This is a genomic window from Neobacillus drentensis, from assembly GCF_036962765.1.
Lineage (GTDB): Bacteria > Bacillota > Bacilli > Bacillales > Cytobacillaceae > Neobacillus > Neobacillus drentensis_C.
This window is the reverse complement of the sequence record NZ_JBALOS010000002.1, coordinates 136,354-180,690: the sequence shown is the minus strand read 5'-3', so window position 1 is coordinate 180,690 and position 44,337 is coordinate 136,354. Positions and strand designations below refer to the sequence as shown.

At 43.1% G+C, this 44,337-nt stretch carries 48 protein-coding genes and 2 pseudogenes; 10 read left to right on the top strand and 40 right to left on the bottom strand.

Features of this window, described 5'->3' with window-relative positions; genetic code table 11:
* Window positions 1-159 precede the first annotated feature (159 nt).
* Window positions 160-522, bottom strand: coding sequence for a hypothetical protein (locus V7137_RS01270; protein ID WP_335696386.1), 363 nt, complete (start codon window positions 520-522; stop codon window positions 160-162).
* 258 nt (window positions 523-780) lie between these two features.
* Between V7137_RS01270 and V7137_RS01265 the strand changes: the two genes are divergently transcribed.
* The gene (locus V7137_RS01265) at window positions 781-1,119 is read left to right on the top strand and encodes a helix-turn-helix domain-containing protein (RefSeq protein WP_335696385.1); all 339 of its coding nucleotides are present in this window, start codon (window positions 781-783) and stop codon (window positions 1,117-1,119) included.
* Window positions 1,120-1,401: 282 nt separating this feature from the next.
* Here the strand turns inward: V7137_RS01265 and V7137_RS01260 are convergent, their stop codons facing one another.
* Together V7137_RS01260 and ssb are read right to left on the bottom strand one after the other, a co-directional pair.
* A complete protein-coding gene (locus tag V7137_RS01260) occupies window positions 1,402-1,629 on the bottom strand; it encodes a hypothetical protein (RefSeq protein ID WP_335696384.1) in 228 nt (75 codons plus the stop codon).
* Entirely contained in the window at window positions 1,619-1,990 is a 372-nt protein-coding gene (gene ssb / locus V7137_RS01255) for a single-stranded DNA-binding protein (RefSeq protein WP_335696383.1), read from the bottom strand. Before ssb ends, V7137_RS01260 begins: the two co-directional genes overlap by 11 nt.
* Before the next feature lie 245 nt (window positions 1,991-2,235).
* Here ssb and V7137_RS01250 point away from each other — a divergent pair, with 245 nt between their 5' ends.
* Entirely contained in the window at window positions 2,236-2,670 is a 435-nt protein-coding gene (locus V7137_RS01250; RefSeq protein WP_335696382.1) for a YwpF family protein, read from the top strand.
* Window positions 2,671-2,725: 55 nt separating this feature from the next.
* Here V7137_RS01250 and V7137_RS01245 read toward each other — a convergent pair whose 3' ends face one another.
* The 5 genes from V7137_RS01245 to spoIIID form a co-directional block, all read right to left on the bottom strand.
* Window positions 2,726-3,082, bottom strand: a complete 357-nt coding sequence (locus V7137_RS01245) for a hypothetical protein (protein WP_335696381.1) — start codon at window positions 3,080-3,082, stop codon at window positions 2,726-2,728.
* A 190-nt stretch (window positions 3,083-3,272) separates the two neighbouring features.
* Window positions 3,273-3,707 carry a 3-hydroxyacyl-ACP dehydratase FabZ gene (gene fabZ, locus V7137_RS01240; protein WP_335696400.1) on the bottom strand — a complete coding sequence of 145 codons (435 nt, stop codon included), beginning with the start codon at window positions 3,705-3,707 and terminating at the stop codon, window positions 3,273-3,275.
* 89 nt (window positions 3,708-3,796) lie between these two features.
* Complete coding sequence (locus V7137_RS01235; RefSeq protein ID WP_335696380.1) at window positions 3,797-4,588, bottom strand: DNA-directed RNA polymerase subunit beta; 792 nt, start codon at window positions 4,586-4,588, stop codon at window positions 3,797-3,799.
* A 437-nt stretch (window positions 4,589-5,025) separates the two neighbouring features.
* Complete coding sequence (locus V7137_RS01230) at window positions 5,026-6,027, bottom strand: rod shape-determining protein (protein ID WP_335696379.1); 1,002 nt, start codon at window positions 6,025-6,027, stop codon at window positions 5,026-5,028.
* 184 nt (window positions 6,028-6,211) lie between these two features.
* Window positions 6,212-6,484, bottom strand: a complete 273-nt coding sequence (gene spoIIID, locus V7137_RS01225; protein ID WP_026568271.1) for a sporulation transcriptional regulator SpoIIID — start codon at window positions 6,482-6,484, stop codon at window positions 6,212-6,214.
* 625 nt (window positions 6,485-7,109) lie between these two features.
* Between spoIIID and V7137_RS01220 the strand changes: the two genes are divergently transcribed.
* Window positions 7,110-7,421 carry an MGMT family protein gene (locus V7137_RS01220; RefSeq protein WP_335696378.1) on the top strand — a complete coding sequence of 104 codons (312 nt, stop codon included), beginning with the start codon at window positions 7,110-7,112 and terminating at the stop codon, window positions 7,419-7,421.
* A 397-nt stretch (window positions 7,422-7,818) separates the two neighbouring features.
* Here the strand turns inward: V7137_RS01220 and V7137_RS01215 are convergent, their stop codons facing one another.
* From V7137_RS01215 to V7137_RS01175, 9 genes are all read right to left on the bottom strand, one after another.
* Window positions 7,819-8,583 (bottom strand): penicillin-binding transpeptidase domain-containing protein, encoded by a 765-nt coding sequence (locus V7137_RS01215; protein WP_335696377.1) that lies wholly within the window; start codon window positions 8,581-8,583, stop codon window positions 7,819-7,821.
* Between the two features lie 25 nt (window positions 8,584-8,608).
* Window positions 8,609-9,877 carry an NTF2-like N-terminal transpeptidase domain-containing protein gene (locus V7137_RS01210; RefSeq protein WP_335696376.1) on the bottom strand — a complete coding sequence of 423 codons (1,269 nt, stop codon included), beginning with the start codon at window positions 9,875-9,877 and terminating at the stop codon, window positions 8,609-8,611.
* A gap of 288 nt (window positions 9,878-10,165) precedes the next feature.
* Window positions 10,166-10,348 (bottom strand): hypothetical protein, encoded by a 183-nt coding sequence (locus V7137_RS01205; RefSeq protein ID WP_335696375.1) that lies wholly within the window; start codon window positions 10,346-10,348, stop codon window positions 10,166-10,168.
* 146 nt (window positions 10,349-10,494) lie between these two features.
* Entirely contained in the window at window positions 10,495-11,334 is an 840-nt protein-coding gene (locus V7137_RS01200; RefSeq protein WP_218347071.1) for a M23 family metallopeptidase, read from the bottom strand.
* A 947-nt stretch (window positions 11,335-12,281) separates the two neighbouring features.
* Window positions 12,282-13,325, bottom strand: coding sequence for a stage II sporulation protein D (spoIID, locus tag V7137_RS01195; RefSeq protein WP_335696374.1), 1,044 nt, complete (start codon window positions 13,323-13,325; stop codon window positions 12,282-12,284).
* Window positions 13,326-13,792: 467 nt separating this feature from the next.
* Window positions 13,793-15,103, bottom strand: coding sequence for a UDP-N-acetylglucosamine 1-carboxyvinyltransferase (gene murA / locus V7137_RS01190; protein ID WP_335696373.1), 1,311 nt, complete (start codon window positions 15,101-15,103; stop codon window positions 13,793-13,795).
* A gap of 32 nt (window positions 15,104-15,135) precedes the next feature.
* Window positions 15,136-15,915 (bottom strand): YwmB family TATA-box binding protein, encoded by a 780-nt coding sequence (locus V7137_RS01185; RefSeq protein ID WP_335696372.1) that lies wholly within the window; start codon window positions 15,913-15,915, stop codon window positions 15,136-15,138.
* A 187-nt stretch (window positions 15,916-16,102) separates the two neighbouring features.
* Window positions 16,103-16,342, bottom strand: coding sequence for a DUF1146 family protein (locus V7137_RS01180; RefSeq protein WP_335696371.1), 240 nt, complete (start codon window positions 16,340-16,342; stop codon window positions 16,103-16,105).
* Between the two features lie 378 nt (window positions 16,343-16,720).
* Window positions 16,721-17,041: a general stress protein gene (locus tag V7137_RS01175; RefSeq protein WP_335696370.1), complete on the bottom strand. Its 321-nt coding sequence runs from the start codon at window positions 17,039-17,041 to the stop codon at window positions 16,721-16,723.
* A gap of 206 nt (window positions 17,042-17,247) precedes the next feature.
* Between V7137_RS01175 and V7137_RS01170 the strand changes: the two genes are divergently transcribed.
* Window positions 17,248-17,502 (top strand): GlsB/YeaQ/YmgE family stress response membrane protein, encoded by a 255-nt coding sequence (locus tag V7137_RS01170; protein WP_335696369.1) that lies wholly within the window; start codon window positions 17,248-17,250, stop codon window positions 17,500-17,502.
* 288 nt (window positions 17,503-17,790) lie between these two features.
* Here V7137_RS01170 and V7137_RS01165 read toward each other — a convergent pair.
* The 5 genes and pseudogenes from V7137_RS01165 to V7137_RS01145 form a co-directional block, all read right to left on the bottom strand.
* Window positions 17,791-19,222: pseudogene (locus tag V7137_RS01165) on the bottom strand (alpha-amylase).
* Between the two features lie 35 nt (window positions 19,223-19,257).
* On the bottom strand, window positions 19,258-20,757 hold the full coding sequence (cls, locus tag V7137_RS01160; protein WP_335696368.1) for a cardiolipin synthase: 1,500 nt from the start codon (window positions 20,755-20,757) through the stop codon (window positions 19,258-19,260).
* 190 nt (window positions 20,758-20,947) lie between these two features.
* Window positions 20,948-21,769, bottom strand: a complete 822-nt coding sequence (locus tag V7137_RS01155; protein ID WP_335696399.1) for a CheR family methyltransferase — start codon at window positions 21,767-21,769, stop codon at window positions 20,948-20,950.
* Window positions 21,770-21,819: 50 nt separating this feature from the next.
* On the bottom strand, window positions 21,820-23,832 hold the full coding sequence (locus V7137_RS01150) for a hybrid sensor histidine kinase/response regulator (RefSeq protein WP_335696398.1): 2,013 nt from the start codon (window positions 23,830-23,832) through the stop codon (window positions 21,820-21,822).
* A 243-nt stretch (window positions 23,833-24,075) separates the two neighbouring features.
* Window positions 24,076-24,495, bottom strand: a pseudogene (locus V7137_RS01145) (CHASE3 domain-containing protein); the annotation flags it as partial.
* Between the two features lie 321 nt (window positions 24,496-24,816).
* Here V7137_RS01145 and V7137_RS01140 point away from each other — a divergent pair.
* Window positions 24,817-25,275, top strand: coding sequence for a Dps family protein (locus V7137_RS01140; protein WP_335696367.1), 459 nt, complete (start codon window positions 24,817-24,819; stop codon window positions 25,273-25,275).
* A gap of 48 nt (window positions 25,276-25,323) precedes the next feature.
* Here V7137_RS01140 and V7137_RS01135 read toward each other — a convergent pair whose 3' ends face one another.
* The 4 genes from V7137_RS01135 to V7137_RS01120 form a co-directional block, all read right to left on the bottom strand.
* Entirely contained in the window at window positions 25,324-26,466 is a 1,143-nt protein-coding gene (locus V7137_RS01135; RefSeq protein ID WP_335696366.1) for a PP2C family protein-serine/threonine phosphatase, read from the bottom strand.
* A 134-nt stretch (window positions 26,467-26,600) separates the two neighbouring features.
* Window positions 26,601-27,395: an RNA polymerase sigma factor SigB gene (sigB, locus tag V7137_RS01130; RefSeq protein ID WP_335696365.1), complete on the bottom strand. Its 795-nt coding sequence runs from the start codon at window positions 27,393-27,395 to the stop codon at window positions 26,601-26,603.
* Window positions 27,361-27,843 (bottom strand): anti-sigma B factor RsbW, encoded by a 483-nt coding sequence (gene rsbW, locus V7137_RS01125; protein ID WP_335696364.1) that lies wholly within the window; start codon window positions 27,841-27,843, stop codon window positions 27,361-27,363. The genes sigB and rsbW overlap by 35 nt, the downstream gene beginning before the upstream one ends.
* Complete coding sequence (locus tag V7137_RS01120; protein ID WP_335696363.1) at window positions 27,840-28,172, bottom strand: anti-sigma factor antagonist; 333 nt, start codon at window positions 28,170-28,172, stop codon at window positions 27,840-27,842. Before V7137_RS01120 ends, rsbW begins: the two co-directional genes overlap by 4 nt.
* A gap of 294 nt (window positions 28,173-28,466) precedes the next feature.
* Here V7137_RS01120 and V7137_RS01115 point away from each other — a divergent pair, with 294 nt between their 5' ends.
* Window positions 28,467-28,631 carry a hypothetical protein gene (locus V7137_RS01115; RefSeq protein WP_335696362.1) on the top strand — a complete coding sequence of 55 codons (165 nt, stop codon included), beginning with the start codon at window positions 28,467-28,469 and terminating at the stop codon, window positions 28,629-28,631.
* An 82-nt stretch (window positions 28,632-28,713) separates the two neighbouring features.
* Here V7137_RS01115 and V7137_RS01110 read toward each other — a convergent pair whose 3' ends face one another.
* Complete coding sequence (locus V7137_RS01110) at window positions 28,714-29,658, bottom strand: magnesium transporter CorA family protein (protein WP_335696361.1); 945 nt, start codon at window positions 29,656-29,658, stop codon at window positions 28,714-28,716.
* Between the two features lie 165 nt (window positions 29,659-29,823).
* Between V7137_RS01110 and V7137_RS01105 the strand changes: the two genes are divergently transcribed.
* Window positions 29,824-30,096, top strand: coding sequence for a hypothetical protein (locus V7137_RS01105; protein ID WP_218347054.1), 273 nt, complete (start codon window positions 29,824-29,826; stop codon window positions 30,094-30,096).
* 89 nt (window positions 30,097-30,185) lie between these two features.
* Here the strand turns inward: V7137_RS01105 and V7137_RS01100 are convergent, their stop codons facing one another.
* From V7137_RS01100 to V7137_RS01085, 4 genes are all read right to left on the bottom strand, one after another.
* A complete protein-coding gene (locus tag V7137_RS01100) occupies window positions 30,186-30,404 on the bottom strand; it encodes a hypothetical protein (RefSeq protein ID WP_335696359.1) in 219 nt (72 codons plus the stop codon).
* Between the two features lie 24 nt (window positions 30,405-30,428).
* A complete protein-coding gene (locus V7137_RS01095) occupies window positions 30,429-30,746 on the bottom strand; it encodes a hypothetical protein (protein WP_335696358.1) in 318 nt (105 codons plus the stop codon).
* Window positions 30,747-30,932: 186 nt separating this feature from the next.
* Window positions 30,933-31,676 (bottom strand): DUF3231 family protein, encoded by a 744-nt coding sequence (locus tag V7137_RS01090; protein WP_335696357.1) that lies wholly within the window; start codon window positions 31,674-31,676, stop codon window positions 30,933-30,935.
* Window positions 31,677-31,810: 134 nt separating this feature from the next.
* The gene (locus V7137_RS01085; protein WP_335696356.1) at window positions 31,811-33,328 is read right to left on the bottom strand and encodes a mechanosensitive ion channel; all 1,518 of its coding nucleotides are present in this window, start codon (window positions 33,326-33,328) and stop codon (window positions 31,811-31,813) included.
* Window positions 33,329-33,638: 310 nt separating this feature from the next.
* Between V7137_RS01085 and V7137_RS01080 the strand changes: the two genes are divergently transcribed.
* Genes V7137_RS01080 through V7137_RS01070 form a run of 3 tightly spaced genes read left to right on the top strand, consistent with a single transcriptional unit; the run spans window position 33,639 to window position 34,731 of the window.
* A complete protein-coding gene (locus V7137_RS01080) occupies window positions 33,639-33,947 on the top strand; it encodes a hypothetical protein (protein WP_335696355.1) in 309 nt (102 codons plus the stop codon).
* A gap of 17 nt (window positions 33,948-33,964) precedes the next feature.
* Window positions 33,965-34,135: a CsbD family protein gene (locus V7137_RS01075; protein ID WP_218347049.1), complete on the top strand. Its 171-nt coding sequence runs from the start codon at window positions 33,965-33,967 to the stop codon at window positions 34,133-34,135.
* Window positions 34,136-34,179: 44 nt separating this feature from the next.
* On the top strand, window positions 34,180-34,731 hold the full coding sequence (locus tag V7137_RS01070) for a general stress protein (RefSeq protein ID WP_335696354.1): 552 nt from the start codon (window positions 34,180-34,182) through the stop codon (window positions 34,729-34,731).
* A 427-nt stretch (window positions 34,732-35,158) separates the two neighbouring features.
* Here V7137_RS01070 and nuoN read toward each other — a convergent pair whose 3' ends face one another.
* The 9 genes from nuoN to V7137_RS01025 all read right to left on the bottom strand — a co-directional run.
* Entirely contained in the window at window positions 35,159-36,673 is a 1,515-nt protein-coding gene (gene nuoN, locus V7137_RS01065; RefSeq protein WP_335696353.1) for an NADH-quinone oxidoreductase subunit NuoN, read from the bottom strand.
* A 6-nt stretch (window positions 36,674-36,679) separates the two neighbouring features.
* Complete coding sequence (locus V7137_RS01060; RefSeq protein ID WP_335696352.1) at window positions 36,680-38,188, bottom strand: NADH-quinone oxidoreductase subunit M; 1,509 nt, start codon at window positions 38,186-38,188, stop codon at window positions 36,680-36,682.
* A complete protein-coding gene (gene nuoL / locus V7137_RS01055) occupies window positions 38,185-40,056 on the bottom strand; it encodes an NADH-quinone oxidoreductase subunit L (RefSeq protein ID WP_335696351.1) in 1,872 nt (623 codons plus the stop codon). The genes V7137_RS01060 and nuoL overlap by 4 nt, the downstream gene beginning before the upstream one ends.
* Before the next feature lie 204 nt (window positions 40,057-40,260).
* A complete protein-coding gene (gene nuoK / locus V7137_RS01050; protein WP_026568243.1) occupies window positions 40,261-40,575 on the bottom strand; it encodes an NADH-quinone oxidoreductase subunit NuoK in 315 nt (104 codons plus the stop codon).
* Window positions 40,572-41,090 carry an NADH-quinone oxidoreductase subunit J gene (locus V7137_RS01045; protein WP_335696350.1) on the bottom strand — a complete coding sequence of 173 codons (519 nt, stop codon included), beginning with the start codon at window positions 41,088-41,090 and terminating at the stop codon, window positions 40,572-40,574. Before V7137_RS01045 ends, nuoK begins: the two co-directional genes overlap by 4 nt.
* Window positions 41,087-41,506, bottom strand: a complete 420-nt coding sequence (gene nuoI, locus V7137_RS01040; RefSeq protein WP_144551613.1) for an NADH-quinone oxidoreductase subunit NuoI — start codon at window positions 41,504-41,506, stop codon at window positions 41,087-41,089. Before nuoI ends, V7137_RS01045 begins: the two co-directional genes overlap by 4 nt.
* Before the next feature lie 133 nt (window positions 41,507-41,639).
* Complete coding sequence (nuoH, locus tag V7137_RS01035; protein ID WP_218347044.1) at window positions 41,640-42,644, bottom strand: NADH-quinone oxidoreductase subunit NuoH; 1,005 nt, start codon at window positions 42,642-42,644, stop codon at window positions 41,640-41,642.
* The gene (locus V7137_RS01030) at window positions 42,644-43,744 is read right to left on the bottom strand and encodes an NADH-quinone oxidoreductase subunit D (RefSeq protein ID WP_335696349.1); all 1,101 of its coding nucleotides are present in this window, start codon (window positions 43,742-43,744) and stop codon (window positions 42,644-42,646) included. Before V7137_RS01030 ends, nuoH begins: the two co-directional genes overlap by 1 nt.
* Before the next feature lie 3 nt (window positions 43,745-43,747).
* The coding region (locus V7137_RS01025; RefSeq protein WP_335696348.1) for an NADH-quinone oxidoreductase subunit C at window positions 43,748-44,337 on the bottom strand (590 nt) is incomplete at its 5' end.

The following is a 44,337-nucleotide window of genomic DNA, read 5'->3' as shown; positions in this document are numbered from 1 at the left end:
GGTGCCAAAATCAACAATATGCTTTAACAAAGCCAATAAAAAAAGGTCCCGAAGGAATTCTGGAACCTCCTATATAACTGTGATGGTGTCAGGCATCGTCATCTGTATCTTCTGGTGCCTGACACCTTCATCAGCTGGAATTCTTCCCTCAAATATTCCCTATACGTCACTTTTCTCTTTGATCTTTTTACTTTCCGCGAGGACACGTGTGCTTTTGACGTTCTTTAGTCTGTCTTTGTTATTCGGGAAGACTGCTAAAAAGGACACCTTGTTTCCTTCTTTAACGGCAAAGTGGGTGAGGAACTCGAAGACCTCTTTTTCTGTTAGATCATTTTTTTCATTATAGATTTGTATGGAATGTTGCTCGCAGGTAATATGAATTTCGGAATTAAAACTATGGATGGGAATAATTGCTCTTTTATTAAAGGGAATTGATTGATAAGGAGTATCCACATTTGTTAGGGGCGACTGAGATGAGAGATGCACTGCATCAAAAAAGCTTGGTTTACTGTTGATTTTCATTTTCTTCCTGCTTGATGGGTTGACAATGAATATTATTGAGTTTTTCTCCACAAAGATACATACCTCCATAAACTACAATTAGTTACACCAATTAACATTATTCGACGATAATTTCCTACTTCCTTTAATGTGATTTTCTTCCATCATTCATTTCGTCAGAGTCGCGCATTTTTTTCACAAATAATTCACACATTCAGCCTTAACGTTCCATTTCCCCTTAAGTTTAAAACATCAATTGTTTTTACGGCGGTGATAAGGATGTCTTTATCGGAAAAATTAAGGAAACTGCGCGACAATCGGAACTGGTCTCAGCAAACGCTTGCCGACATGATGAGGATGGACCGGTCAACCGTTAGTCGCTATGAAACGGGAAGAAGTATACCTAACTATCAAACTGTGATTCGATTTGCGGAAATTTATCGGGTTGATAAGGAGTATTTGTTAAAAGAGCTCGATCATTTACAGCCCAAAACAGAGGAATCCGGCTTCATCGCAAAGGAAGGCAGTTTAACCAATTCCTTCAGACAGAACCTGATTTTAAAAGGGCTTTATTGGAGCTTCATCTCATGCCGCCCAAACGGAAGGCTTTCTATGTAGATTCTTTTATTAGCCAGATTAAGGTGAGTTAACGCCATAAGGACAAACTTTAGGGGAAACAGGTCAATAAAGAAGCCGCTGATGAGTTCAGCGGCTTCAAAAAAAAACAGGGGGGTTTTTCTCTTAGTATATCCCGCTTGAATATTTTTAAACCTGTCAATCAAAAAAAAAGTCCGGCAAGTAACTGCCGGAAAAATGGAGATCACCTCGGAGATGGCTTTGATTTTTTATCAAAAAGTTGGTTGCGGGGATATTTTTTTAATAAAAGTGTTTGAAAATCACTTAGAAACGAAAAGGAATAGTTTGTGAAGATTCGTGTGGATGTGGGGAGTAGATTCTGATGAGGTTGTCTCTTTCCATGATTTCATGATGCTGTTCCTTTACGATCCATTCCAGCTGGCTGACGCGTTTTTGGAGGCCGTCGACATTTTTATTTGAATTTCCAACCATCTTGATTAAGCTTTCCAATAATTGCTCAAGGTTTCTGGCCATTTCATCGTTAGACACCAATGGTCACTTCCTCCTTTTGGGGCTCAGCCTCTACCGCATGCGGCTTGGAACTTAGGAACCGGACCGTTTCCGCGACTACCTCGGTGACATATATCCTTTTCCCCTCTTTGTTATCGTAATTTCGCGTCTGCAATTTCCCCGTGATCCCAATAACCGAACCCTTTTTGCAATACTGGCACGTATTTTCGGCCGCCCTTCGCCAAAGTGTGCATTGCACGAAATCGGCCTCGACTTCGCCGTTTTGGTTGCGAAAATGACGAGTCACAGCTAAGGTGATGTGGGCCACTGCCGTCCCTTCAGTCGTCTTTTTTAACTCCGGATCCCGCGTCAACCTGCCCACAAGTGTGACTTGATTGATCATACCTTCATCTCCTTCTTTGTTTGATGGTCTTAGCATAGCCTGTTGGTGCTCTTGTTGTAAAACAGGGAAAAGACCGTTACCTAGTCCTATTTTCCTAGATAATCAGTCTTTCGAGGGGGTTTTTGTCAAAAAAGGAATGTAGTTTTTTGGAAAAACATATCTTCGAAATTTCGACAAATACTTTTCGACATTTGCTTTCAACAAACCTATGTTATAATTTAGGAAAAAGAAATCAGGAGGTTGTGATGAAATCTTTTAAATTGTACTCATTAGATGTAGTGGAAGATGACACTTCAATCGAAGTTCCGTTAGTTGATGGCTTGATTCTTAATAAGGAAGACGAGTGCTCCACATGGCTGCTTGAGGCGTATACAGATTTGTCCCTCTATGATTATTTCAAAAAAATTTCCGAGCAAGATCGCGACATTATTGTCGAAGCTGTCATTACCAAGAAGGAGAACGCTCCTGCTTATTTTCAAACGAAAATATGTTCATTGAATAAATTTGAAAAGCATATAAGCGTCTTGTTTGAAGGGGTCATCCGTCGCAACAAAAGTGATTATTCGGAGCTACTGCTCGAAAGTCTTCTCCAAAAAGGGCTTGAGGGCCCAGCGCTGCTGACTGAATTTAGAGAAAAGATTAAAAGTAAACCAAAGTTAAAAGTGAAGTCGAATAAATAAATCATATGTAAAGGGACTGGCTAAGCGCCGGCCCCTTTTTTGCTATTGACGGGAATTACTCGTCTTTATTGTCTGCGTCCTTCCTGTCAATATCATCTTCAATTATGTCTTCTTTTTTCGTGTTGCTATCCTTAATTGGATCTTTGTCAGTGTCGGTATTTTTGTCCTCTGTCGATGGATAATGATTGTTTTTGTTGTTTAAATCAATGTTGTCGTTATCATGATCGAGATTATTATTGAGATTATTATTGAGATTGTTATCATTGAGATTATTATCATTGACATTGTTATCTACTGGATTATTAACAGCCGGTGGCGGTGGATTTTGATTATCATTGTCGTTATTACAACCGGTTAACACGACAGCAGATAAAATTGAACCTGCGAGCAAAAGAAATAACCTTTTCTTCAAATGAATGAACCCCTTCCAAACATAGTTTGACCTTTTGGCCTGTTTTTAGGGTTCCCAATGTCTTTTTTATGATAGCTAGAATTTTTTTACAATAAAAAACGACCGGAAATAACGCTCCGGCCGATTCGTTCTGATTATTCTTTTTTCTCACCTAAGGCAAAGGTAATTTCAGCCTCACAGGTTTCTTCGCTTATTCTTTTTTCCCACCCAAGGCAAAGGTGATTTCTGCTTCGCAAGCTACTTCGCCGTCAACGGTTGCAACGGCTTTACCTTTGCCGACTGGTCCGCGCAGACGGATGATTTCTACTTCCAGACGCAGCTGGTCGCCTGGCTTTACTTGCTTTTTAAAACGGCAGCCATCAATTCCTGCGAAAAACGCTAAACGACCACGGTTTTCTTCTTTTTTCAACATAGCGACAGCCCCGACTTGTGCGAGGGCTTCGACGATTAAGACGCCTGGCATAACTGGATATTCAGGGAAATGGCCATTGAAAAATTCTTCATTGGCGCTGACGTTTTTAATCCCAACTGCGCTTTTTCCTTCTTCTACCTCTAAAATGCGATCGACTAAAAGGAAGGGGTAGCGATGGGGAATGATTTCTTTGATTTGTTCGATATCAAGCATTGGTTTAGTACCTCCTACTAGTAACAAGTATTTATTTCCTATTCTACTACTTAAGGTATACAAAAAGGAAGGGATTTACGTCCCTTCCCTCATTTTTTTCCTTTGTCCACTAAATCAATGATATGTGTCCATGTGGATTTCTGGAATACTTCTGATACTTTTCCGCCGCCAAGCATCCCGTATCCAACTATTGCACCACCAATTATGCTGATGAAAACAAAGACCACTAAAAGAACCAGCCGCAGCCAAATCGGAATCAGCCGGATGCGGACTCGTTGATATTTCGCTGGGGCAGCCTCCACTGCTTGGTTCTCTTTCCCTGTGGCGGAAGCGTGCTTAGCTTCCTTTGACCTTTGAACCTCTCGACTTGGACTCGCTGTCGATTCTTTGCTCCGTTTAGTGCCACCTTTATCCTGCTGCTGAGCTTTTGTTTTCGCTTGCTTTGTTCCTCGGGATGAGCTGTCGGACTTTTTCGATGACGTTGCAGCTGTTTGAACCTGTTTTGCTGCGTTGATCACGTTTTGTGCCGCGCCCACTGTTCGACTTGTCACGTTCTTGGACTGTTTTGCAACATCATGTGCACTTTTCGCCACGTTCTTAGTTTGTTTTGCCACGTTTTTTGACAGTTGGACAGCATCTTGTGTTCGGCGTGTCTCGTTCTTGCTTTGCGGCTGTGTTCCACGTGCTTCGCCGTTAGTGTGGTTCGCAGCGTCCTTCGTTGTGCGGGCTTCGTCCTTGGCTTGTTTCTCCGCGTCTTTTTTTCGGCGCGCCTCATCATTGGAACGTTTCTCCACGTCTTGTTTCCGTTGCTGCTCTTCGGCTTTGGCCCGCTTGTATTCTTCTCGCGTTCTATATGGTTGATTTGGATTATTTACAGACATTCGTTAATTCCCCTTTAACTGAAGTCCGCCCAATTGTTTTTATCTGCATGGTAGACCTCGGACTCAGTGAGTTATACATATTATAACCATTTTTTGTGTTCAACTCGTAAAGCTGGGTATTTGATTTATTTTTATAAAAATTATTTCGCCATCATTTACTCTATTATAAAAAATAAATTCAAAATACTCATCAACTTTTTACAGGAAATAGTCAATAAAGGTAGAATTAGATCAAATTCTGTCGTTTTTTTATAGCTTTTCCTCCAAGTTCAAATAAAAAAGCCCAATGACTAAGGCTTGTCCTGCCTGCTTCATTAGACTTTTTGTATCCTGCCCTTATAAGGTATGATGTCTTACAACAATAACCAGAAAGAACCAATAAATTTTTCTGCTTAATAATTATTTATCGCAGGTGAAGGACAATTTTTCAAAAAAGATCATCCAAACTTCCGACTTGGAATCTTGTCGATATTATCAAGCATAATTCCTGTTCCAATCGCCACACAATCCATTGGATTTTCAGCAACGAGTACGGGAACCTTTAATTCGTCCGCTAACAGCATGTCGATGCCATGCAGCAACGCGCCTCCGCCTGTCAAAATAACGCCACGGTCGATAATGTCAGCTGATAATTCTGGTGGAGTACGTTCTAGTACGCTTTTTGCCGCCTGAACGATTACAGCAACAGATTCACGCAATGCGCCTTCTACTTCTTCAGAACGAACTGAGATCGTACGAGGCAGACCACTCACCATGTCACGGCCGCGGATTTCCATTTCTTCCGAGCGTGAACCTGGGAATACAGTCCCGATGTTGATTTTAATATTTTCAGCTGTGCGCTCACCGATTAAGAGCTTGTATTCGCGCTTAATGTAGTTGAGGATTTCCATGTCGAACTTGTCACCGGCCATTTTGATGGAGGAAGAAGTCACGATATCGCCCATTGAAAGAACAGCTACATCCGTCGTTCCTCCTCCGATGTCCACTACCATGTTTCCGCTCGGTTGGAAAATGTCCATTCCCGCACCAATCGCTGCTACTTTTGGTTCTTCTTCTAAGTAAATCTTTTTCCCACCGCTCTTTTCAGCAGCTTCTTTGATTGCCTTTTGCTCCACGCTTGTAATATTCGTAGGGCAGCAAATCAGAATGCGCGGTTTCGATAAAAAGCCCTTTACGTTCAACTTATTAATAAAATGCTTTAACATTGCTTCAGTCACATCAAAGTCAGCGATCACGCCATCTTTTAAAGGGCGGATCGCGACGATGTTCCCAGGTGTCCGACCAACCATACGTCGAGCTTCTTCACCAACAGCAAGTACTCGATTTGTATTCTTGTCAATTGCCACAACGGACGGCTCATTTAATACGATACCACGGCCCTTTACGTGAATTAGCACGTTAGCCGTACCTAAATCTATCCCAATATCTCTTGCAAACATTCTCTTTTCTTTCCTCCTTAAAACGGAATCCACATACTTTTCCTAATTGTATATTGTACCATACTCATTAAAATTTCCATACTTTTAGAAAAGAAAAGCTGTAAAATTTTGCAGATGGATGTCGATTGGAGGATTCCTAGAGAATGCTTTGAAACATTTTCTTGTTTTGCTCGGAAATATCGGCTTATTTTACCGCTTCACCTTCCTTTTCTTCTTTCTGATATTTCATTTTTGTTGCCTCTCCACCCCGGAGATGACGAATTGATTTATGATAGTCTAAAATACCTTTAACCTCGTTTGCCAGCTCTGGATTAATCTCAGGAAGTCTCTCTGTTAGATCCTTATGGACTGTACTTTTGGATACGCCAAACTCCTTCGCAATCACGCGAACCGTTTTCCTCGTCTCCACGATATACTTTCCAATCTTGATAGTTCTCTCTTTGATGTAATCGTGCACACTCTCGCCCTCCCTAAATTGGATGTGAGGAGTGTGAAATGAGACCCGCTTATCACTTCGACGAATTCTGCTTCCGTTGTGGTGTCAGGCACCATCAAAAGACATTTGTCCACTAATGGAGGACACTTCCCTTGATGGTGTCCGGCACCAAACGGCAGAAAGTAGGTTACCTTCTGTCTATACGATGAATAATCATGTCTCCGACTGAATATCCGTTGACTTCAAACGACTCTTCACCTCAAACACTCTCTTTGTAAAGGTTTGTAACCATTTTATTAGCTTGGATACGGGAATATGCTATAAATACTTAATCGGGACAAGGTGTTATTCAAAGTTTTTTGATAATTGGACTTCTTTCTTTTTTTCGACAGTTATTCGAAATGGTCTAGAATCGCGTGGTTGTGCGGTTTTGGGATGGAAATATCCATAGTGCGGTTTTATTTCCCAAGAAATTTGTCGATAAAAAAATTATTCAAAAATGGCGATATGGAATGAAATTGGGATTAAAAAGTGAATTTGGGAGCCAGTACTCTGCATAAATTGAGGCCATTTTTTCAAAAGTATTGTTAAAATTATTATATCTTTGATACCTTTTGGATATGTGTTTTTTGAAAGGACGATCACAATGACACCTTTTACAGAAAATGTAGTGCAAATTATTCGTAGTATTCCCGAAGGCAAGGTTGCGACATATGGTCAAATCGCTAAACTGGCTGGCAGTCCCCGTGCAGCCCGCCAAGTCGTCCGCGCCCTCCACTCCATGAGCAAGAAGTACCGCCTTCCCTGGCACCGCGTCATCAACGCTAAGGGGCAAATCGCTCTCCAGGATGACGAGTCCTACAATGAGCAACGATTGTCGTTGGAGGCGGAAGGCGTTGAGATTGGTTTGAATGGGGTTATTAATTTGGAGAAGTATCAATGGAAGCTGGAAAACTGAGCCAGAGAGAGAGATCTTACTGGCTTTTTCATTCGTTTGTGGGGGGAGAAAGGAAAGTGGCCGATAAATTCACCGAAGTGGCAGATAAATCCTAAATCTGGCGATAAATTGTTTTTCCTGTAAATAAATATCATGGATTTATTAATAATGGTAACTTCAGATGGGTTAGATCTTGAAATCAGGCTGTTCCAATGAAAAAAGGTAAGACCATTACCCGACCCACGCTATTCGCCTGGATTTTTGGTATATTAGAGTGTGAACTAACGGAGTCGACAGTAACACTCAATCCCAAGGCCCAAAAAACAAAGAAAAACACCTAGCCCCCTAGGTGTCATCTCAAAAATTTTCACTTTAAGTCCTAATGGTGGTGCCTGACACCAAACCATCCACCCCAATTCTACCGCAGTAACTCAAATACCTTCTTTACTTTCTTCACCGGCACCTGTGAACCGCCGCGGCCTTGAACACTCTCGACCATCATCGCCACCATCAAATTCGGTGAATTTGTGTTATAACCAATGAACCAGCCGTTTTCCGTACCGGTTTCACCTTGCTTCTGTTTAATCTCCGCCGTTCCTGTTTTTCCCGCGAGTGGATAATCCTTCATTTCAGCCGCATGAGCCGTCCCGGCAGCATCGCTAACCACTTTTCGTAAATCGGTCGCAATCACACCAGCGTGTTCAGGCGAGACAACCGCTTCTTTCAGCACCTGGCTCTGTTTCTCCTCCGCCAACAGAATCGGCTTAATCATATTGCCATTATTAATAAATGGAGTATACGTTGACAGCAAATGAACAATACTCATTTGGATCTGCCCTTGCCCATAACCGGAATCTGCCAGCGCAATTTCACGGTCCAGCGTACCAATCGTTGATTTTTCGAGCGGGAATGGGAAGGCCAGGTCTTCCTCAAACCCAAACTTCTTCAGGCCATCCGCGAATGCCTCTTTCCCCGTTTTCAAAGCGGCCTGGGCAAAGTAAATATTATCACTAAACACAAACGCCTTTTCTAAATTAACCGGGGCCGATCCAGCGTGGACCCGCGTTACAAAATAACCGCCCCACGACTTATCCTTCTGCCACTTCTTCCCTAAAATAGGCACCGCTTGCTCCGGCGTAATCGCCCCTTTCTCCAACGCCACCGCAGCTGTGATCGCCTTCATGACCGAGCCCGGCGCAAAGCTTTGTTTAAAGCGCGTAGAGAGCGGCTGTTTCTTGTTTCCCCAATGCCTTCCAATCGTCCGCAGAGAAGCCTAGCATGGCTTGGTTCGGGTCAAATGATGGCGTGCTGACAAGCGCCAGCGTTTCGCCTGTCACCGGGTTTATAGCCGCCCCCGTGCCTGCTTCCTTGCCAAGTTGGTCAAAGATCGCCGTCTGAGCATCCACATCAATCGTCAGCTTCACATTTTTTCCATCCTCGACCGGCTTTTCAGCAAGTACCTCTTTGTCACCATTCACCTTGTTAATCGTAATCTTCACACCAGGCTTACCCTTTAACTGCTCGTCATACACTTGCTCGAGCCCTCTTTTTCCAATCATATCACTGCTTGTATAACCTTTATCTTTGAGCTTTTCCAACTCGTCCGCCGTAATCGCCCCAACATAACCGATGAGGTGCGCGGCAGCCTTGTCATATGGATAAATCCGTGCATCCACCTTCCGCGTTTGCACCGGCTCGAGCGCAATCAACTGGGCAATCCGCTCCTCATCCTGCATCGACACCCTTTTTAACGGCACAAACAACTCCGGTTTTACCCAGCTGGCACTAATCGCCTTCTTAATTTGATCAGGACTCATTTTTAAAAGCGCGGATAACGGCTCCAACACATCGTCCGTTACTTTCCCGGCCACAACGCCGACCTCATACACCTGGCCATTCACCGCTAGCCCAATGTCATTACGGTCCAGAATCTCCCCTCTTTTAGGCGCTATCGTATTTATCCCGATCTTATCGCCCTCCTGCAATTTTGGAAAAATGAACCCAGTATTCCAGTCCACATACCAATTCTTTTTGTCGGCCCGTTCTTCCTCCTGCAATTTAGCTTTGTGGGTGAATTGAATCGGTCCCGCGACACTGTTCATGTTAGCGGTAAACGAATATTGGGCTTGTTCTTTCTCCGCCTGTTTATCTTCTTTTGGTTTTTTAAAGTTTATCTTGAGGTCAGTAATCTGAAGGTCTTTGTAGATTTTTTGATAGCGGTTTGTAAATTCTTCTTTGGTGATTGTCTTCTTGGCATCATTAGAAAGGTAATCATACATCTTATCAAACTTCTGCTCATTCCATAACGCTATGTAATTCGCGAATCGATCCTGTGGCGTTGGTTCCTTACTACAGCCCGCAACTAATAGAATGAGAAGCAGAGCCGCTACTATTTTTCTCAATGTAATCCCTCCTTTTATTACCATTTTAACATATAGGCTAGAAACAGCCTTTTTAAAAGAATATTTTTTCCTCAACAAAAAATCCAGTTTTACTCACTGGATTTTGGTCTCGTTATATATACTTGGTATCCGTAAATCGCTAGAGCAAAACTAAGCGTAGTATATAAAAGCTGTTTCGGTGTAATATTGACCAATTTATAAACATTTAATTTTTGAAAAAGCCAATTGAAAGGATATAAAAGGATCGTATCCATAATTATGTTGATCAAACTATATAACCAAAATTTCCCAAAGATAAGGTGGAAAATCCACATCGTTCCCACAAAGTATGGTCCAAAAATAAAGCTAAAATCATTAAAAATTTTAAGTAAGTATTCCGCCGTTTACTTTCCACCATCCAAAAGGAATCGAAAACATACTTAGTATGATTACCAATAATGATGAAAAAGTGGCTACCGGCACGTATTTTTTTCTTGCATCTTTTGGCAGAAAGAAAATGGTGGACCACGATAAAATGATTAATCCTAACCTAATGACTGTTGGCAATCGATTACTCTTTTTTATGAAATATGACCTCCAATAAGGAATTCTTTATCCAAGTTATTATTTCTGCGTGGTTGTAAATTAAATCCTCAAAAGTCATCAAACAAAAAAAAGAGGAAAGAATTCCCCTTCCCCTTTGTTACGTCTTATTATGAGTTTGTTTTTTCTGTTGAGTTAGTAGAATTGTCGTCCACATTTTTATCTTGGTCAGAAGAGTTTTCTGGATCTTCAATCATTTGCTCTTTTTCCTTCATTTGTGGAGTTTCTACTGATTCGCTTGCCTTTTCATCCGAAAGTTTTGCTTCCTGTAACGTGCTTAACGATTTGTCAAAATAGTCACTTGGATTTACAGCAATTCCATCTTTACGAATTTCAAAATGTACATGTGTTCCAGCTTTTTCATTGAACAAGCTTTGTCCAGCCTTGGCAATAACTTGTCCCTGTTTTACTTCTTCGCCAACCTTGATCTTTATGTCTTTAACGGATTGATATTGTGTTACAATCCCTTTGTCGTGTTCAACTTCAATGACATTCCCAAGGACTGCATCTTCTTCAACACGTGTGACAGTACCGCTTAGTGATGCAACAACATCAAACGACTCGTCGTCTTTCACGGTAACATCGATACCAGTATTTGGACGGTAGGTATTGTTGTAGAATACCAATGCCGCTTCCTGGTCTTCTGTTTTACCATTGAAATCATAGAATTTCGTTTTTACAACAGCTGCGTCTGCATTTTTCACTGGCATTTTGAAGTCTTCAAATGTCTTGCTAACTTCAACAGCTGGCTCTTGGTTCTTTTTGCCGGCAATATCAGTGGATTTGTAATCGTATTTGTCGGACGCATTGTTGCTTGTTTGATACCATAGTACTGCTGTCAAAATGATTGCTGCACTTGCAATATAGATGGCTGGAAATACCCAACGCTTTTTAAAAAAGCGTTTTACGCTGGAACTTTGAGAAGATCGTTTGTTTTCTTCCTCTCTCATTTTCATCACCTCAGCAATCATTCTGAACAGATAAGTAGAATTATATACACTAGCGAAAAAAATTTTTTTGAACTTATTTTTCGACAGTGATAACTTTTTTATACATGAAGTTTGAAAAAATTATTTTTCGAGGGAAAAGTTTGCTTTTATTTTATTAGAGAGGCTTTGTTTAAAGGGAAGTTTACTAGGCTTGGGAGGATATTGGGAAGGCTGTAGCCACCTATAATCCTTTTGGATAATAAATTCTGCCTTTTAAGGTCCCTGTAAAGGTTAAGTTCATAGATTTAAGGATTTTATTTGCACATTTAGGGGAGTCAAAGTGCAGAAAATGTCTCCAATTCTGAGTTCATCATCGATGGCTTTCTTAAAAGAAAGTAACCGTGGATTGCTTGAATATGGGCCGTTTTAGACTTGCACTTGCAATTCGGACAGCCATTTTTCATACATATATTTCATTGGCGACCAGTTGCATTCAGGTCATTGTACTCCGGTCTTGAGATCCTTTTTTTGATAGATGGAAGTGTTCGAGCAAATCAGGATTTTCCGGAGTATCATTGGTTTACAGGAGACGTTTAATCTTGTTCAACTCTTTCTTATCAAGTTTCTCATTCTTATTATAGCTAGCGATCTTCGTAATTTTTTCTATTAAACCTTCACTATTACATATGTATGGAAAAATTTGTTCATAACCAGATTCAACATGAATTATAGCCTTTTGGTTACTATTAACAAAAAGATAGTGAATCGGAACATCCGGACAATTATGCTTCTTCAGCCACTTTTTTTCGAATGTCTGGATTTATCTGCCGCTTTGATAATTTATCGGCCACTTTCGCGGATTTATCGGCCACTTCCTTATTTCTCCCCTCACACCTCCTACATACACCAACCAAAAACATAAAAAAACCAGGCATCTTCCCAGCCTGGCTCACTACTTCATCTTTCTACTACTTCTTCGCGGTTACGGTATCAAGCATATGATCCGCTGATGTAATCTTCACGCCCTTGTAGTAGTGCTTCACGATCTCCTGATAATTTTTCCCTTCCTTGGCCATCCCGTTGGCACCGTATTGGCTCATTCCTACGCCATGTCCGAAACCCTTCGTCGTAATCACAATATTGTCCCCCTTGCGTTTCCACGCAAAGTCAGACGAACGGAGCTCTAGTTTTTCGCGGATTTGTATTCCTGTTAAAACCTTCCCTTTAAAATCAACCTTAGCGACCCTTTTGCCTTCCGTCCGGTCTATGATTTTTCCAATCGTTGACCCTGAACCGAGGTGGACACCAAGTCGGGTTTCAAATTCATGAACGGACAGAACCTTTTGACTGTTATATTTCGGGGACTTTTTATCCCAGGGGCTTGATACACTTCTTAAATAAGGAAATTTGCCTTCCCAGACGTCTTCCGAATTTTCCGTATAGCCATTTCCAGTCGAGAAGAACAAGGCATCGATCGGCTTGCCGTCATAAGTCAAAATTTGCCCGGCTGTTGCCCGAACCGCATTTACGATTTTTTTCTTTTTCCACTCATAATTGGCGCCCCAATCCTTCCTCTGCTCATCATCATTCATGTACACCTGGTGGATTTGGGTGTCCGTCACCTGAGCGCCTTTTGGGACGCCAAGCGTATCCTTATTAATTAATCTGTTGACGATATAGGTTCTCGCTGTTAGTGCCTGAGCCTTGAGCGCTTCCTCTTTAAAATCAACGGGCATCTCAGCTGCGACAACACCAACGAGGTAATCTTCTAATTGGACACTCTCGATTGTTGATCTTGCGGTACGAAAAACGGCTACTTCAACGGCTGGATCCGATGAAGTCGAAGCCGGGACCGCTTTTGTTTCTTTGGCTGGGGTCTTGGTTAGAGCCTCCCCGAGCTTTCCGCTCGCACGATGCTCATCGGAAAATGGTAAAACAAGGACTGCGGGAATAATCAGTGTTAAGGCAATGAGGACTGCTGCTACTACGACGAATGGTTTGATTTTTATCATGATAGTGCCTCCAGTTTGCAAATTCACACCCACACCAAATCAAAGGCGGGATGCGTCTCAATTAATACATATGGAGGCGGACAAGCATTTATTACGGTTTTTTAAGAAAACTGACCTTGGTGTCATCCTTGGTGTCAGGCACTACTCGTGGACAAATGTCTTTTGTTGGTGCCTGACACCATCCGTGGACACTTGTCTTCCGCAGAGGGACACCACACCATCCGCGTATACTTGTCTTTCACAGAGGGACATCACACCATCCTTAGACACTCATCCTTCACAAAGGGCCATCACACCATCCTTAGACACTCATCCTTCACACTGGGACACTACACCGCTCGTAGACAACCCCTAACTCTCGCAAGACAAAATAAAAAAGGCCCGATTCTACATCAGGGCCCGTTGTTTTGCAAATGTTCGTTATTACTGGAAGTATCGTACCTGATCCGGTACGAGTTCAAAACCTGCTATGCATTCATATCCGATACGAGGTTTTGGATTTCTGTGAATGTTTCGTCAGCCTCGCTGACGCGTTCGATGTCGGCACCTAGGCGAGCTAGTTTGCCGTGGAAGTCTACGTAGCCGCGGTCTAAGTGTTTCAACTCGGTCACGCGTGTCATGCCTTCGGAAACTAAACCAGTTAGAATTAATGCTGCTGCGGCACGAAGATCAGTCGCCGATACTTCTGCACCTTGTAAATTTGAAGAACCATTTAAAATAACAGAACGGCCTTCAATTTTGATGTCTGCGTTCATGCGGCGGAATTCCTCAACATGCATAAAACGGTTTTCGAAGACCGTTTCGGTAATCATGGAAGTTCCATCTGCGCGAAGCAGCAATGCCATCATTTGTGATTGCATATCAGTTGGGAATCCTGGGTGCGGCATTGTCTTAATGTCGACAGCCTTCATACGATCAGTTCCAATGACACGTACGCCATCTTCTTCCTCACTTATGGTAATGCCCATTTCGACCATTTTTGCAATCAATGATGATAAATGTTCAGGAACAGCGCCCTTTACCAATACATTACCGCCTGTAATTGCCGCTGCAACCATGAAGGTACCAGCTTCGATTCTGTCAGGAATAATATTGTGTTCTGCACCAAATAACACATTAACACCTTCAATACGAAGGGTTCCAGTGCCGGCACCGCGAACTTTAGCGCCCATTTTGTTCAAGAAGTTGGCAAGGTCGACAATTTCTGGTTCTTTTGCCACGTTCTCAATAATTGTTGTACCAACTGCAAGAGTTGCAGCCATCATAATATTTTCAGTAGCCCCAACACTTGGGAAATCTAAATAAATCTTAGCACCTTGTAAGCGGCCGTTAACTTCCGCTTCAATAAAACCGTTGCCTACCTTAACTGTAGCTCCCATGGCTTCAAAGCCCTTGAGATGCTGATCGATAGGACGGGACCCAATTGCACAGCCACCCGGCAGGGCCACACGTGCACGGCCATTACGAGCGAGTAATGATCCCATGACAAGCACAGACGCGCGCATTTTTCGAACGTATTCGAATGGCGCCTCATCCTTTAACACTCTGGATGCATCTACTACGACTGTATTGTTTTCAAACGACACTTCAGCATTTAGGTTGCGTAAAACTTCATTAATTGTGTATACATCGGAGAGTGTAGGTACATCACGAATTACACTTTTTCCGTCACTTGCTAATAATGTTGCAGCGAGTACAGGCAGGACGGCATTTTTTGCGCCTTCCACTTTAACCGTTCCATCAAGCCTTTTTCCGCCGCGGACGATGATCTTTTCCAAGAGTATTCCCCTCCGCGTCCATTTTCTCTATATTAATATTCAATCGTAATGATTGGTGTGCCAACTACGATGGTAGTCTTAGCGCCCAATCCTTCGGAGCGTATGCCAATTTGTAAATTCATGTTATCTCGTTGATTTTCAATGGAGTTCGTAAACATCGGCGAAGTCGCCGAAACAGACATGAAAGACTCCTCTTTTAACGCTTCGATTTCTTTTGCCTTAAATTTTGACAGCAATTGATTTGCCGTTTCTGGTAAAGACTTATCAATCTTATCACCGACCGTACCTTTCATACAAGAGAAAACTGTTGGATTTCCTCGAAATATGTCAGTAAGCCTAGTTTTAAATTGACTGGTAGTGAAAAAAGCCTCTGCCGACTTGTTCCACACTTTACCACCGATACTATATACTATATACGCATTTACAGGTTGTTTTGTGTGGGTTGCCATAATTTGAAGCATTTCTTTGTGGTGTTTAGATGTTGGAGATATTGCCGTCATTTCCCATTTTTGGCTGGTATTTTTAACAGACCATTCCCAATCAGGAAACTTAGCTTGAAGCTCTTTAGCATAGTCCTTAACTTCCTGCTCACTTTTCATGCCATCCAAATGCTCTCTTGCATAAAAAGTCCATTCATCGAGCAAAATATTTTCGGCTTGGAAAATAGAGCCGATTTTTATTAAGTCCATTTCTTTTCCAAAAATGGAGCCGATTCCGCCGCCGCTCGCTTCACTTGTTTGGTTCCCAATAACAACCAAGATTAAACTAATGATGGTAACTACGCTCAAAAGGATTTGACTCTTTCTCTTCATCTCTACTCCCCCTTACTACCATTGTTTCCAGGTAGAGGAGTAACATACTTGGGAAATGTCGTCACTTTTAGACAAGTTCCAACCTTTGTGACAAATACATTGATGTTATTTTTTCCACACAAAGAAGATTGTACTCAATTTCTTGACAAATAGGAACATGTACGAAGTACTAATTTTTTTCCAATTATCAATTTTGGAGGAGTAAAGGCAGTTGCTGCGACCATTGAAGATAATCTAGGAAAAAATTACTAACAGATGAACCGATGATAATAGCTAATAATATGTAAAGTAATCTCGCCTGAAATACACGGTTGGGTTTCAGCAATTGATCCAAACGAATTGCTTGTAAGGCCCACCATGATATCGTTATAAATACTAAATGTGACAGAATACTTAACACGGCATTTTGCCCAAAATCACTTATCACTCTGCGACCCCCTTTTCACACATTGTTTATTCTATCACAAAGTGGGCCTTAATAGTTTCCTTTTCTATCCATTTTTAAAATAAACTTATTTCCATTAATAAAAATTCGCCTTCCTGTGCATTAATAGAAGGCGAATGTTTGCAGACGAAGCTCTACTTGACCTTGTTCTTAAAATTGACCTGATTCCATACCCTGCTTAGATTTAAGGGGACATACATTTTTTCTCCTTGTATTTGCCTGTGTATGATCGGATTTTCAAAATTTGAATCAAGCGAATGATCGACCCTCGTTTTACGTCGCGCTCTCTTGCTTCCTCCCAAAAAATCAGCTAATCGTATTCTGGAAACTTTCATTTCCAATTTCCCCTTTCTTAAAATTTTATTTTGCGGCAACAACGACGACTTTCCCCAGATCCAATTCTTGCTCAAATTGCTCAGCCTCTGATTCGGTTATGCCTAACGATTCCATCTTTGAGCGGAGCTCGTCCCCGCGAGTACGGAAAACATTTGCAATCGAATCCAGTACCCCTTGTTCATTTATCCCAATTTCATTGGTATCGAGTGCATCTGTTAAATCTTCCGACCGATCCTTGTTATGGGCCAATAAGAATACCTCATCTTTGGTAAACCCTTGATTTAATAATTGTTCCATTTCCCTTTTGGCTTGTAGTCCATTTTCCACTACTTTTATTTGTCTCATTTTTACCTGCCTCCTACATTTTTTTGATTTCGTTAGTAAGTTGAAATTTTACTTGATGTTCTATTGGTTAGATAACCCTTTTTTAAAAATTGAAACCTGTTTAGTAGAAGAAAAAAATTTTGTTAGAAAAAGGTTTATCCGCTCCATGATCGGGTATTTGATTAACTAAGATTCACACTAACTATATAGGAAAGGGTTGAAAGCGCATGGGATTGATTTGGACTTTAATTATCGGAGGAATCATCGGGTGGTTAGGCGGTCTTATCATTGGACGTGATATTCCAGGAGGTATCATCGGCAACATCATCGCCGGCTTTATTGGAGCTTTCCTCGGCTCACTGATCTTAGGCGATTGGGGACCTGTCGTTGGAGGTTTTTATCTGATTCCAGCCATCATCGGTGCTATTATTCTCACCTTCATCGTCGGCTTCTTCTTAAAAAAAATGCGCCATACCGCTTAAGAGACTGCTCCCTACGCAGTCTCTTTTTTCGCGCCTGGAACGTAGATCAACAGGGTGCCAAAATCAACAATAAGCTTTAACATAGCCTTTGCATAAAAAAAGCACCCCATAAAGGATGCGGTTAGAGGAAGCGACCCATGTATATGGGCAAAATTAATATATGAATCCCCTATCGCCATTGATGACATTGCTATTTCAAAAAAATAAGTATACCTGTATATGTCACTTTTGATATTCATTACAATTGGTTCAATCAAAGGTAAGAGGATTTTATCTAAAATCCTCTTTCTATTCAGGTTGAGCCCACACCGAGACGCTGCTGCCGTTAACTAGGAACGTTGCCCATCCATCCTCTTCAATTGGAATGTTCTCGTCTCTCGTTCCTGTTAGGTCCAGCCACACTTCCCCTGCCCGGTCTTTCCCGACATACATCCTTTTTTCACCCTCGTCACAGTTGGAAATGAGGACGGCGCAGCCTGAACGCTCCAATTCCTCAAGACCAAAACGAACCCATCCAATCAAATTCGGTTCATCGAAATAATCCTCTTGTTCTCCATAGGCTTTTTGGTCACGCGCATAAAGGAGCGGATCCATCGCCTCTTTTTTGCCTTCGATTGGTTCTTCTCCCCCAATCCCAAAATAATCTCCGTAAAATACACAGGGATGACCTTGTTGGCGCAGTAAGATCAAGGCATACGCACTTTGCTTAAACCAATCCTCCACCCATGATTCAAGGGATTCGTTTGGCTGGGTATCGTGATTGTCAACAAACGTAACCGCCTGTTCTGGATACAAATTCACTAAAGTATCATCGAAAATCGTCGTCAGGTCAAAATCAGCTCCCGCTTTCGATGCTTCGTGTAATTTATAATGAAGGGGAACATCAAATAAATTCATGTTCAGATCGACATTTTCCAAGTAGGTTTGATAGGCTTCGATTTCCGTTTTCCAAAACTCTCCGACCATATAAAAATTTTCTCCTTGCTGCTGCCTTACTTTTTCAACAAAATGTTTTATAAACGTATAATCAATATGTTTAATCGCGTCTAACCGGTACCCGACACATTGTAATGTATCGGCAAGCCAGTTCCCCCAACGGATTACCTCTGCTTGAACGTCTGGATGAGTGTAGTCAATATTCGCAAACATTAAATAGTCGTAATTGCCAAATTCATCATCGACATGATCGTTCCAGGCCTTCCCCTCTCCAACAAAACGAAATATCCCCGTTTTCTCCGTTTTTGCGTCGTAATCAATTCCGTTAAAATGTTCATAGCGCCACTGAAAAGAAGAATACGTATTCTTTCGGTTTGGGAAGGTGAATTTCGTCCACCCCTCAATCTTGAACGGCTCAGAAATTTCCTCCATGCGATTCTCCGCATCTACTTCGATTACTTGAAATTCTTGTGTCTCATCTGCCCCAGTTTTATGATTCATCACGATATTCATGACAGGCTGAAATGGCATCCTCTAATTCTTGCTTCGTTCCATATTTCGTGCGGATGGTCCCTTTTTGATCGAATTCACCAAGATCATACAGATCATATACACCATAGCCTGTATCTTCATCTGATTGCCCTTTTGTTACGGGAGGAATCCACACCGAAGTGATTCCTTTCTTTCCGAGTTCGGACGCAAAGTCTTTCAGGCGGTTCCAGTGGGTGCCATCGGTTTCCATATGCCATTCAAAAAATTGCATCATTGTCTGATTTCGTTCCATGTTTGTTTTCCCCTTTTGCTTCTATTTTGGAAAATTTACAAAAACCCTGAAAATAGCCGGGCGAAGGATTCTTTTACTTTTTCAGCCATAGCCCGTTTGTAAAATTTCACGGGGCGAATTCGCACGCAATCCACTAAGTCTTCTTCATAATGGGCCACTAGGTCTTCAATGGAGTCTGTCCCGATTAAAAATAAATTCACTTCGAAGTTGAGACGGAAGCTGCGCATATCCATATTCGCCGTCCCAATCGTGGCCAGGTCTCCATCGACAATCAGCACTTTTTTATGAAGGAACCCTTTTTGATAGGCATAAATTTCAATCCCGTAGCGGAGCAGTTCCGGTAAATACGATCGTGACGCATATTGGGTGAGAAACCCATCATTCGTTTCAGGGAGCATGATCCGGATCTGAACCCCTTTTTGCGCGGCAATCCTGAGGGCGGTTCGTATCGCAGGATTGGGGACGAAGTACGGTGAGGCAATCCAAATCGATTTGGTCGCACACGAGATCATTGCATAATAGTGATCACTCATCCGTTCCGTTTCGGGACCCGTGGCCACAACATGAACCAGCCCATCGCCTGCTGCAGGGACTGGTTTCATATAGCGTTCATCCAGCATCAGCCTTTCCCCACTCACATAGCACCAATCTAATAGAAAAACGGCATGCATTGTCTGCACGGCTTCTCCTTTCAGAAGCACATGGGTATCACACCAAAATCCGAAATTCTTGTCTTCCCCAAGGTATTCGACGCCAATGTTGAGGCCGCCGACAAATCCGACCGTTCCATCAATGACAATAATTTTACGATGATTTCGAAAGTTAAACTTTTGATTATAGAAGCCGCTTTTTAGTGGTAAAAAGGGATGGACGAGGATTCCCGCCTCCTTCATTCTGTTAAGAGCTGTTCCCGAAAGTGTCATACTGCCCATCGCATCATACATCAAGCGCACCTCTACGCCTGCTTGAGCTTTATCAATTAAGATGTCGATCAGCTCATTTCCTAAACGGTCATCTCGGAAGATATAGTATTCCAGGTGGATAAATTGGGTCGCTTTGTGAAGTGCTCGTTTGATTTCGCGGAACGTTTCCTCGCCATTTTTTAAAATTTTCGTCACTGTATTGGTATTGGTAGGTGTGAAGGTCGATTGGTCCAAATAGTGAGTAAAATGATGCTGGTGGTGATTAAGCTGTGAAAAATCAACCTTCTGACTTTTCCGGCTCATGTTTTCAAATACCTTCCGATCCTCAATCCGCTTACTTTTAAACAAACACCCTTTTAAAAATAATTGACCGGAATAGACATAGATGATGTAGCCGAGGACTGGTAAAAACACTAGAATAAACATCCATAACAGCGTATTTTGTGCCGTTCGATTTTCAAGCATTAACGAAAATAACGTGATCAAAATGATTCCTGCGTAAAGCGCGAAGGCTAACACTTTGATCAGGTACGGAATATCTGTAAAAACCACTAAATAGGCTAGCAGCAGTAAAATCATCACAAAGACAAATTCCATTCTCCGTGTTTTCATATCGTCGTCCTCCCCCCAAAAAATGTATCGTATGAGATACCCTTTTGGGGTAATACCCTGTTGAGGAGGAAGGTAAACCTGTTTTTAACGGGCGAACCCGTGAAAAGGGAGTGAATTTCACAAAAATCCGTGTTATCCATTAACAAAGACAAAAAAAAGCGCCTGCCCCCCAATCCCGGGGAACAGGCACTTACGCTTTTCGGTAGATTCGTTCATTTGGATTAAATTCTACATACTGCTTGCCCTTTGGCAGAAACAGAATCGATTCTTTACTGCCGAGGCCAAGGAATCCTCCTTCAGCCAAGCTGTCGTAAAATAAGCCATGCACTTTCTGCTGCAAATCGTTGTCAAAATAAATCATTACATTGCGGCAGAGAATCACATGGAACTCATTAAACGAGCTGTCGGCGACTAAATTATGCTGGGCGAAGGTAAGGTTCTTCTCCAACATCGGTGAGAAATAAGCAAATTGATGATCGGTCGTATAGTATTCGGAAAAGGCCTTTTTTCCGCCTGCTTTTAAATAATTTTTCGTATACTGCTGCATTTTCTTGAGTGGAAAGGCTCCTTTTTGCGCCGCGGCAAGGGCCTTTTCATTGATATCCGTTGCATAGATGCTTGTCTTTTCTGCCAACCCTTCCTCCTTCATGAGAATGGCCATCGAATAGACCTCTTCACCTGTCGCGCAGCCAGCATGCCAAATTCGAATCTCGGGAAGATCTTTTAGTAAAGGTACGACTTGGGTCCGAAAGGCGGCAAAAAAACTGGGATCGCGGTACATTTCCGTCATCCTGATCGATAAATCATTCAATAACCGCTCCAAATACCCTTGCTCGTGCAGCACTTTTTCCAATAGCGCGGTAACTGTCGGGAGCCGCTCCGACTTCATGCGATTTAGGATCCTTCTGGTTAAGGACGCACGGACATAGCCCCTGAAGTCATAGCCGTACATTTGATATAAGCCCTCGAGCAGCAAATTGATTTCGATTTGCTGCAATTCCGTAGGCGCCATTGCATCTGTTTCTGTGATGAGATTCGATTTTGTCGGGTTCGTCGAATTGTTCAATCTTGATCCACCTGCTCCGTCAGCCACACCCGCATCAACGAGAAGAGTTGATCGATATTTAGCGGCTTCATGATATAATCAGAGGCTCCTGCTTCCATACACTTGTCACGTTCGCCTTTCATGGCTTTCGCGGTCAGCGCAATAATCGGCAGACTTTCCAGCTGCAGGTCGTGACGAATCGCCTTCATGGCCTCATAGCCACCCATTACCGGCATCATGATATCCATAAAAATCAGGTCATAATCGGCTTGCTCTTGTAAAATTTCTAACGCACGCTTCCCGTTTTCAGCTATTTGAACAAGGATTCCCTTTTTCTCAAGGGCCGTAACAAGCGCGTACACATTCCGGCCATCGTCCTCGACAAGAAGCACTTTCTTTCCTTTAAACAACTGTTGATCTGAACTTTCTGTTTCTGTTCCTTCGACTGGAGGAGATTCTGCTTCTTCTCTATATTCCTGTTCCTCCGTCAGTTCACTTGCACTTGCGGCCACTTCCCCCAGGGCCAGTACATCGATCAGTTCTTGAGAGACAGGCTCAAGCCGGCTCGGTATATATAAGGTAAACGTGCTTCCCTTACCTGGCTTACTTTCCACTTCAATGGCGCCGCCAAGCAAACGGGTAAATTCGCGGCAAATCGATAACCCGAGTCCAGTCCCGCCGTATTGCCTGTTAGTGGTACCATCTACCTGTTGGAAAGCCTCGAAAATGATTTGCTGCTTATCGCGTGGAATGCCAATTCCGGTATCCGTTACAGAGATCGAGAGGACAGAAGCATCTGCATGGAGGTCCGGTAAATCCGCCACTTTTTCAGGATGCGCAAGTTCAATTCCGAAAGTGACGCCGCCCTGATCCGTAAATTTGAAGGCATTCGATAGGAGATTCTTCAAAATTTGCTGCAATCTTTGTCCGTCAGTCGAAATAACCGGAGGGACATCCGGTTGTGTGACGATTTCAAACGTCAAATTCTTTTTCGCCGCCACAGGGTCGAACATATTCTTTAGTGTCTGTGGTATTTCTGTAACGTTGACTTCATCAGTCAGAATTTCTAATTTACCCGCTTCGATTTTCGATAAATCGAGGATATCATCAATCAACCGGAGCAAATCACCGCCGGCGGTATAAACAACCCTTGCGTATTCTTCCACTTCTGACATGTCCAACTCATTATTATTCTCCATCAGCATTTGCGACAGAATGAGAATACTGTTCAATGGTGTGCGGAGCTCATGCGACATGTTGGCAAGAAAATCCGTTTTGTATTGGGAACTCATTTTTAGCTGCAGTGAATAGTCTTCTAGTTCATCCTTCGCCTTTTTAAGCTCTAGAGCTCGTTGTTCGGCAAATTGCTTCTGCTGTTCCAAAAATCCATTGGCCACTTGCAGCTGTTCTTGCTGCATTTGCAATTCTTCCGATTGGGCTTGGAGTTCCTCTGATTGTGCCTGCAGCTCTTCTGTTAAAATTTGCGATTCCCCGAGCAGCCTTTCTACTTCCATCCTGCCGTTCACATTGGTAATCGCCGAACCGAACTTGTCTTGAAGCAGATCAATTAAGGTTAGGTGCTGGGAGAGAAACGGCTGAAGTGCAGCCAGCTCAATGACAGCCTCTACCCTGCCATCAACGAGGATGGGAGCAATTAATAGATTTCGCGGTGAGGAAGCGCCCAAGCCAGAGGTTACTTTGAAATGTTCTTCTGGCAGCTGTTCAGTCAGAAAAATTCGTTGATCAATGATTGCTTGGCCGATTAGTCCCTCGCCGATGCGAAAGCTCGTTGCGGCTGAGTCCTCATTAGAAAGCGCATAGCCTGCCGCTTTGACGTAAAAAATTTCGCCCGCTTCCTTTTTGCGCAGATAGACCACGCCGAAAGAAGCCTGCAGTAAAGGAGCCAGTTTTGTAATAAACGCCTGTGCTAATGCAGTTACATCGGTTATCCCCTGATACAACGTTGAGATATCGGCCATGCTTTTCTGGACCCAACTGTGTTTCTCGAGACTGCTGAGCAGATTGTTCATCGCCTCCGCCAGTTCTTGGGTTTCATCACGCGTATTGACTTTCAAGCGTGTGGCGAGGTCTACATTTGAATCGGAATCGGTTATTCCTTTAATCATTCTGACAACCTGATTAATCGTTCGAACGATCGAATTCGACTGAAGCAGGGCGGCCATGCTCGTGATCACGGTCACCAATCCGATCAATCCGTACAACGTCATTTTTAAATTGTCATTCTTCTCCTTGAGTTGATTGACCCGTCCATCCATTAATTTCTTTTCACTGGCCAGAAATGAATCAAACAGCGTGCGGAGCTGATCGGACACTTTCTTTCCTGTATTTTTCTTAAAATGCTCGTCTAAAGCAGCTTGGTTATTCGCTTTCTTAGCATTGATGACATACTCGCCGGAATTGGTCATCCAGCTCATTATCAGCGGTTTAATCTCCTCCAAACTTCGCTGTTGCCTGCTGTTATCCGCGAGCAAGGCATGAAGTTTATTGTAGTTATCCAGCCAACTTCGACTCGCTAGATTATACGGTTCAAGATAATCCTCATTCCCCGTGATCGCGTACCCTCTCATCCCGGTTTCCATGTATAGGAAATTTTTCTGGATTTGGTTGGTTAGATCGTGTACCTCAATATCATGTGTGGCGATGTAATCGATCTCTGTCTGCAAATCTGACATTCTATTAATCACGATAAGCAACGATAGCACCAAACAAACCAAGATGGTGAAATAGCCTGTAATGATTTTAGCGCGAATGTTATAATTCAAGCCTTTTATGGTAACCGCCTCCTGGTATCGTTGGTCTATTAAAATAACCTTATTCTACCATACCCCCCTGCGCGTATCATCCATTTGAATTGGAAAATCATGATTAGAGCACTTATCCTTGATATCCGTTTGGATCTTTTTTAAAACTTCTGTTTAAAAAATGTTTCAACTGATGAAGGCCCGGGTATGGAATAGCTATCAACACTATTTCAATTAACGGAGGTAATGATTATGCCAAAAGTAAAAGAAAAGAACGTTCCTGTAACCGAGACTCTGAACACGCAGGTTGCCAATTTCTCAGTGCTTTATATGAAACTGCATCACTACCACTGGTATGTTAAAGGTGAAAATTTCTTCACGCTGCATCCTAAATTTGAAGAATTATATAAAGAAGCGGCACTGCATCTCGATACGATTGCTGAACGAATGCTGTCATTAGGGGCGCTGCCAACGGCCACACTGAAGCAGCAATTACAAATGTCTTCGATTAAGGAAGCGGCGGGCGACGAAAACGCCGCGGGGATGATCAAAACACTGGCTGCTGATTTTAACATCGTCTGCACCGAACTAACTGACGGAATCAGCCTGGCCGAGGACCATGATGATCAACCGACTGCCGATCTGTTCATCGCAATTCGCACTTCCTTAGAAAAGCACAAATGGATGCTCGAAGCTTATCTAGCAGAATAAATTTATTGAAACAGGGTGTCAGCTTTTAGAGCTGGCACCCTAGTATTTTTAAGCCGTTGTCGATATCATCACCAGGCACATGTCATCCTTTGGGGTATTATCGAGCCCCAGACTTGGCTGCAGCTGTTGCATTAATGAAGCGGGAGTGTCCATGTCCTTATCCTGTAAGGTACTGGTGAGCTTAGAGATCGCATCCTCATACTCCTCCTCGAGTCCTTCCGAAAGACCATCTGTAAAGAGGAGCATCCGCGCGCCTTGCTTGTAAGGAATGACGCCTTTCGTCACTTCGATTGATTCAAAAAAACCAAGGGCACAGCACCCTTCCGTCAGAAGCCTCACTTCTTCATCCACCATTGCAATCCCCGCAGGATGCCCGGCATTGACGTACTCGATTGTCTGCTTTTCTGTGTCGAGCACCAGGTAAATGGCCGTGAAATAATAGTTGATTAGATGATCGGGCATTTGCAGCTGATACATGCGCCGATTGAGTTCTTTCATGACCAGCTCTGGATCAGACATGCCCGTAATCGTATCTTTTAACGCCGAATATATGTACATACAGACGAGTGAGGACGAAATTCCGTGCCCCATCATATCGAGTAAAATCACGCCATAACGATGTTTGCTGATTGGGTACCAGGCATACAGGTCCCCGGCAAGCTCAAATGAAGGCTTGTATATGGCCGAAATCGTTACATCCTCTTCCTTAATCGGGTCACTAAGGATGCTTACTTGGACTTGCTTAGCCAAATCTAACTCATATTGAAGCCGCTTATCTCTTTCCTTCCGTAAGTCCTTCTCACGTTTTAAGCGAAGGACAGAACGAATTCGAGCCAGCAATTCCACCTTATTAATGGGCTTCAGGACATAATCGAGGGCCCCCGCATCCATCGCCTCGGCCATCTTATTGGAATCTCCCATCGCTGTAACGAAAATGATTGGCAGGTCGGCATACCGCACATCTTTAAGAATCCTCCGGCACGCTTCCATTCCATCAATTTCCGGCATCATCAAGTCCATGAGGATTAAATCTACTGGGACTTCCTCCTGGTTCGGCTCCTCAAGATGCAAATATTGATATAATTCCTTGGCAGATGACATCAAATCCAACCGATTATAGCCAGCCATCCGCAGGATTTTCTCGATGATCATCAGGTTTGTTTGATTATCATCAACAACCGCAATTTTCATGGCCATGGCCATCCCCCCTTTAAAAGCGTCTGTTTTAGCCGCCGAATAACTTCCATTTTATAGGTCAAAACATTCTTTTAAAAATAGGCCTGACCCCAGTATGGACGCGTCCGGGTCAGGCACAGTTTATTTATTCAAGCATCGTTTACCCCTTGATAGGCATCACATGCGAGTGCTTTCCGTAACTTTTCAATCGCATTTCTTTGAAGACGGGAAACATGCATTTGTGAAATCCCTAAGTGCTCACCGGTTTCCCTCTGACTTTTATTCGCAACAAACGTAAAGTGAATGATTTCCTTCTCTCGTTCTGATAGAACATGCATCGCACTCTCGAGCAAAAGCTTTTGATCCACTTTTTCAAAGCCCTCGTCCTCGGATCCGACAATGTCTAAGGTCGTCGACGTGCTGCCATCCGAACCCGTTTCAATCGTTTGATCCACAGATGCCGCTTGATAACTTTTTCCCATTTCCATCGCTTCCAAAACTTCCTCTTCGGAGATGTCCATATAATCGGCGATTTCCTGGATTTTCGGCGATCGCTGATATTGCGTGGTCAGCTCGTCCACCACAGTTTTAATCTTCGGCCATAAATCTTTGATTCGTCTCGGGACATGGACGCTCCACGTTTTATCCCTGAGGAACCGCTTGATTTCCCCAATAACGGTTGGAATTAAATACGACTCGAACGGATTTCCCAAGCCTGGATCAAATCTTCGGATTGAGGCCAATAAGCCAATCATAGCAACTTGCATGATGTCCTCATGAAGATATTTTCCTTTTGAATATTTTCGCGCCAGACTCCCGACCAGGGCCGTGTAATGTTCGACTAATATCATTTGCGCCATTCCGGACTCGTTCTGCTGAAACTCTAAAATGAGGGCATCAATTTCTTCCTTAGTTCGTTTCACGGGTTGTGATGCTTGTGTCATGATTTTCACGCTCCCCGCCTAGATACTTCACCATGAAGACCGTTACTCCGGAGTGATTCGAGACACTCACTTCATCCATCAGCGTTTCAATTAAATACAGACCTAACCCTCCTTCTGCCAGCTGCTCCACTGTACTTGCTTCAGTATAGGGACCTAATTCGTTCTTTGTCTGGGTGAAATTAAAGCTCTTTCCACTGTCCGCTACCATCATTTCTAACTTATCCGGATAAATTCCAAAGCCGACAATTACTTCGCCGCCTTCATCCTTCGGATATGCATGGTGAACGGCGTTTGTACAAGCTTCACTTATCGCGATTTTAATATCCTCGATTTCCTCATATGTAAACCCCATGCGGCTGGCAATGCCCGATAACGTCAAGCGAATCACCCCCACATACTCAGGTTTGGCAGGAATTTTCATTTCAATATAATCCATCACTTGGTTCATTGTCTCCCCTCCTCTGGCGTTGAAGAGATATTCATAACATTACTTAATCCCGTAATTTGAAATAGTCGTCGGAGTCGTTCCGATAAGTTAATTAACTTTAATTCGCCGCCATTTTCCTTTAGCTGTTTAAATAAACCTACAAACACACCAAGACCGGTGCTATCTAAATAGGTCACATCCTGGAGATTTACGGTGATCACCTTATTGCCCGCTTCCGCAAGTGACAATAATTCTTCTCGAAGCTGCGGCGCCGTATAGGCATCAATCTCTCCTGCCACAAGCACCACGACTTCCTCATTACGCTGCTGTTTATCTATCGTTATATTCATATCCTCATCACCCCTGAAAGATTTACCATGTACATACCCTTATTTTCAAAACCCAAACCTATATTTTAAAAAAAGTTTTATTTATTTTGTCTAAATATTGATTGGAGCTCCTTTCACTCCAAACAACATTCACCTATACCAAAGCCTTTTTAAAAAAATTCATCTATTCTCGATAGTATACCAAAATATTCAAATTATCGGACGAATCCACCAATCTACCTAAACAAACCTAATAGGTTTCATTCTTAAAAAATGGGGTATTACAAGATTACGACGATCAAAGGAGAGGTTCAAATGGATACTAAAAAACATGATTTACACGAGAAGGTTAAGAGAGCAAACAATGGCTCGATGGCCCAGAATTTAGAGGAAATCAAGAAGCTCGGTAAGGAAATGGACGAGGCCAAAACCGGTACCCAGCTCAAGAAGGAGAAGCAAACCCCCGATCCACAGCAATAAAAGAAGATCCTCGCAGCGGCCCTTTCACAGGGTCGTTATTTTTATGCAAAAAGGCTTGCACCATTCTGGGCAAGCCGCTTCATTAATTAAAATAAGAATCCTTCTGTTTCCCTGTCAATAGGTCGCCCGTCCAGCCTTTGAATCTTAAAAAGCCATACAGCAGGAGTGTCGCGATGATGATCAGAATAATTGAAAGAAAATAACCGTACCGCCACTCGAGTTCCGGCATATGCTTGAAGTTCATTCCCCATAGGGCCCCAAATGCCATGATCGGGGTAAAAATAATCGTGATTACCGTTAAGGTTTTCATAATTTCGTTGCCACGATGGGAGGAGATGACCTCTTCTAAATTAATAATTGAATCCAGTTCATGTTCGTATTCATTGAGCAGCGCGGTCATTCGTTCAATCCGTTTGACTAAGAGAGTAAACATCTCGTCCCTGCTCACTTCTTGCAGGTCGACCTCCTCGATCCCCATTTTTAGCTCATTGATGGGTATCAACAGGCTTTTCCAAATTAATAGTTCATGCCTGCGCATATAAATTTTTTCGAGGATATTCGTTCCATTCTTTCTGCGGATACTCCAAATGAGTGTTTTTAACGCCTCTTCAAATCGATCAATTTCAACTAACATTTCATTCATTAGTTCTCCCAGCAAAATAAAGAAGCCCTCGACTGCGTTCTCAGTCTTGTTCATTTGCTTATACAGCTGTTCGGGATGGATATGTTTAAAGTTTGGAAAATGTAGATCGACCGTAATCAGTTGATCCTCCGTTACATAAAAATGGAAGATTTGATAGTCCTTTGCCTCTTCAAAATTTTGCTTATAAATGAGAGAGCCCGTCACCACTTTAACGCCAGAATCAAGGATTTTGATCCTTAAGGAATTGGTTTTCTTTTGCAGCACTCGTTCCAGCCAATGGTTACACCCAGAATGATCCTGTTCGAACATTGGCTTATTACGGTCACCTTCATTCACCTTAAATTGGTACCATTTCCACCTGTTTTCACCGATACATTTTTCCATAGGATCTCCTTTCAAAAAAGGTTTTTTAACTATATCCCCTCTTCTGAATGAAATGAAACCTCGAACATAATGTTTGAACGGTCCGAAAACGGGTATACCTATGAGAAATAGAGCTTTGTTGTATATGAAAGTCCTATTTTAATAGTATCTATAGGAGGTTTTAAAATGAAACGAAAGGTACCTGTTACTTCGATGATTGTGGTTGCGGGGATGGGAGCATCAGCTGCGATGTGGTTATCGTCTAAACCGAACCGATTAAAAGCGGGAAGTGTGCTGAGAGACTGGAAACGGAAGATTAAGCCTTCACCCTTCGATAAAAGCGAGATTCTCCCGATTGAAAAAGGAGGAAACCCTCACCCGCATGATTTAGAAGATAATGAAATGGTAAGTGAAGGGGCCATGTATTCTGTTCAATTTTTTAATGAGAAAATGCAATGATAAGCGGTTGGGGTGGATTTCTGCCCCAGCTTTATTTTTTGATGGGTGTGAAGTGGATTGAAACTTCGGGGCAGTATGGTGAAGTATTACTAAACTAGTATCTTCTCATTCATGATCCGAACATAACGGACTAAATAGGAATTGATCACATAATTGCCTTGGCTATTTTTGACAACAAAGTATTTGTTACGATCCATCATGTCAATGATTTCTTGTTCCACTTCTTCTTTTTTCACATCTCGATCTTTGATCATTTTTTCGGTAATGATCTCATTATCAAACGTATAGCAAACAGTAAATTCCTTCATCCTGATTTTCCTTTCCTTGGGATCCTATTTCTCCTCGACTTTTACTAAACCTTTACCTAAATTATGCTTTTCAAAATAGCAAATGACTACATCATCGACTTGGATGTTCTCACCCGAAACAATGTTTTCAGCTGAAAAAACGATTTCTTCCCCGTCTTCACCTTTTCCGTAGTATTTCTTCCCTTTAATCTTGCTAATCTTGTATTCTACTGTCGTGTATTTAGATGAAACATGGCTTTCCGTACTTATATTGTTAACAGGCGCAGTTGACTGATGTCGAACCCAAACTAATGTAACTAAGATTGATGAGAGCACCAAAAGGATGACCGCTCGTTTGATCATATGACTCTACCTCCTTCTATGTATTTTAAGAGATGCACTCGGAAAGTAAATCCTTCTTTTTGCCCTTAGCCTTTATACCTATATCTGAAACCGGGCAGATGAACTTCAGAAAAAATAACAATCCGAAAACAGCTGATTTCGGATTGCTATACGGCGGGTTTGCATTCATGTCGGAGTGCACCCCAGTTAAAATACAGGTGATTGCGTATCATTATCTAGCAATGTGGAAGTGAAAATCTTCACGTGTTTTTCGGAAATATCCTTTCCTCTGAGCATCAGTTTTTGGACTTCTTTTCGTGGGGAAGTTTGGGCGAAACTAATCGATAATTTTGCCCCGGTTATATTATTTTGAATATTCATATTGAGGTGAGAAATCTCTACGGCATTCAATGGCCGTTTATTTGAAAAAGGATTTAAGCCTCTTAAATAACTCTTGCTGTCAACAAAATCCTTTTCTTTGGGATAATCAATATAGGGTGAACGGTTGAATGGTCCCTTTTGCAGAAGAACCTCCGAGCTTTCATCATATAAATCAGCAGTCATGTAAAGGAAGTCCTTAAAAATTTTTCGAATATCCTTTCTCGCACTCATGGATAAAAAACCACTATACCCCAACATACCTGCTTTTGTCACATGGTTTATATAAACAATCATAAATGAATCAGTATATAATCGAGGGGCATTGAGGTTCACATCACTTTCAGAAAAGCCATTTGGAACAGGAAAATTCTCTTGTCGAAACAGATCCGTTACTTGTAAAAGATGTCTTTCTGACATGTTGTACGCTGTCTTAATAATTGACTTTACTTCAGCATCTTCAACCGTGTGTAAAAAATAATTTAAGAATTGGAGAGACATACTATTATTCATATACGATGTCCACAGTGAAGCGATTTCGGATGAAGTAAGCAGGATGTTCTTATCAGACATTATTTACCATTACTTCCCCGAATATCATTCTTCCAATTAGTATTTGTAGGAGAAGAAATCCTATTCCAGCTAAAATTGAAATGGCTGGTGTGGTCAAATTCAAAAGGGAGCTAATTACAGCTCCCTTCTGGCTTTTATTCAATAATCTTCTTATCCATTTTTCGATCTAACTTCCCTAAATATTTTGTGGCAAATTCCTTTCCGCCAAGACCAAAGGCCAGGCCAAAGGCCAGGCCAAAGGCTAAGGCTGCACCGCCTAAGACGAGAATAAAGGCGGCATTGACGATGGAATGGGCCACACCCAGCTGATCCAAGGCCATAAAGACAGTGATCGCAAAGATGGCATATTTCCCAACCGCTGCTAGGGTTCGCGCGTAACCGTTCTTTATTATGTTTTGTAATATACGCTCGACCAGTTGACCAACATATAATCCCATTCCTAAGATTACGAGTGCCGCAAATAACATTGGTAAATAAGCAATCACGCCGGTTGCCAGCGTTACTAAGAACGCTAAGTGGACAATTTGCAGGGCTTCCACGGTGAATAATAAAACAATCACGATTTTTACGAGCATCCCCACGATTTGTGAGAGATTGTACTTGGATGTCTCTGGATTGAGTGAGCCAATCCCAATCTGCTGAAAGAGATGGTTAACTCTTAAACGCCAAAGCAATTGTGTCACCATTTTTTCGACCCATTTTCCAAGCCAAATACCAACTAAGATGAGGATAGCGGCGACCGCTATGTTGGGAATCAAGGAGAGCACACGATCCAGCATCGTAATTGCAGGCTCAGATATTCCTTTAAGCTCCAGCTTTTCTAGAGCAGTAATTATCGTCGGAATTAAGATAAGAATAAACGCAATATTTCCTACTAGACTTGAAAGAGTGGTTCCCTCTCCTGTCTGGATTACCCCGAATCGTTGGCCAATTCGCTCCGTCCCAATACTCCGTAAGAAGTTGGTTAAAATATCCCTGACGACTTTTGCAATCAACCAGCCGACCAACACAATTAGTGCCGCCGCAAATAATTTAGGGATAAAGGCCAGCAATGTTGATTGCGTTTGGGCAAATGGTTCGGACACGCCTTCCATTTGTAAGGCGTCCAACACCCCAGGTAAAAATAATAAGAAAACAAAGTAGAATAGCGCTTTTGCGAAACTATTCAGCTTGAGCACTGCCTCGGCTTCGTTATTGGCCAGCTTCCATTTAACTAACTGGCGTTCTAAATGAACCATTGCGGTTCCCTTTTTAAGGAGGATTCTAAGCAGGGATGCAACAGCCCATGCTAGCAGTAAAATCAACGCCGCTTTTAAGACGTTTGGAATCGCTGCTGTAATCGTCGATAACATCGCTACGAGCGGTGTGGCAATCAAGCTTAAGTGAAGGATGTTAAAAAAGATAATCCACACAAAAACTAGTAATAGATAATAAACGATTTTTCCAATAATCACTTCAGATGAGTATTTCCTCTTTCCCAGGTTGGAAAACAAGCGATTATCAAAATTGGTTTTCTTCAAAAGAGCCTCCACACTTTTGCCGATACTTTTCGCAACCAGCCAGCCAACGACTAATACGAGAATAGCCAGCAGCAAGTTGGGAATCTGGTTAAAATACGAATACCATCCCGTCATCAATTGATCCATCTCCATCCTATCAATCTCCTTTTTTTAGTTTCTAACTTATTTACGTAAGTAAGTTTTCTAGTAGATATATAACCCTTACTGAAGAGTTGAAACTAATTTCTTTAAAAGAGTGCCTATGAACCTACTTAAAAATTTTTTTCAAATATGGGCATTTAATGAAGGAATTCGAATTGCCTCCCTGTTTTTGGGCTGTAGCTGACCCTTTCGGAAAAAAATGAGGTTTCAAGTCCCCTCCAGCGGGAATACAACCAATATGCAAGGCAGACTTGCACTTCTAAACGATGTGTAACCATTCAATTAGGAGGAGGAGTTCGCAATGAATATGGGTTGGAAGAAACGATTATTATGTGGTGGATTGGCGGTATCACTGACATTCGGCGGTTTAGCTGGATGTGCTGATGGTGTCGATCAAGATAATGGCATTAGTGATGGACAGCAAAAAGATGCAATCGATAATGATAACAAGCAGGAAGCCAAAGCAACTTTAAAAGATGCAGAAAAGAACCTAGACGAGGCGGTGAATAATGTCGAGGAAAAATTAGAAGAGAATGGCATTGGTGATGGAAAAGACCAAGATAATGGAATTAACGATGGCGAAAAGAAAGATGAAGCAGATCAGAAATAATAAGGAGGATGAACAAAATGAATAAAGATAAATTATCAGGGACAGTCGAGCAGGTAAAAGGTGAAGCTAAAGAGCAATGGGGGCGATTAACTGACGATGATTCAAAGGTAGTTGACGGAAAACTTGATAAGGCAAAAGGAAAAGTAAAGGAACGCGTTGGAGAAGTGAAAGATAAACTATCAAAATAGTCATTATTAACCAACGAAACTATTCAATTATAGGAGGTAGAATAATGGACAAGCATGGAAAAAACATTGTAGGTGTGTATCAATCGGAACAAGAGGCAATAGCAGCGATTGAGGATTTACAAAAATGGGGATACGATAAGTCCGAAATCAGTGTCATTGGTAAAGATCATCACCATGTGGATTACGTCGCAGACGAAACGGGGACAGTAGCTGAAGAAACTGCTGCAACAGGTGCGATTACCGGTGGAGCACTTGGCGGGGCAACCGGACTATTAGCAGGCCTTGGCGCCCTTGCGATACCAGGTATCGGACCAATCGTCGCCGCCGGTCCTGTTGCTGCCAGCATCCTGGGGGCGATTACCGGTGCAGGTTTAGGCGGATTAACCGGAGCCCTGGTCGGACTGGGCATTCCAGATTACGACGCCAAGTATTACGGGGAATCCGTGGAAGAAGGAAAGATCCTCGTCCTGGTTAACAAACGAGACCATTCTACCCAAGAAGATATTCCTTCTGACGTGGAGCCGACACCTGATACGGAGGAAGACCGCTTCAATACCATAAGAGAGCGCAATCCCGCTTTGAATAACAAATTTTAAGATGGAAGCAAGCTGCAGCAGCGCAATCGTTGTCTGCAGCTTTTTTGCTAAGGTTGACTTCCAATTTATATCCAGGAAATGTCGTAAGTTCCGTGAAATGTGTAGTAAAAGTCCAAAAGTATGTAGTAAGTTCCGGAAAATATGTAGTAAAAGTCCATAGTTATGTAGTAAGTTCCGTACAATGTGTAATAAGTTATTTTAGATTAAAAAATTTACTAATATATTTCCTGGAAATGTTGTAAGTACCGTGAAATGTGTAGTAAAAGTCCAATGTTATGTAGTAAGTTCCGGAAAATATGTAGTTACTGACCAAAAATACGTAAAGCAAAAAAAGAAGAGGCTCCCCCAGCCTCTTCTTTCTATATGAAGACCCCTTTAGTTTGACCTTGCTGCTTTCCCCAAAGCAGCTAGACCCATTTCTCCCTACTTAGCTGAAAAAGTCAGCTAAGTTATTTAAGTTATTTTGCATAAAATCAAGTGCGATATTTGGCATTACACCTAACAGCACCGAACCAACTACTGCCACAAGCAAAACGACCGTGATTCCCACTGGAATCTTGAACTTGCTGTCGTCGCTTGCTGGGCGGAAGAACATTTGTGTCATCACTCCGAAATAATAGAAGTACGAAACGACAGTTGTCGCAATCATTATCGAAGCAAGTACATAATGCGGTGTTGCGCCTGCAAATGCACCGACAAAAATATTTAATTTGCCGATGAAGCCAGCCGTGCCCGGGAAACCTGCCAATGACACAAGCAAGATGCCCATTAAGACTGCCAGTACAGGTGAACGGCGATACAATCCGGCGAAATCAGCAATCTTCGCCGAGCCTGATTTTTCGGTAACGACCTGAATGATGGCGAACGCGCCCATATTCATGAGCATGTACGCAAGCAGGTAGAACCAAATCGAATAAAAGATGTTTGAGTTCAGAGTTGTTAAGGCAACGAGAATATAACCCGCATGCGCGATACTGGAATAAGCAAACATCCGTTTAATGTTCGACTGCTTCAACGCAACTACGTTACCGATAATCATTGTTGCTCCCGCGATGAAAGCAATGTAATCCTGCATTTCGAGCAAGATTGGTTTTTCTGGATTCCCAACCGAAGCAGCCGATAAAAAGACCGTTAACAAAATTCGAAGCACAATCACAAAACCTGCTGTCTTCGAAACGACACTTAGGAAAGCCGTAACCGGCGTTGGTGCCCCTTGGTAAACGTCAGGTGCCCACATATGGAACGGCGCTGCAGCCAATTTAAACGCTAATCCCACGAACACCATCAAAAATGCTAGTGTTAACAGGTAGGATTGCTGGCCATCTGCCAAGGTCGACAGGCTGGTGGCAATCTTCACTAAATTGGTTGAGCCTGTTAAACCATAGACATAGCTCATCCCAAACAACGTGATCGCGGTAGAAATTCCGCCATTAATGACGTATTTCATCGCCGATTCGTTCGATTCTAGATGATACTTGCGGATGCCCGCTAAAATATAAGAAGAAACAGTTAACAATTCCAAGCCGATGAATAGCGTAATTAAATCGCCGCTTGATGTCATAATCATTCCACCGAGCAAGGCTGATAAGAACAAGTAATAAAACTCGCCGCGATACTCCTCTAAACCATCCTTTGCCTCGTAGCTGACGGCCAAGAACATGACCAGTCCTGCCCCGACAAGCAGCAATAATTTAAAGCCCATCGCGAAACTATCTAAGCGGAACGAATCATCCAAAATCGATGTCACAGGTCCGCCGACAAAACTAAGCACGGAGACGATGGCAGCGATGATGGCGACAATGCCAATCCAGCCGAGAATTTTTCGATCTTGATTTTTCGGCATAAATAAATCTAAAAGTGTCAGAAGTGCGGATACACCAAGGATGATGAACTCTGGTGTCATGGCACTCCAATTAAATTGTTGCAAAGTCTCAAGACTCATCCTTCATCACCCTCCTATCCCTAGCATGATGGTTTCAAGTGTAGTTTGTAGCGGCGTGCTTAGGACACTTGGGTAAACACCAATTAACACAATCAACAACATAAGTACAAGCACGGGCACGAATTCGACGCCCTTCAGATCAAGGATGCCTGCAAATTCACGATGTGCCTTTCCGTACGTGATTCCTAACACCGCACGCAGCAAGTAAGCAGCGGTCATAATAATCCCGAGCGTACCTACCGCAGCGATCACCGGCATTTCTTTGAAAAGACCGAGGAACGCCATAAACTCACTGACAAATCCAGACATGCCTGGCAAGCCAAGCGACGCAAGCCCGCCAGCCAACAAGAAGCCAGCTGCAATCGGCATGCCCTTCGCCATACCGCCTAGATTCTCGAGGAGCGACGTATCGGTGCGTTCATATAGGACGCCCACCAAGAAGAATAACAGCGCAGAAATCAAACCGTGCGAAATCACTTGGAAAATCGCCCCTTGAATCCCAGCCTCATTCATCGCCGCAAGTCCGATTAACACAATCCCCATATGAGAAATGGATGAATAAGCCAAAACCATTTTAAAGTCTGTTTGAATGAACGCTAGATACGCCCCGTAGAGGAGGTTAATTACTCCAAGGACAGCAATCAGCGTCGCAAGAGTCCCAAACTGCTCGGGAAAAATGCCCATTCCAAAACGAATTAATCCGTACGCACCAATCTTCAGGAGGATCCCTGAGTGGATCATAACAACGGATGGCGGTGCTTGAACGTGGACCTTTAGCATCCAGCTGTGTAATGGGAAAATCGGCAGTTTCACACCAAACGCTAGCAAGAGACCAATGAATAAGCCCATTTTCAAGTCACTTGAGAGCGGTGCCTCTGGTCTTGCCATCAATTGCGTTAGATAGTCAATATTGGTTGAGCCTGTTTTGGCAAAAAGAATCATAATAACGATTAATAGAATCGCAGAGCCTAGTCCGTTGTAAATTAAGAAACTGTAGGCTGCCTTTTCTTTTTCAAAATAACCCCATTTTCCGATTAAGAAGAAGGTCGGAATGAGTGTGATTTCAAAGAAGATGAAGAATAGAATTAGGTTTTCCGCTGTAAACACGCCGAGCATTCCTGTTTCCAAGAGCAGGAACAGCATGAAATAGCCTTTCCATTCCTTTTTCACAAACTTTGCCCCGGCAATCGCCGATAAAGTTGCCACTACCGCTGTTAGAACAACTAGCAGAAGCTGAAAGCCGCTTAGGCCTAATTCATAGTAAACAGAAAAATATGGTTCAGGGGCGTTAATCCCATGAAATTGAATCCACTTCGCTGATACCGTAAAATCGGCTAAATCCTTGCCCCATTGGAAATGGAGATAGGCAGCCAGCGCCAGCAGTAAGGCCGGCAAGGTTGCTAGAAAGCCGACCACTTTAATTGATTGTTCTGCTGTTTTAGGCATAAACGCTAAAACCGCAATTCCTAGTAAAGGGGAGAATACTAGGAGTGAAAGAACAGATGTTAAATTCATCGTAAGTACCCCCCTGTTAATGCAAAGATGACGACTAGTACCGCTAGTCCGATAAAGGCCACCGCACCGTACGTTTGAACCTGTCCGGATTGCATTTTTGAACCGGTTGCACCCAGTCCTTGGACAATTCCGACCACGCCTTTGACGAGTCCTTCAACAAGGAACACATCAATGAAACGTAAGAAGTAGCTGACCCCTTTTGTGAAGGCAACAACCGTCAGTTGATAAAATTCGTCGACGTAATATTTGTTCAATAAAATCGTGTGTAATGTGTCCCCCGTGCCGCTTAACCAGTTGCGGGCAAGTGAACGCTTGTTGTACATCAAGTAAGCAAGATAGATTCCCGCTAAGGAAACAACCGTTGCCGCAATCATAATCCATGCCGGACCTTCAACGTGGCCTTGGTGTGCCAACGCTTCGTTGCCATCGACAAGCCAGTCGCCGAAGAACGTGCCAAACCATGGTGTATTGACATAACCAGCGATAACGGCGAGGATGCCAAGGACGATCATTGGTAAGGTCATATTGGATGGCGATTCATGGACATGCTTTTGATTGCCGCGCGCTTCACCGGTAAAGACAAGGAAGAACAAGCGGAACATATAAAATGCCGTCATAAAGGCAGCTGCAAGTGCTAGGAAGAACAGGATTGGATGTCCGCCTTCCCAAGCTGCGACTAAAATCTCATCTTTTGAGAAGAATCCGGAAAGCCCTGGGACCCCGCTGATGGCGAGTGTTCCAATTAAGAACAGCGGTCCGGTAACTTTAAGCTTTTTCCAAAGTCCGCCCATTTCTTCGATGTTCTGTGTATGTACCGCGTGAATGACGGAGCCCGCTGCTAGGAATAGAAGCGCCTTGAAGAAGGCATGTGTCATTAGGTGAAATACCCCGGCAACATAGCCAGCAGACCCTAAGGCAAGCATCATGTAGCCCAGCTGTGAAACAGTCGAATACGCGAGTACGCGTTTGATATCGGTTTGCACAAGACCAATGCTTGCGGCGAAAATCGCGGTAAACGCGCCAACCACGGCAATCGTAAGGAGCGCTGTGTGGCTCGCCTCAAACAATGGGAATAACGCCGCAACCAAGTAGACCCCGGCCGCAACCATCGTCGCCGCGTGGATTAACGCCGAAACAGGTGTTGGACCTTCCATCGCATCCGGAAGCCAGGTGTGAAGCGGGAACTGACCCGATTTACCCACCGCCCCAATGAAAATCAGGATGGCGGTCAAGGTGATCATGGTGCCTGACACCGCACCGGCATCAACGGCCGCGAAAATTTCACTATATTCAAAGCTTTTGGTTTCCCAGAATAGCAGAATCATACCGATAAATAAGCCCACATCCCCGATCCGGGTCATGATGAACGCTTTTTTGGCGGCAGCTTTTGCTTCGTCTTTGTAAAAATAAAAACCGATTAATAGGAAGGAACCGACGCCGACAAGTTCCCAGAAAATATAGGTTTGCAGCAGGTTAGGCGAAATGACCAGCCCGAGCATCGCAAACGTAAATAGTCCTAAATAGGCATAGAATACTGGAAACCGCTCGTCCCCTTGCATATAACCTTTGGAGTAGGTATGTACTAAGAAACTTACGAGCGATACGATAAACAGCATTAATGCATTTAATTGATTCACTTCAAAGCCCGCTGTTAGATGCATATCTCCTATCGTGAGCCAGTCAAATTTCGTGACATAGGTCGGCTCTGAGAAGCGCTCGAATAAGACCAGAATCGAGTAAACAAGCGATGCCAACGTAAGGAGAATCCCCACATAAGCACTTGCTTCCTTCAGTCGCTTCCCGAAAAGAAGAAGAATCAAAAACGATAATAGCGGGAAAAGCGGTATGAGCCATGCATTCTCCATCATTATCACTATCCCCTTTCGAATGATACAAATCACCATTCGAATTTTGTTGAAAGTCCATTTTGTCATGTCTGGTGCCTGACACCCTTCGTGGACAAATCCTCCTAAATATCCGCGTGTGGAGGACAACTCTTCACAAAGTTACAGCGTCCGTCCACTGTGGACAAAAAGGCCAAAGTGTCTTTTGGTGGTGCCTGACACCCAATTTTAGTTTTTCATCGTGTCCATTTCATCGATGTTGACAGTTTTTCTTGCGCGGTAGAGCGAGATAAGGATGGCTAGACCGACGGCTGCTTCGGCTGCTGCAACACTGATTGCGAACAGGGCGAAGATTTGGCCTGTAATAGACGGCGCCATTCCGTATTTGCTGAAGGTGACAAGATTAATATTCACGGCATTCAACATTAATTCAATCGAGATCAGGACGATAACGGTATTTCTTTTTGTCAGTGCACCGTATAAACCGATGCAAAACAAGATCAGTGCAAGTGCCAGGAAGGCTGAAGCAGGAACGGAACTCATTTGTCATCGGCCTCCTTCTTCTCGTTTTTCGCTAGGATAATCGAACCGACTAGGGCGACTAATAGTAAAACAGACGTTAACTCAAACGGTATGATGTATTTTGAGTAAAGTGCTTTACCAATTTGCATCGTGTTGTTTTCATGCAGAGTGGTCGGAACCTGGTCGATATTGAAATCGTAAATACCAAGATAAACGGCAAAGGCAAAGCCGATAACCCCTAAAAAGACGAGGATTTTTCTCCATTTGCCTGTTTTCGGTTCATGTTCATCGTTATGCTTCGTTAACATGATTCCAAATAGCATAATGATCGTAATCGCACCGGAATAAATTAAGATTTGCACAGCTGCCACAAATTCAGCTGACAGCACCACGTAGATACCAGCGATTGCTACAAAGGTAAAGATCAGTGAAACGACCATATGAACAACCTTGGTAAGGTTTAAAAGCAGCACCCCGCCGATAATAGCGACAAGTGCAAGCCCCATAAATGCGAGGAATTCCCCCGAAAAGGTCATGGTTTATTCACCTGCCGTATGTTTTCGTCGTTTTCATCTAACCATTCTAGGTTTTTAAATAACATATCACGGCTGTATTCAGCGAGCTCAAAGTTATTGGTCATGATAATCGCTTCTGTCGGGCATACCTCTGTACATAGGTCACACAGGATGCAGATCTCGAAGTTGATATCGTAGGTATCAATGATTTTCCCTTTTTTCGTTGGGTCCGGATGTTTTTTACCCGTCAAATCAATACAATCGGTCGGGCAGATGTTCATGCACTGATTGCAAACAATACACTTTTCCGGATAAAACTTTTGAATACCGCGGAACCGGTCTGGCAGTGGAATTGGCTTGTTCGGGTAATCATACGTGACCTTTTCTTTCGTTAAGTTCTTTAGGGTATATTTCAAGCCTTTTGCTAATCCAAGCACGTTTTTCACCCCTTTTACATTTTAAAGATTGTTTTTTGGTGTCAGGCACCAATTCTAATGTCTACACATTGTTTTCGGTGTCAGGCACCATGTGAAGTCTGTAACACAACGCATCCACATATGAGGTCGCTTATTAAAAGAATAGTGACTTAATCAATGCCGTTAAGAATATGTTGGCTAAGGCGATTGGCAGGAGGACTTTCCAGCCAAATTCCATGAGTTTGTCGGCGCGGAAACGCGGTAAGGTTGCCCGCAGCCAGATATAAACAAAGACAACGACGCTAAATTTAACCGCGAACCAGACCGCACCTGGGATAAAGTTCAGGAAGCTGAATGGTGCCAGCCAGCCGCCAAGGAAGACGACGGTAATGAGAGCTGACATTGCGAATAAATACACATATTCTGCGAGCATAAAGAAGGCCCAGCGGAATCCGGTATATTCAACATGGTATCCAGCGACTAGTTCGTTTTCCGATTCCGGAAGGTCAAATGGTGTCCGGTTTAATTCGGCAATCGAAGCAATGAAAAAGATGATAAAGCCGATCGGCTGTAAGAGAATGAACCAGCCATGCTTTTGTGCTTCGACCATATCATTTAGATTTAAGCTTCCTGTTAAAAGAATAACACCCAATACGGACATAACCAGCGGGATTTCGTAGGAAATCATCTGGGCAGATGCACGCATGCCTCCAAGGAGGGCGTACTTGTTATTCGAGGCCCAGCCGCCAAGCAGCATGCCGAAGGTAGTTAATCCGCTCACCGCGATATAGTAAAGCAAGCCAACACCGATATCAGCGAACTGAAACGCATCCGTAAACGGCATCGTAGCCAGCACCATAAAGGATGGAGCGAAGGCGATGACTGGCGCAATGATAAATAATGGTTTGTCTGCTGCCTTCGGAATGATGTCCTCTTTCAGTAACAGCTTGAGAACGTCAGCGACGGTTTGCAATAGGCCCCATTTACCGCCGACCTGGTTTGGACCATGGCGCAGCTGCATGTAACCTAAAACTTTCCGCTCTGCTAAAATTCCGTAGGTAACGAAACCTAATACGATTAAAAGCAAGACAGCGCCGAGTAAAAAGAAAATTCCAAAGTTAGCCCAACTCGGACTTGACTGGAGCAATTCTTCTATCATTAGCCGTCAACCTCCCCAAGGACAATATCAACTGCCCCTAAAATAGCAATCATGTTTGCAATATTTTCACCCTTTAAAAGTTTCGGGAGAATTTGCAGGTTATAGAAGGATGGCCGTCTAAACTTTAAGCGGTACGGTTCTTTTTTGCCGTCGCTGTAAATATAGCAGCCAATCTCTCCGCGCGGTGATTCAATTCGGACGAAAGCCTCTCCCTTAGGTGCCTTAATAATTTTCGGCACTTTGGCTAGAATTGGTCCTTCACCAGGGAATTGTTCCACGGCTTGTTCAAGGATCTTCAAGGATTCTTCGATCTCGTCAAGGCGCAAATGGTAGCGGGCCAAGCAATCGCCTTCCTCAGAAGTCGGTACATCAAAATTAAAACGGTTATAAACCGAGTATGGTTCATCTTTACGTAAATCCCATTTCACGCCTGTACTGCGCAGATTCGGTCCGCTCAGTGAATACTGAAGCGCCTCTTCTTTCGTATACTTGCCGATGCCTTTTACTCGGTCAAGGAAGATTTCATTACCAGACACCAACTCGTGATAACCTTTCAGCTGACCACGCAGATACGGAACAAAGCCGCCTACTTTTTCAATCCAGCCTTCAGGTGCATCCCACTTCACACCGCCAACACGCATATAGTTGAAGGTCAAGCGTGCCCCTGATAGTTCGTTCAGCATATTGATAATCATTTCACGATCGCGGAAGGCATAGATAAACGGACTGGTTGCACCAAGGTCAAGGATATAGGTCCCCCAGGCGACCAAGTGGCTGGCAATCCGGTTCAATTCCATCGCGATCACACGTAAGAAATCAGCCCGTTCTGGAACTTCAATCCCCATCATCGTTTCGACGGCATGACAGATTACATAGTTATTGGTCATCGAGGACAAATAGTCCATCCGGTCTGTATAAGGAATAATCTGTGTATATTGCAGATCTTCCGCTAATTTTTCTGTCCCACGATGTAAGTACCCGATGACAGGCGTTGCTTCGGTAATGATTTCCCCATCAATTTTAACGACAAGACGGAACACTCCGTGCGTACTTGGATGCTGAGGGCCTACGTTTAATATCATTTCTTCTGTTCTGATCATTGGTTACACCTCCACGTCGTACGGCTCATAATCTTTGCGCAGTGGATGGCCAACCCAATCTTCGCCAAGCAGGATGCGTCGTAAGTCCGGATGTCCTGTAAACTTAATTCCTAATAAATCATAGGCTTCGCACTCAGGCCATTCAGCACCTGCCCAAAGCGGCTGCAAGGACTCGATTGTTGGTTCGCTGCGGTCAATCTTCACTTTAAACGCGACGGATTGACGGTTTTTGTATGAGTACAAGTGAACATATACTTCCATATGTGTGACAAAGTCTGTCCCATGAAGCTCGGATAAATAATCAAACCCTAAAAGCTCATTGTATTTTAAAAATTGAGCCACTTTGAAATACGTATCATGCTTCACCACAAGGGTTGGAACATCCTTAGAAAGTTTATTAATATAAGAATCTTCTAAAACATCAGCACCTAAATGTTCGGTGATGACCTTCACATACTTATCCAGGTATGGCTGGTTTGGTGATGGCTTTTCTGCGGCGGCTGGAGCTGCGGTGTCATCCGCTTTTCCTGCTGCTGCGGCTTTTGCCTTGGCTGCTGCCGCTGCTTTTGCCTTTGCTTTCGCTGCTGCGATTG

What these genes read in the sequence shown, in the direction of transcription:
- V7137_RS01265 (WP_335696385.1), top strand. Translation starts at nt 781, where the DNA reads ATGTCTTTATCGGAAAAATTAAGGAAACTGCGCGACAATCGGAACTGG.
- V7137_RS01155 (WP_335696399.1), bottom strand. Translation starts at nt 21,769, where the DNA reads ATGGCGCCTACGGAATTGCAGCAAATCGAAATCAATTTGCTGCTCGAG.
- V7137_RS01220 (WP_335696378.1), top strand. Translation starts at nt 7,110, where the DNA reads ATGACACCTTTTACAGAAAATGTAGTGCAAATTATTCGTAGTATTCCC.
- V7137_RS01100 (WP_335696359.1), bottom strand. Translation starts at nt 30,404, where the DNA reads ATGAAGGAATTTACTGTTTGCTATACGTTTGATAATGAGATCATTACC.
- V7137_RS01200 (WP_218347071.1), bottom strand. Translation starts at nt 11,334, where the DNA reads ATGAGAGAGGAAGAAAACAAACGATCTTCTCAAAGTTCCAGCGTAAAA.
- spoIID (WP_335696374.1), bottom strand. Translation starts at nt 13,325, where the DNA reads ATGATAAAAATCAAACCATTCGTCGTAGTAGCAGCAGTCCTCATTGCC.
- V7137_RS01170 (WP_335696369.1), top strand. Translation starts at nt 17,248, where the DNA reads ATGGGATTGATTTGGACTTTAATTATCGGAGGAATCATCGGGTGGTTA.
- V7137_RS01090 (WP_335696357.1), bottom strand. Translation starts at nt 31,676, where the DNA reads ATGTCTGATAAGAACATCCTGCTTACTTCATCCGAAATCGCTTCACTG.
- V7137_RS01185 (WP_335696372.1), bottom strand. Translation starts at nt 15,915, where the DNA reads ATGAAGAGAAAGAGTCAAATCCTTTTGAGCGTAGTTACCATCATTAGT.
- V7137_RS01135 (WP_335696366.1), bottom strand. Translation starts at nt 26,466, where the DNA reads ATGAAAATTGCGGTTGTTGATGATAATCAAACAAACCTGATGATCATC.
- V7137_RS01030 (WP_335696349.1), bottom strand. Translation starts at nt 43,744, where the DNA reads ATGATCAGAACAGAAGAAATGATATTAAACGTAGGCCCTCAGCATCCA.
- nuoK (WP_026568243.1), bottom strand. Translation starts at nt 40,575, where the DNA reads ATGAGTTCCGTTCCTGCTTCAGCCTTCCTGGCACTTGCACTGATCTTG.
- ssb (WP_335696383.1), bottom strand. Translation starts at nt 1,990, where the DNA reads ATGATCAATCAAGTCACACTTGTGGGCAGGTTGACGCGGGATCCGGAG.
- V7137_RS01270 (WP_335696386.1), bottom strand. Translation starts at nt 522, where the DNA reads ATGAAAATCAACAGTAAACCAAGCTTTTTTGATGCAGTGCATCTCTCA.
- cls (WP_335696368.1), bottom strand. Translation starts at nt 20,757, where the DNA reads ATGAAAACACGGAGAATGGAATTTGTCTTTGTGATGATTTTACTGCTG.
- V7137_RS01060 (WP_335696352.1), bottom strand. Translation starts at nt 38,188, where the DNA reads ATGAATTTAACATCTGTTCTTTCACTCCTAGTATTCTCCCCTTTACTA.
- nuoN (WP_335696353.1), bottom strand. Translation starts at nt 36,673, where the DNA reads ATGAGTCTTGAGACTTTGCAACAATTTAATTGGAGTGCCATGACACCA.
- V7137_RS01215 (WP_335696377.1), bottom strand. Translation starts at nt 8,583, where the DNA reads ATGAAGGCGATCACAGCTGCGGTGGCGTTGGAGAAAGGGGCGATTACG.
- rsbW (WP_335696364.1), bottom strand. Translation starts at nt 27,843, where the DNA reads ATGAACCAAGTGATGGATTATATTGAAATGAAAATTCCTGCCAAACCT.
- V7137_RS01235 (WP_335696380.1), bottom strand. Translation starts at nt 4,588, where the DNA reads ATGTCTGTAAATAATCCAAATCAACCATATAGAACGCGAGAAGAATAC.
- fabZ (WP_335696400.1), bottom strand. Translation starts at nt 3,707, where the DNA reads ATGCTTGATATCGAACAAATCAAAGAAATCATTCCCCATCGCTACCCC.
- V7137_RS01095 (WP_335696358.1), bottom strand. Translation starts at nt 30,746, where the DNA reads ATGATCAAACGAGCGGTCATCCTTTTGGTGCTCTCATCAATCTTAGTT.
- V7137_RS01110 (WP_335696361.1), bottom strand. Translation starts at nt 29,658, where the DNA reads ATGGAAAAATGTATCGGTGAAAACAGGTGGAAATGGTACCAATTTAAG.
- sigB (WP_335696365.1), bottom strand. Translation starts at nt 27,395, where the DNA reads ATGACACAAGCATCACAACCCGTGAAACGAACTAAGGAAGAAATTGAT.
- V7137_RS01120 (WP_335696363.1), bottom strand. Translation starts at nt 28,172, where the DNA reads ATGAATATAACGATAGATAAACAGCAGCGTAATGAGGAAGTCGTGGTG.
- V7137_RS01175 (WP_335696370.1), bottom strand. Translation starts at nt 17,041, where the DNA reads ATGAGACAAATAAAAGTAGTGGAAAATGGACTACAAGCCAAAAGGGAA.
- V7137_RS01140 (WP_335696367.1), top strand. Translation starts at nt 24,817, where the DNA reads ATGCCAAAAGTAAAAGAAAAGAACGTTCCTGTAACCGAGACTCTGAAC.
- V7137_RS01085 (WP_335696356.1), bottom strand. Translation starts at nt 33,328, where the DNA reads ATGGAGATGGATCAATTGATGACGGGATGGTATTCGTATTTTAACCAG.
- V7137_RS01150 (WP_335696398.1), bottom strand. Translation starts at nt 23,832, where the DNA reads ATGAACAATCTGCTCAGCAGTCTCGAGAAACACAGTTGGGTCCAGAAA.
- V7137_RS01080 (WP_335696355.1), top strand. Translation starts at nt 33,639, where the DNA reads ATGAATATGGGTTGGAAGAAACGATTATTATGTGGTGGATTGGCGGTA.
- V7137_RS01045 (WP_335696350.1), bottom strand. Translation starts at nt 41,090, where the DNA reads ATGACCTTTTCGGGGGAATTCCTCGCATTTATGGGGCTTGCACTTGTC.
- V7137_RS01250 (WP_335696382.1), top strand. Translation starts at nt 2,236, where the DNA reads ATGAAATCTTTTAAATTGTACTCATTAGATGTAGTGGAAGATGACACT.
- nuoH (WP_218347044.1), bottom strand. Translation starts at nt 42,644, where the DNA reads ATGATAGAAGAATTGCTCCAGTCAAGTCCGAGTTGGGCTAACTTTGGA.
- V7137_RS01105 (WP_218347054.1), top strand. Translation starts at nt 29,824, where the DNA reads ATGAAACGAAAGGTACCTGTTACTTCGATGATTGTGGTTGCGGGGATG.
- V7137_RS01115 (WP_335696362.1), top strand. Translation starts at nt 28,467, where the DNA reads ATGGATACTAAAAAACATGATTTACACGAGAAGGTTAAGAGAGCAAAC.
- V7137_RS01070 (WP_335696354.1), top strand. Translation starts at nt 34,180, where the DNA reads ATGGACAAGCATGGAAAAAACATTGTAGGTGTGTATCAATCGGAACAA.
- V7137_RS01230 (WP_335696379.1), bottom strand. Translation starts at nt 6,027, where the DNA reads ATGTTTGCAAGAGATATTGGGATAGATTTAGGTACGGCTAACGTGCTA.
- V7137_RS01075 (WP_218347049.1), top strand. Translation starts at nt 33,965, where the DNA reads ATGAATAAAGATAAATTATCAGGGACAGTCGAGCAGGTAAAAGGTGAA.
- nuoL (WP_335696351.1), bottom strand. Translation starts at nt 40,056, where the DNA reads ATGATGGAGAATGCATGGCTCATACCGCTTTTCCCGCTATTATCGTTT.